The 57,122-nt window shown below is 41.6% G+C and carries 55 protein-coding genes, 1 tRNA gene and 2 pseudogenes (1 of these 58 running past the window's edge); 31 read left to right on the top strand and 27 right to left on the bottom strand.

All coding sequences use genetic code 11. From position 1 onward, the window contains the following. Positions 1-189 precede the first annotated feature (189 nt). Positions 190-915 carry a DUF6090 family protein gene (locus BFP75_RS18460; protein ID WP_099546815.1) on the bottom strand — a complete coding sequence of 242 codons (726 nt, stop codon included), beginning with the start codon at positions 913-915 and terminating at the stop codon, positions 190-192. 175 nt (positions 916-1,090) lie between these two features. Here BFP75_RS18460 and BFP75_RS21975 point away from each other — a divergent pair, with 175 nt between their 5' ends. After that, positions 1,091-1,249: a hypothetical protein gene (locus tag BFP75_RS21975; protein ID WP_165776517.1), complete on the top strand. Its 159-nt coding sequence runs from the start codon at positions 1,091-1,093 to the stop codon at positions 1,247-1,249. A 281-nt stretch (positions 1,250-1,530) separates the two neighbouring features. Here the strand turns inward: BFP75_RS21975 and BFP75_RS18465 are convergent, their stop codons facing one another. Further along, the gene (locus BFP75_RS18465) at positions 1,531-1,884 is read right to left on the bottom strand and encodes a hypothetical protein (protein WP_099546816.1); all 354 of its coding nucleotides are present in this window, start codon (positions 1,882-1,884) and stop codon (positions 1,531-1,533) included. Between the two features lie 5 nt (positions 1,885-1,889). Between BFP75_RS18465 and BFP75_RS22580 the strand changes: the two genes are divergently transcribed. Next, positions 1,890-2,024, top strand: coding sequence for a hypothetical protein (locus BFP75_RS22580; RefSeq protein ID WP_262497626.1), 135 nt, complete (start codon positions 1,890-1,892; stop codon positions 2,022-2,024). Here the strand turns inward: BFP75_RS22580 and BFP75_RS22180 are convergent. Beyond that, a complete protein-coding gene (locus tag BFP75_RS22180; RefSeq protein ID WP_099546817.1) occupies positions 2,002-2,202 on the bottom strand; it encodes a hypothetical protein in 201 nt (66 codons plus the stop codon). The genes BFP75_RS22580 and BFP75_RS22180 overlap by 23 nt on opposite strands. 149 nt (positions 2,203-2,351) lie before the next feature. Between BFP75_RS22180 and BFP75_RS21980 the strand changes: the two genes are divergently transcribed. Continuing rightward, complete coding sequence (locus BFP75_RS21980; protein WP_165776517.1) at positions 2,352-2,510, top strand: hypothetical protein; 159 nt, start codon at positions 2,352-2,354, stop codon at positions 2,508-2,510. 155 nt (positions 2,511-2,665) lie between these two features. On the opposite strand, the gene BFP75_RS18475 is transcribed toward BFP75_RS21980, so the two are convergent. Both BFP75_RS18475 and tcmP read right to left on the bottom strand, forming a co-directional pair. After that, positions 2,666-3,391, bottom strand: a complete 726-nt coding sequence (locus BFP75_RS18475) for a DUF5131 family protein (RefSeq protein ID WP_099546818.1) — start codon at positions 3,389-3,391, stop codon at positions 2,666-2,668. Between the two features lie 2 nt (positions 3,392-3,393). Further along, positions 3,394-4,230, bottom strand: coding sequence for a three-Cys-motif partner protein TcmP (tcmP, locus tag BFP75_RS18480; RefSeq protein WP_099546819.1), 837 nt, complete (start codon positions 4,228-4,230; stop codon positions 3,394-3,396). A 136-nt stretch (positions 4,231-4,366) separates the two neighbouring features. Here tcmP and BFP75_RS21985 point away from each other — a divergent pair, with 136 nt between their 5' ends. Beyond that, positions 4,367-4,525, top strand: a complete 159-nt coding sequence (locus tag BFP75_RS21985) for a hypothetical protein (protein WP_165776517.1) — start codon at positions 4,367-4,369, stop codon at positions 4,523-4,525. A 211-nt stretch (positions 4,526-4,736) separates the two neighbouring features. Then, positions 4,737-4,940 (top strand): hypothetical protein, encoded by a 204-nt coding sequence (locus BFP75_RS18485; RefSeq protein WP_099546820.1) that lies wholly within the window; start codon positions 4,737-4,739, stop codon positions 4,938-4,940. Here the strand turns inward: BFP75_RS18485 and BFP75_RS18490 are convergent. After that, positions 4,937-5,206 carry a hypothetical protein gene (locus BFP75_RS18490; protein ID WP_099546821.1) on the bottom strand — a complete coding sequence of 90 codons (270 nt, stop codon included), beginning with the start codon at positions 5,204-5,206 and terminating at the stop codon, positions 4,937-4,939. The two genes, BFP75_RS18485 and BFP75_RS18490, sit on opposite strands and share 4 nt — an antisense overlap. A gap of 128 nt (positions 5,207-5,334) precedes the next feature. Between BFP75_RS18490 and BFP75_RS21990 the strand changes: the two genes are divergently transcribed. Beyond that, on the top strand, positions 5,335-5,493 hold the full coding sequence (locus BFP75_RS21990; protein ID WP_165776517.1) for a hypothetical protein: 159 nt from the start codon (positions 5,335-5,337) through the stop codon (positions 5,491-5,493). 150 nt (positions 5,494-5,643) lie between these two features. Here BFP75_RS21990 and BFP75_RS18495 read toward each other — a convergent pair whose 3' ends face one another. The 3 genes from BFP75_RS18495 to BFP75_RS18505 are packed head-to-tail and all read right to left on the bottom strand — an operon-like array spanning position 5,644 to position 7,195. Further along, the gene (locus BFP75_RS18495) at positions 5,644-5,997 is read right to left on the bottom strand and encodes an MmcQ/YjbR family DNA-binding protein (protein ID WP_099546822.1); all 354 of its coding nucleotides are present in this window, start codon (positions 5,995-5,997) and stop codon (positions 5,644-5,646) included. Then, on the bottom strand, positions 5,997-6,419 hold the full coding sequence (locus BFP75_RS18500; protein ID WP_099546823.1) for a VOC family protein: 423 nt from the start codon (positions 6,417-6,419) through the stop codon (positions 5,997-5,999). The genes BFP75_RS18495 and BFP75_RS18500 overlap by 1 nt, the downstream gene beginning before the upstream one ends. 29 nt (positions 6,420-6,448) lie before the next feature. After that, positions 6,449-7,195, bottom strand: coding sequence for a DUF6597 domain-containing transcriptional factor (locus BFP75_RS18505; protein WP_099546824.1), 747 nt, complete (start codon positions 7,193-7,195; stop codon positions 6,449-6,451). Positions 7,196-7,325: 130 nt separating this feature from the next. Here BFP75_RS18505 and BFP75_RS21995 point away from each other — a divergent pair, with 130 nt between their 5' ends. Beyond that, positions 7,326-7,484, top strand: a complete 159-nt coding sequence (locus tag BFP75_RS21995) for a hypothetical protein (RefSeq protein ID WP_165776517.1) — start codon at positions 7,326-7,328, stop codon at positions 7,482-7,484. Positions 7,485-7,609: 125 nt separating this feature from the next. Here the strand turns inward: BFP75_RS21995 and BFP75_RS18510 are convergent, their stop codons facing one another. The 6 genes from BFP75_RS18510 to BFP75_RS18535 form a co-directional block, all read right to left on the bottom strand. Beyond that, positions 7,610-8,203 carry a hypothetical protein gene (locus BFP75_RS18510; RefSeq protein WP_099546825.1) on the bottom strand — a complete coding sequence of 198 codons (594 nt, stop codon included), beginning with the start codon at positions 8,201-8,203 and terminating at the stop codon, positions 7,610-7,612. 481 nt (positions 8,204-8,684) lie between these two features. Then, positions 8,685-10,169 (bottom strand): cellulose synthase family protein, encoded by a 1,485-nt coding sequence (locus BFP75_RS18515; protein WP_099546826.1) that lies wholly within the window; start codon positions 10,167-10,169, stop codon positions 8,685-8,687. Between the two features lies 1 nt (position 10,170). After that, complete coding sequence (locus BFP75_RS18520) at positions 10,171-10,860, bottom strand: glycosyltransferase family 2 protein (RefSeq protein WP_099546827.1); 690 nt, start codon at positions 10,858-10,860, stop codon at positions 10,171-10,173. Between the two features lie 246 nt (positions 10,861-11,106). Next, entirely contained in the window at positions 11,107-11,412 is a 306-nt protein-coding gene (locus BFP75_RS18525) for a GIY-YIG nuclease family protein (RefSeq protein ID WP_099546828.1), read from the bottom strand. A 247-nt stretch (positions 11,413-11,659) separates the two neighbouring features. Next, the gene (locus BFP75_RS18530; protein WP_099546908.1) at positions 11,660-13,243 is read right to left on the bottom strand and encodes a 4Fe-4S binding protein; all 1,584 of its coding nucleotides are present in this window, start codon (positions 13,241-13,243) and stop codon (positions 11,660-11,662) included. A 29-nt stretch (positions 13,244-13,272) separates the two neighbouring features. Then, positions 13,273-14,619, bottom strand: a complete 1,347-nt coding sequence (locus BFP75_RS18535) for an NAD(P)/FAD-dependent oxidoreductase (RefSeq protein ID WP_099546829.1) — start codon at positions 14,617-14,619, stop codon at positions 13,273-13,275. A 252-nt stretch (positions 14,620-14,871) separates the two neighbouring features. Here BFP75_RS18535 and BFP75_RS18540 point away from each other — a divergent pair, with 252 nt between their 5' ends. From BFP75_RS18540 to BFP75_RS18565, 6 genes are all read left to right on the top strand, one after another. Further along, a complete protein-coding gene (locus tag BFP75_RS18540; protein WP_099546909.1) occupies positions 14,872-15,588 on the top strand; it encodes a DUF547 domain-containing protein in 717 nt (238 codons plus the stop codon). A gap of 16 nt (positions 15,589-15,604) precedes the next feature. Further along, positions 15,605-16,480, top strand: a complete 876-nt coding sequence (locus BFP75_RS18545) for a hypothetical protein (RefSeq protein WP_099546830.1) — start codon at positions 15,605-15,607, stop codon at positions 16,478-16,480. Between the two features lie 151 nt (positions 16,481-16,631). After that, positions 16,632-17,894 (top strand): outer membrane protein assembly factor, encoded by a 1,263-nt coding sequence (locus BFP75_RS18550; protein WP_099546831.1) that lies wholly within the window; start codon positions 16,632-16,634, stop codon positions 17,892-17,894. 142 nt (positions 17,895-18,036) lie between these two features. Further along, complete coding sequence (locus tag BFP75_RS18555; protein ID WP_099546832.1) at positions 18,037-19,044, top strand: glycoside hydrolase family 113; 1,008 nt, start codon at positions 18,037-18,039, stop codon at positions 19,042-19,044. Positions 19,045-19,168: 124 nt separating this feature from the next. Continuing rightward, positions 19,169-20,128, top strand: coding sequence for a hypothetical protein (locus BFP75_RS18560; protein ID WP_099546833.1), 960 nt, complete (start codon positions 19,169-19,171; stop codon positions 20,126-20,128). Between the two features lie 51 nt (positions 20,129-20,179). Next, positions 20,180-21,214 (top strand): N-acetylmuramoyl-L-alanine amidase family protein, encoded by a 1,035-nt coding sequence (locus tag BFP75_RS18565; RefSeq protein ID WP_410504099.1) that lies wholly within the window; start codon positions 20,180-20,182, stop codon positions 21,212-21,214. Here the strand turns inward: BFP75_RS18565 and BFP75_RS18570 are convergent, their stop codons facing one another. The 4 genes from BFP75_RS18570 to BFP75_RS18585 all read right to left on the bottom strand — a co-directional run bounded on the left by BFP75_RS18570 (position 21,215) and on the right by BFP75_RS18585 (position 24,006). Further along, positions 21,215-21,919, bottom strand: a complete 705-nt coding sequence (locus tag BFP75_RS18570) for a TIGR04283 family arsenosugar biosynthesis glycosyltransferase (RefSeq protein ID WP_099546911.1) — start codon at positions 21,917-21,919, stop codon at positions 21,215-21,217. A gap of 29 nt (positions 21,920-21,948) precedes the next feature. Next, positions 21,949-22,764: a purine-nucleoside phosphorylase gene (locus BFP75_RS18575; RefSeq protein WP_099546834.1), complete on the bottom strand. Its 816-nt coding sequence runs from the start codon at positions 22,762-22,764 to the stop codon at positions 21,949-21,951. Positions 22,765-22,766: 2 nt separating this feature from the next. Next, on the bottom strand, positions 22,767-23,432 hold the full coding sequence (locus tag BFP75_RS18580) for a TIGR04282 family arsenosugar biosynthesis glycosyltransferase (protein ID WP_240531839.1): 666 nt from the start codon (positions 23,430-23,432) through the stop codon (positions 22,767-22,769). Positions 23,433-23,493: 61 nt separating this feature from the next. Continuing rightward, complete coding sequence (locus tag BFP75_RS18585) at positions 23,494-24,006, bottom strand: rhodanese-like domain-containing protein (protein WP_240531830.1); 513 nt, start codon at positions 24,004-24,006, stop codon at positions 23,494-23,496. Between the two features lie 63 nt (positions 24,007-24,069). On the opposite strand from BFP75_RS18585, the gene BFP75_RS18590 reads away from it, so the two are divergent. Then, positions 24,070-25,632 (top strand): glycoside hydrolase family 32 protein, encoded by a 1,563-nt coding sequence (locus tag BFP75_RS18590; RefSeq protein WP_099546835.1) that lies wholly within the window; start codon positions 24,070-24,072, stop codon positions 25,630-25,632. On the opposite strand, the gene BFP75_RS18595 is transcribed toward BFP75_RS18590, so the two are convergent. From BFP75_RS18595 to BFP75_RS18605, 3 genes are all read right to left on the bottom strand, one after another. Beyond that, on the bottom strand, positions 25,629-26,957 hold the full coding sequence (locus tag BFP75_RS18595; RefSeq protein ID WP_099546914.1) for an ADP-ribosylglycohydrolase family protein: 1,329 nt from the start codon (positions 26,955-26,957) through the stop codon (positions 25,629-25,631). The genes BFP75_RS18590 and BFP75_RS18595 overlap by 4 nt on opposite strands. An 8-nt stretch (positions 26,958-26,965) precedes the next feature. After that, a complete protein-coding gene (locus BFP75_RS18600) occupies positions 26,966-28,096 on the bottom strand; it encodes a phosphotransferase (RefSeq protein ID WP_240531831.1) in 1,131 nt (376 codons plus the stop codon). Between the two features lie 131 nt (positions 28,097-28,227). Further along, positions 28,228-28,300, bottom strand: a tRNA-Phe gene (locus BFP75_RS18605). 362 nt (positions 28,301-28,662) lie between these two features. Between BFP75_RS18605 and BFP75_RS18610 the strand changes: the two are divergent. From BFP75_RS18610 to BFP75_RS18680, 15 genes and pseudogenes are all read left to right on the top strand, one after another. Further along, positions 28,663-30,304 (top strand): annotated as a pseudogene (locus BFP75_RS18610) (TldD/PmbA family protein). Between the two features lie 26 nt (positions 30,305-30,330). Beyond that, positions 30,331-31,647 (top strand): TldD/PmbA family protein, encoded by a 1,317-nt coding sequence (locus BFP75_RS18615; RefSeq protein ID WP_099546836.1) that lies wholly within the window; start codon positions 30,331-30,333, stop codon positions 31,645-31,647. Between the two features lie 112 nt (positions 31,648-31,759). After that, a complete protein-coding gene (locus tag BFP75_RS18620) occupies positions 31,760-32,380 on the top strand; it encodes a DUF4159 domain-containing protein (RefSeq protein WP_099546916.1) in 621 nt (206 codons plus the stop codon). A 9-nt stretch (positions 32,381-32,389) separates the two neighbouring features. Continuing rightward, positions 32,390-33,394: pseudogene (locus BFP75_RS18625) on the top strand (AAA family ATPase). Positions 33,395-33,401: 7 nt separating this feature from the next. After that, entirely contained in the window at positions 33,402-34,298 is an 897-nt protein-coding gene (locus tag BFP75_RS18630; protein ID WP_099546837.1) for a DUF58 domain-containing protein, read from the top strand. Continuing rightward, positions 34,299-35,585 carry a BatA domain-containing protein gene (locus tag BFP75_RS18635; protein ID WP_099546838.1) on the top strand — a complete coding sequence of 429 codons (1,287 nt, stop codon included), beginning with the start codon at positions 34,299-34,301 and terminating at the stop codon, positions 35,583-35,585. After that, the gene (locus tag BFP75_RS18640; protein ID WP_099546839.1) at positions 35,582-37,786 is read left to right on the top strand and encodes a tryptophan-rich sensory protein; all 2,205 of its coding nucleotides are present in this window, start codon (positions 35,582-35,584) and stop codon (positions 37,784-37,786) included. Before BFP75_RS18635 ends, BFP75_RS18640 begins: the two co-directional genes overlap by 4 nt. Continuing rightward, the gene (locus BFP75_RS18645; protein ID WP_099546840.1) at positions 37,776-39,506 is read left to right on the top strand and encodes a hypothetical protein; all 1,731 of its coding nucleotides are present in this window, start codon (positions 37,776-37,778) and stop codon (positions 39,504-39,506) included. Before BFP75_RS18640 ends, BFP75_RS18645 begins: the two co-directional genes overlap by 11 nt. 51 nt (positions 39,507-39,557) lie before the next feature. Further along, complete coding sequence (locus BFP75_RS18650) at positions 39,558-40,286, top strand: type III pantothenate kinase (RefSeq protein ID WP_099546841.1); 729 nt, start codon at positions 39,558-39,560, stop codon at positions 40,284-40,286. After that, a complete protein-coding gene (locus BFP75_RS18655; protein WP_099546842.1) occupies positions 40,287-41,573 on the top strand; it encodes a hypothetical protein in 1,287 nt (428 codons plus the stop codon). Positions 41,574-41,612: 39 nt separating this feature from the next. Then, positions 41,613-42,983 carry a tetratricopeptide repeat protein gene (locus tag BFP75_RS18660; RefSeq protein ID WP_099546843.1) on the top strand — a complete coding sequence of 457 codons (1,371 nt, stop codon included), beginning with the start codon at positions 41,613-41,615 and terminating at the stop codon, positions 42,981-42,983. Between the two features lie 2 nt (positions 42,984-42,985). Next, entirely contained in the window at positions 42,986-43,591 is a 606-nt protein-coding gene (gene lptC / locus BFP75_RS18665; protein ID WP_240531834.1) for an LPS export ABC transporter periplasmic protein LptC, read from the top strand. Next, entirely contained in the window at positions 43,584-43,787 is a 204-nt protein-coding gene (locus tag BFP75_RS18670) for a hypothetical protein (protein WP_099546844.1), read from the top strand. Before lptC ends, BFP75_RS18670 begins: the two co-directional genes overlap by 8 nt. Before the next feature lie 62 nt (positions 43,788-43,849). Then, positions 43,850-45,076, top strand: a complete 1,227-nt coding sequence (locus tag BFP75_RS18675) for a hemolysin family protein (protein ID WP_410504100.1) — start codon at positions 43,850-43,852, stop codon at positions 45,074-45,076. A 144-nt stretch (positions 45,077-45,220) separates the two neighbouring features. Next, on the top strand, positions 45,221-47,341 hold the full coding sequence (locus BFP75_RS18680) for a peptidylprolyl isomerase (RefSeq protein ID WP_099546846.1): 2,121 nt from the start codon (positions 45,221-45,223) through the stop codon (positions 47,339-47,341). A gap of 49 nt (positions 47,342-47,390) precedes the next feature. On the opposite strand, the gene BFP75_RS18685 is transcribed toward BFP75_RS18680, so the two are convergent. Together BFP75_RS18685 and BFP75_RS18690 are read right to left on the bottom strand one after the other, a co-directional pair. Beyond that, positions 47,391-48,296: a GYDIA family GHMP kinase gene (locus BFP75_RS18685; protein WP_099546847.1), complete on the bottom strand. Its 906-nt coding sequence runs from the start codon at positions 48,294-48,296 to the stop codon at positions 47,391-47,393. After that, positions 48,297-49,613 carry a hydroxymethylglutaryl-CoA reductase, degradative gene (locus BFP75_RS18690; protein ID WP_099546848.1) on the bottom strand — a complete coding sequence of 439 codons (1,317 nt, stop codon included), beginning with the start codon at positions 49,611-49,613 and terminating at the stop codon, positions 48,297-48,299. Between the two features lie 207 nt (positions 49,614-49,820). On the opposite strand from BFP75_RS18690, the gene BFP75_RS18695 reads away from it, so the two are divergent. Together BFP75_RS18695 and BFP75_RS18700 are read left to right on the top strand one after the other, a co-directional pair. Further along, positions 49,821-51,986 (top strand): S9 family peptidase, encoded by a 2,166-nt coding sequence (locus BFP75_RS18695; protein WP_099546849.1) that lies wholly within the window; start codon positions 49,821-49,823, stop codon positions 51,984-51,986. Between the two features lie 26 nt (positions 51,987-52,012). After that, complete coding sequence (locus BFP75_RS18700; protein WP_099546850.1) at positions 52,013-53,512, top strand: peptide MFS transporter; 1,500 nt, start codon at positions 52,013-52,015, stop codon at positions 53,510-53,512. A gap of 2 nt (positions 53,513-53,514) precedes the next feature. Here the strand turns inward: BFP75_RS18700 and BFP75_RS18705 are convergent, their stop codons facing one another. The 3 genes from BFP75_RS18705 to lpxB form a co-directional block, all read right to left on the bottom strand. Then, positions 53,515-55,533 carry a ComEC/Rec2 family competence protein gene (locus tag BFP75_RS18705; protein ID WP_099546851.1) on the bottom strand — a complete coding sequence of 673 codons (2,019 nt, stop codon included), beginning with the start codon at positions 55,531-55,533 and terminating at the stop codon, positions 53,515-53,517. 90 nt (positions 55,534-55,623) lie between these two features. Beyond that, the gene (locus BFP75_RS18710) at positions 55,624-56,199 is read right to left on the bottom strand and encodes a C40 family peptidase (RefSeq protein WP_099546852.1); all 576 of its coding nucleotides are present in this window, start codon (positions 56,197-56,199) and stop codon (positions 55,624-55,626) included. Positions 56,200-56,268: 69 nt separating this feature from the next. Then, positions 56,269-57,122, bottom strand: the 3' portion of a protein-coding gene (gene lpxB, locus BFP75_RS18715) for a lipid-A-disaccharide synthase (RefSeq protein WP_099546853.1). It continues 265 nt past the right edge of the window; 854 of the gene's 1,119 nt are visible here — the last part of the coding sequence; the start codon falls outside the window, past its right edge — the gene reads right to left on this strand; the stop codon is at positions 56,269-56,271.

The following is a 57,122-nucleotide window of genomic DNA, read 5'->3' on the forward strand; positions in this document are numbered from 1 at the left end:
TAATGACACCAGCTTTGGCAAGATGGGCCAAAAGTGCCCTTGAACCGTTGTTCGGTGCTTTTGTAAGGCATCCAAGATTAGCGCTGCCAATCTAAGGCGGACCAAAAAAAGCCCCGTAAAGAGGCTTGTACGGATCCATTTTTTCACGGATTAATATCTTGTGCAACGGTTACCATTGTTGTGCTTTCGTTATTTTTTTATTTCCAATTCAATGTCAACCAAAATTTCCTCTATTTGCTCTTTTATTCCACCAAAAAATCTTGGTCCATTAGTCGCCTGAATTGTTAAATAGTAATCTAAAAGATTGTTTTCAAATTCAATTAAACCGAAAACTCCCTTATTGCTTGAATTGTCCGAAATTGATTCATACTCAAAATTAAGACCTCTGTTAGCTAAAACTCTTCGTACACTTCCATTTTTATTTAATTGCTTTAGCATTATATCTTTCGTTGCAAGAGTATAGTTTTCTTGTATTTTTAAATAATCCAATGTGCTCTCGAAAGATGCGATTTTTTGTCTTAATCCTTCATTTTGAATTAGATTAAGATTCCCAGAACTAATAATATCTGTCAAGACTCCTTTTGAAGGGGTGTATGTTGCATCTCCTTTAAAAACTGAATATATAATTTCAGACACTATTTTTTCACTAATGGTGTCGCGAATATTAGTATCAAATAATGATAGCATATTTTCAACTGAATTTATTAGATTTTTATTTTTTGTGAGACAATCATCAATTTTATTTAGGTTAGTTTTAAATTCAGATTTTAGTGATAATAAATAAGTTTGCTCTATTTTTCTTTGCTGTCTATTATTATTGAGATTATTTATTTGTAATGCAATCAAAATCCCAATAACAACAAGTATTATTTCCCCAACTGCATATTTAAAATACTTTCCAGTTTTGTTTTCCATAAGCAAGTTTTGGCGGATTTTTCTAAAGATTTTTATCATTGGTTAGCGGTTGGTTATAATGAAGCACAACGCAGGGCTATGTGAAGCCACGTTACGGGTTTTAAATTTACGCAACTTGTTGGGATAAATTTACAAATACGTGTTGAACGTGGCCAGGTTGCATATAGCCGTTGATATGTACAGTTTTCCTCGATGGCGCCTAAAGGTGATAGGTTGGATGGTCCCTCATCCTACGGATTATGCAAACTGGCATGGCCCTGCGATGATGTACAAATCCCAAGGGGCGGGAATTGGAGCCTTTGGCGACAATGTAGCGACTTGGGTTCACCTTTAGGTGAATTGTACATCATCGTGATTGTATAAGATTAGTTGCGTGTACTAAATATTAACTTTAAAAATAAGCAATACAAAAGAATCACGCAATTAGTTTCCAAAAAGGAAACAACTAGCAATTAATTTTATACTGTGTTGTGTGGCGTTTTTTATGTTTAAGTCGGTTTGTAATTTTATTATTTCGGTTTTAAAGGCAGATAATTTTATTCCTTTTAGAATAGATTATAAGCGTGAGTTTAAATATTATAAGTTCTTTTTCATTACTATTGCTAAAATCATTCGTTAAGGTTCAACATTAGGAAGCGCAATGTTTAGGCTAAACTTTATTCTTGAAACTGATTCATTTATCTCTTTGTCAGATAATTTTCCACCAAGTTTTAACGAATAAACATTAATTCCGCCTTCTCCACCTGTTTCTTGTGAGCTTGATGTGGTTACAGCTATATCAAAATCTATTTTAGATACAGCTCTTGCGCCTTCTTCGTTTCCGAAATATGTTGTTTGGTTTTTATCAAAATCCCACTTTCCGACATGAGGATTAATTCTCGCACCGTTTTCATTTGCGAAATCTTGCGATTCTTTAATTCCTTTTATAATTGATTTTAGTGTGTTTGAAATGAATACGTCGAGTTGCATTTGGTATGGATTTAGTATTTGAAAAATTAAATAAAGCGAAACAAGTTCTTAATTTGTCTGATGATGAATTTAAAGGTGTTTGTTTAGCTATTGATGAAATGAAAAACAAGCAAAAAGTTAATCAAGGTCAGAAGGAATAAAATAATTTCCGTTTAGCTCGTATAGATTTTCTTTTATGTGTTTTAGTTTATCGACTTGTTCTTGTTCTAAATATGTATATACTGAAATGTCAGATATATTAAATTTAGTAATATCATCAAGTCCGTTTACTTTAATAAATCGGTAAAGATTGGTTTCTTTGTCAAAATTGTTTTTCATAAGTCCAAAATATTATTATTAACGTGTATTAAATGACACACAACGCAGGGCTATGTGAAGCCACGTTACGGATTTTAAATTTACGCAACTTGTTGGGATAAATTTACAAATACGTGTTGAACGTGGCCAGGTTGCATATAGCCGTTGATATGTACAGTTTTCCTCGATGGCGCCTAAAGGTGATAGGTTGGATGGTCCCTCATCCTACGGATTATGCAAACTGGCATGGCCCTGCGATGATGTACAAATCCCAAGGGGCGGGAATTGGAGCCTTTGGCGACAATGTAGCGACTTGGGTTCACCTTTAGGTGAATTGTACATCATCGGTCTTGTATATGAAAAGTAGCGGGTTTTACAAACTAATTTTTCAGTTTAACAATGACCTATAATTTATTCATTTTCTTTTGTTTAAGCGACTAATCCGCTATTTTTTATATACGTTGTTGGCAACTGGCTTTTCTTTTCAGACGCTATGTTGCAATTCTATTTCTGGCATTTCGTCATAGGTTCGACCATTTAATTCTCTGCCATTTTTCTTTTTGTTTTTTCCGCCCCATTGTTTGAAGAAAAACGCAACGTCTGCCTTTTCACATTGTTCTTGAATATCAATTACCCAATCAGCATCCATTGGTCTTGGATTGTGTCCACTTTCTCCACCAACAATTACCCAATCAATTTTTTTCAAATTCAAATTCGGAAGTGCTCCAATTAATGGTTCAAGCGAGAGAAATTTTACTCTTGCATTAGTTTTTCTCAAATAGTCAATTCTATTTTCAACTTTTTGCTCCTCAACTGAAACACCCATCCAAATATTATGACTCCATTTTAATTCTTTGTGCAATTCCAATAATCTTTCCGCTCTTTTTGTCAAGACTTGAAAAACGTGTTGCGGATTATCGTTCATTACCTTAAAAACCTTTTTTATAAATTCTAGTGGTATTTCTTCGTGAAATAAGTCACTCATCGAGTTTACAAAAACTACTTTTGACTTTTTCCAAGTATAAGGCACTTTTAAGGCAGATTCGTGTGTACGAACTTTGAAATTGTCTTTATATTTTTCAACTCCCATAGCTTGAAGTCGTTTAGACATAATTTCTGCATAACAGAATTTACAACCTTGGGAAACTTTAGTGCATCCAGTTGTAGGATTCCAAGTCATTTCTGTCCATTCTATACTTGATTGAGCCATATTTATCTATTATATTTTTTTACAATATCGTTAGCAATTTTCACTGCTGTTTTATTGTTGGAAGTTAAGAATAAATGATACATAACTGAATTACTCGAATTTTTTAATTCGTAAGGTTTAGAAACGTGTTCAAAAACTTCTTTTAATCTGTTTCCATATAATTCAGCCGATTTTTCAATTGCTTTATCTTCTTTTTGAATATGAGTAAATTCCTCGAATAATGTTGGGCTTTTAGTGTAAAATAAATCTGTTATATCGTTTTTGCTTATCCCAAGAAATTTTTCGAGTCTAGTCAACCAAGCCTCTGAAATTTGTCCATTCTTTTTTAGTAAACGATTAACGCCTAAACCTGTCGGGACTAATATCCACATATCAAGATTTAAACCTTTTAAAGATTCAATAGAACGCCATTCAACTTGCATTCCGCAAGGGTCAATGTAGGCTAAAGTCCTTACTGATTTGTTTTTTTGGTCTCTTAAAAAGTTTGAAAGGTCTATTAGCTTTCTATTACAATCTTCGTTAGCTAGAAATATTTGTTTTTGAGGAAATAAATCTTTTGTAACTTCTTTTAGACTCTCCAAATTTTCTTCGTCCTTTTCTACGAAGTAGTAGATATCGAAAGGTCTTGGATTGTCAATTTCAACAATTCTTTTAGCGGCACCAACGGTTATGTCAATATCTACTTTATCGTCTTTGATAATTGAGCCTGAACCAGCGAAACCGTCAAAATAGAGAAGCTCGAAGAAGTGTTTATCTTTCATTATTTGTAGATAAGCCTTTGCATATTCTACAAGAATCTCAATTTTTATTTTAGTCCAATTTCCACCAAATTCATTCATTTTTCGGTTGTTTTATCAGCTTGTTGCCAACGCAGGGCTATGTGAAGCCACGTTACGGATTTTAAATTTACGCAACTTGTTGGGATAAATTTACAAATACGTGTTGAACGTGGCCAGGTTGCATATAGCCGTTGATATGTACAGTTTTCCTCGATGGCGCCTAAAGGTGATAGGTTGGATGGTCCCTCATCCTACGGATTATGCAAACTGGCATGGCCCTGCGATGATGTACAAATCCCAAGGGGCGGGAATTGGAGCCTTTGGCGACAATGTAGCGACTTGGGTTCACCTTTAGGTGAATTGTACATCATCGGTCTCGTGTATGAGCAGTAAAGGTTTTTATTTACTGCCTTTTCGAGCTGTTGTTGTGATTGTTTTTGCGACTACTTTAAGGATTGTCGTTTAGCCTTTATTGCTTATACACATTGTTGTGCTTTCGGCTTTTATTTGTGCGTTCTGTTTGTCAGTCAGAATTAGTTTGTTAAATTAGTCAAAAACTTTTTATTATGAAACCGAAAGTTATTTTAAATGAGATTCCTTTTTCAGACGATTTTATAAAATCAATACCCAATGAAGGTATAAACTCTCAAGGAAGAGACGCACAAAAAGATTTTAATTCTATGGATGTGTCTCAAACACTTGATGGGGAAAGTCCTTGGGTTATTATTGTTTGTACTCCTAATGGGCTTTTAATTGATAAAAATTTTTAGTCACTTAAACTTGGTTTTATTTTTGGAAGGTTGTCCAAGTCAATTATCCAACCTATTCTTTTCTTACATACTTCTTTCAATCTGTTTATCTCATTGTCAAGACCTTTTTCTCCATTCCAACGTTTTTCCATTGTCTCATAAAGGTTAGCTAAAGCTGTTCTAAAATAAACACTTTTTATAGATTGGTCAACGACATCTAAATATGTATTACTTGGATTTTTATTAGGTATTTCTGATGGGAAATGATATTCTTTTTTTGTGTCCATTTGTTTTTTAGCTGAAGCACAACGCAGGGCTATGTGAAGCCACGTTACGGATTTTAAATTTACGCAACTTGTTGGGATAAATTTACAAATACGTGTTGAACGTGGCCAGGTTGCATATAGCCGTTGATATGTACAGTTTTCCTCGATGGCGCCTAAAGGTGATAGGTTGGATGGTCCCTCATCCTACGGATTATGCAAACTGGCATGGCCCTGCGATGATGTACAAATCCCAAGGGGCGGGAATTGGAGCCTTTGGCGACAATGTAGCGACTTGGGTTCACCTTTAGGTGAATTGTACATCATCGGTCTTGTGTATGAGCAGTAGCGGGTTTCAAGCGACTACTTTTCGGATAACAATATACTTTTTTAAAATGAAAAAACGGTTCAGGTTAGTACCTAAACCGCTATTGCTTATACACCGTGTTGTGTGCCGTTTTTTATTCATTTTCAAGTTCGTTCTGTATCTTTTTCGGTAGTCCCGAAACCACTAAGTCGTATGAATCTTTAATCCATTCTTCCATCTGTCCGTTCGTTATTTTTCCATTGGTCAAAATACTGTTCCAATGTTTTTTGTTCATATAATAGCCTGGGATTACTTCTTCGTGCTTTTCTCGAAGCAACAGAGCCTTTTCGGGCTCGCATTTTACATTGATAAGTTCAAAGGTCTCAATGTTGGTCGAGGAAAACATTTTGCCTTTAACGGAAAATACCAAAGTCGTTTTGTCAAATGGCATTTTTTCTTCTGCACCTTTTAGGGAAAGGCAGTAGTTTCGGTAGGTTTCTATGTCCATTACTCACTTTTTTCTGCAAATCCAAGTATGTAGCCGTTATTGTCCTTTAAGTAAAATTCACGCATTCCGTACCAAGCCGTTTTCAGTTCGGTCGGGTTCAAGCCTTTGTCCTTTATTTGCTCGTAAAAGTTGTCAATTCCGTCAATTTCCATATAGAACGAAACACTCGCTCCCATTGAAAGTTCTTTTGCAAGACGAACATCTTCTTTAAAACTATCGGTTCTTTGGAACATCATTTCTACGCTGTCCTTGCTTACCAAGGCGTAAACGTATTCCTTTCCGTCCGTTAATGATTGTTCAATTCCGTCCTGTGTTTCGGGAACTGCCATTACCAACGAAAAACCTAAAGCATTTTGATAAAATTCTATGGTTTCCCTAATGTTCTTTACCTCAAAATTGGGCGTTAATTTGTTTGCTTTCATTTCTCTGTTTTTTAATTGAAAGCACAAATTTACGTTTCCTGAATGGTGGTCAATTGTAAAAATCGGTCGTTTTTGTTGAGGTACAGATTTGTTGGTGTCGAACCCGTGATTTGCTTTACTTGCTTGATAAAATGGGCTTGGTCGTAATAATCGTTTTCTGGGAAAAGTTTGCCGTTCGCAATATGCTTTAACGAAGAATGACATTTTAGGATATTGCAGAATGTTTTGAGCGAAAATCCGAAACGGCTGTTGAAATATCTGTTAATTTGCCGACTGCTCCAAAAAATCCGCTCTGAAAGTTCTTGGACTGAAATTTCGCCTTTTCGTTCGTAAAGAATCTTGAAAAGTTCAAATTTTCTGCTGTCGATTTCTTTTAGGTTTTTGAGTCCGTATTGCAGTTTCTCGGTTATCGAATCGGTAAACTTCTCAAAACTGCAAAACTCAAAATTTTCGAAGCCAAAAAAAGTCAATGGTAGTTCCGTTTTTGTGTTTTTGATTTCTTTGATTGACTGTTTGAAAACATATTCGGCAGAAATCAGCTTAAAGCGAACTCCAATCAGTTTGGTGTTTTTTGGTATGGAAATTTGGATTTGTTTTGTCCAAACTCCTGTCAGCGAAACTTTAGTAATTTGCCCATTTTTGATTTCAATAATCAAGTCGAAAAATCCGTCTGGAAGTATTTCGTAGTTGCATTCATTTTCGCAAGTTTCAAACTCCCAAAAGCTTTTTATGAAGTTGGAAATAAATCCTTTGGTATGTTTTTCTTGGTAGTTCACGCGTTTTTTTCAAATGGCACACAACGCAGGGCTATGTGAAGCCACGTTACGGGTTTTAAATTTACGCAACTTGTTGGGATAAATTTACAAATACGTGTTGAACGTGGCCAGGTTGCATATAGCCGTTGATATGTACAGTTTTCCTCGATGGCGCCTAAAGGTGATAGGTTGGATGGTCCCTCATCCTACGGATTATGCAAACTGGCATGGCCCTGCGATGATGTACAAATCCCAAGGGGCGGGAATTGGAGCCTTTGGCGACAATGTAGCGACTTGGGTTCACCTTTAGGTGAATTGTACATCATCGTGATTGTATAAGATTAGTTGCGTGTTTAAGCACCTAATTTAGCAAATAAAAACCGAATAGAAAATCCACGTGGATTTTCGTAAGTAAGCTTGCACTAGCAATTAATTTTATACGGTGTTGTGTGCAGTGTTTTTTATTTTTTCATTAGTATCACTTTTCCAATTTACAGTTTTTGGCTTATATTTTTCTTTCCATTTGGCAATATAAAAATCAATATTCCTCATATCTTTTAGTACGAGTTCTGATAACTCTTTCAGCCTTTTATTAAATCCATTTTTCGTAAAATACCTTCCAATTTTATGTTCAGGTAAAAACAACATATAAAACAAAGGCATACAGTCATAAGTGTCCGAACGTAATCTCATTTCGGTCAAACTATTTGGTGGTAAATGGAATTTTAATCCGTCAGATTCTTTCAGTTCTTCAAGAGAATTGATTTCAGGTCTTATCTTGAAAATGTTTAATCTTATCTGAATCCAATTTTCATTTCTCAAAATATGAGTTTCTATTTTTTGCAACTCATTTTCTTTTTTTAATCTGTACATTGTGTATGAGAAATCATTATGGTTTGTTCTTCCATACCAATCTGTATTAAATGGACTTTTTTCAAATCCTTGTTTTTTCAAGGCTACTATTCCTTTTTCAAGAAACAATTTATTCCTTAAATCCAGATTTTCTTTCGGTTTGAGTTTGTAGAACATATTCTATTTTGATACTCGATTTTTGTTTTTTTACGGTAGTTCCGACATTGCACACAACACATAAATATCTCTGTATTTATGCTATTTTTTTACAAGATACCATTTATTGCGCATCCACTATATACAAAGGGGTGAATAATTTTTAGGGGTCAGGCATTTTATATATCAATTGGGTACTTTTCAAATTGTTGATATACAAAATGCCCGTATATGGAATGCCCGCTGTGCGAAGTTTGCAAACCTCGCACTTCATCAATGCATCACCTACTTTAAAACTTCGAAGAGCGGGATGACCGAGCGTAGCTACCGATGAATACCTTTGAAAAACAATAAGAATTAAATGAATATTTGTACATCAACAATTGTGTTTAGATCATTAATAATCTATATTTCTTTTACATGAATAATATAACCAATAATAACATAAGGGCATAAAAAAGGACGGCCATCGCCGTCCTTTATATTTAAACAAATTTGTCTTTTATGCCCGGGCCGTTAAGCTTTTAAAGAATACAAAGCTAAAGCCTAGGAACAACATAAAGTGGAACGGGAAGAGTCCAAAATCGTTCAACGGAACTGCACTGTACATGCCAAAAAGGAAGTACAACATCAAGGCGAATTCCAAGATCATATTGGGGGACAATTTCTTGGCCAAATACTTGTTGCCCTTCCAACTCTGGGTCAGATTGTTTATATTGAATTTGGGCGTACGTACAAATTCACTGCGCTTGCCCATATGGCCTTCCAATACCGCAATGGAGTTGTGCAGGGAAAAGCCCAAGGCCACTGAGAAGAAGGTAAAGAACAATTTGATATAGTCTACAAATCCATCAAAACTACTGCCCTGTACGCTCTTATAGGTAAACCAATAACAGATAAAAAGAATGATGGTGCTTACCACAAATAGATTCAACAGTGAGAATACCCAATCCAAGTGCCCAAAAGTGTTTTTGATATATAGCGCAGGGATGCTTAAAAGGGCTACCAAAAACACACATAGGAACATACTACTGTTCAATAGGTGCATCACCCCATGGAATTTGGTCTTGAAAGGAATGTTCTTGGCGGTGATGACGCTCCAAACGGTCTTTCTAAAGTTTTCCGCACCGCCCTTGTTCCAACGGAACTGTTGGGAACGTGCCGCACTGATTACCACGGGAAGCTCGGCAGGGGTTTCTACATCCTCCAAGTATTTAAATTTCCAGTTCTTTAACTGGGCACGGTAGCTAAGGTCCAAATCTTCGGTCAAGGTATCGCCCTCCCAGTTACCGGCATCCAAGATGGTCTCTTTTCTCCAAATACCTGCGGTACCGTTAAAATTGATAAAGTGTCCTTTGGCATTTCTACCTACTTGTTCCAAGGTAAAATGGGCGTCGAGGGCAAAAGCCTGTATTTTGGTCAAGGTGGAATAGTCACGGTTCAAGTGTCCCCAACGGGTCTGTACCACGCCAATTTCAGGATCTTTAAAATAGATGACGGTTTTCTTTAACCAATCGGAAGATGGCATAAAGTCGGCATCAAAGATGGCAATGAACTCGCCCTTGGCAATCTTTAGTCCTTCCTTGAGCGCTCCGGCCTTAAAGCCCGTTCTATCGGTCCTTCGAATATGTTGTATGTCCAACCCGGTTTCCTGTAGTTCTGAAATGCGTTGCGCGGTAACGGCAACCGAGTCATCGGTAGAATCGTCCAGTACCTGGATTTCCAGTTTACTTTTTGGGTATTCTATTTTGGCAATGTTCTCCAAAAGGCGTTCCATGACATATTCCTCGTTGTACACGGGTAGCTGGATGGTCACAAATGGAATTTCCTTGGGATCTAATAAATTGAATTTTGGTGCTGTCTGGTTCTTTCTTTTTTGGGTAAGGTAATTGACCAAAAGATTCAATTGGGCCAAACTGTAAAAGAAGATCAACAGCAGTGCAATACTATAGATTGCGATGATAATGTAAGAGATGGTAAGTGCCATATTATTTTAAACTGTATTTAAAGATCCAACCCAATATTTTTACTCCGGCAAAGATAGTACCTTTTACCGTACCGGACACTTTTGAAACGCCAATTCTTTTTTTGTAACGTACTGGTACTTCGGTATATGCCATTTTTTTTCGCAAAATTTTCAATTGCATTTCCACCGTCCATCCGTACGTTTTGTCCTCCATTTTCAATTCTTTGAGACTTTCGTATTTTATCGCCCTAAAAGGTCCTAAATCCGTAAATTTCGACCCAAAAAACAAGCGCATTAAAAATGTGGCCAATTGGTTGCCAAAAACCTGTTGCGGGGTCATGGAACCCTCTTCCCGCAAACTTTTTTTTCTGGCCCCTACAACAAAATCAAGATCGTTTTCAATAATGGGAGCTACTAACTTGTCCAATTCCTCCGGATAGTCAGAATAGTCTCCATCGATAAATACGATAATATCCGGTTGTTTGGATTGTTTGGCGATGTAGTCCATACCACAAAGACAGGCATAGCCATAGCCTTTTTTGGTCTCGGTAAGGACTGTAGCCCCGGCTTTACGGGCGTTTTCTACCGTTGCATCCGTAGAGGCATTGTTAATAACTATTATTTCTGAAACCGATTTTGGGAGGTCCTTAATGACATGCGCAATGGAATCTGCTTCATTAAAGGCGGGAATAATAACCTTAATGTCTGTCATTATCTTAAAGGGAAATAGCGGTTAGCCTTGTTAAAGTGAAATCAGTCGCAAAAGTAACAATAACTTACAAGCTTTTGGAATACTTCTTATTAATGAGGTTGAAGTTTTGGTTGTATAAGCTGCGACCAGCTCAGCGTGACATTTCGGTTTTTATTTGTCAGTCCGAGCTGGTGGAGAACCGATTACATATGCCTTTTGGACACCTTTTTGCGGTTGAATGGGCTCAGCGTGACAATTGGAAAGGAATTATTCTCCTTTTCCAAACTGCGTGTAATTTTTAGAAAACTTAATAAGGTCGCTCCAGTTTTCATTTATCAAAGCCTGTTTCTTTCGGTGCGACCAACCCTTTATCTGTTTTTCGATTTTTATCGCTTCGGATGGATTTTCACATTGAATCTGCCAAACCAATTTTACAGGTCTTCTTAAATAGGTATAACTATCTTTTCTGAAGCCATTTTGATGCTGAATTACTCTTTTGTCCAAGTCATTGGTCACGCCAGTGTACAACGTGCCGTCCGAACATTTTAAAATGTATACGTAGTAGAATTTCATTCAATTGAATTAATGCGCTTCGACAGGCTCAGCGTGACATTTATCATACGATTGTCAGTCCGAGCCCTTCGGCTACGCTCAGGACAGGCCTGTCGAGGACCTAAAACATAAAATTGTAGCCAACTTTTTTATTGACCTGCGCTTCGACAAGCTCAGCGTGACATTTCGTAATTCGATTGTCAGTCCGAGCCCTTCGGCTACGCTCAGGACAGGCCTGTCGAGGACCCATATACATACTTATTAAGACCTACTTTCTATTCACCAACTCCATCAAATCAACATCATTGCCCAAAAGAACTTCAGTAGGGTTTATGCGACCTTCCTGTGGACCGTTTTCCAGTTTTAATACACCGCGGGGGCATACGGCGGAACAGATGCCGCAGCCTACACAGCTGGAACGTACTATGTTCTCGCCTTTTTGCGCGTAGGCACGTACGTCGATACCCATTTCGCAGTAGGTGGAACAATTGCCGCAGGAAATGCATTGGCCGCCATTCGTGGTAATCCTAAATTTGGAAAATAAGCGTTGCTGAAAGCCCAAGATGGCCGCCATGGGACATCCGAAGCGACACCAAACCCTGCTGCCAAAAATGGGATAGAAGCCCGTTCCAATAACACCCGAGAAGATGCTCCCTATTAAAAAGCTGTAGGTTGTTCTTAAGGTACTCGACTTGAAAAGGAAAATGTTCCCCTCCCCGCTAAAAAAGTGCATGCCCAAAAGCACCGCAATGATCGTGAAATAACCTAAGGCCCCATATTGGGCATCTTTTTGCAACTGATCTCTTTTAAAAATCATCGCCCAAGCAAAAACAGCCGTCAGTATAACCGCAACCCCAATTAGGAAGGATGTTTTGGTCAACCAGTACTTACTGGTGTCGTTCCCCAAATAGGAGTAGATAACGGCCGTGGTCATTAAGGTTACAAAAACCACAACGCTATGAACGACCCATCTTTCTACCTTCCAGGCGAACTTGGATTTATCGCTCAATTGTCTGAAAGGATCACCCACCGTTTCCGCCATGGCACCGCAACCGCAAACCCAGGAGCAATACCATCGTTTCCCGAATTTATAGGTCAATATGGGTGAAATCACGAAAATGGAGAGGATGCCAAAGAGCAACATGGCCAAGCCAACATCCCCCGCATCAATAAACCCGTTGATTCGATAGCGTTCAAAATTGTAATAGTTCAAGGGCCACATATTCTTAAGGTCGTAATAGGGAAGGTCCCCGTTCAACCGTGCCATGATTTCCGGAATGATGAAGGCGAAGGCGGTCTGGAAGAACATGACGCTGAGTGTCCGTAGCTGTTGATAGCCGTTATGCCGGTATTTCCACATAAATTTTATCCCAAAGGCCAAAATACCTACGGTGTACAGCGTTCCATATACGAACCACTGACTGGCCGGATTCCCGCTCAAAGCCCTGCTCAGCGGGTCAAAGAGGGCAATCAACCCCCGGTTATCACCGTCTTGGACCAAGCCCAAATACTCCGGATAGAAATAGAGGACAATGTAAAACCCAGTCAGTGCTATCCCGGTCAGCCAGCCCATAAGTCCCCTACTTGAAATGGATTTGAACCACACCCCGTCGTTTTTTATACCCTCGTGTTTATGGGCATAGGCTGCTTGGGAAAATAGGAACACGCCCAAGAAAATCAACAATAGGGAGATGCTCAACCAAAGGGCACTGTTGCCCAATTGCAGGTTGAAGAGTTGCAGGACAAGAATGCCAAGACCGGTCATTCCGATCAACACGGATATTTTCTGGTTGGTGTTCAAGGCCTTTGGTGGTTCCCCGGATAGGGACATGCTTTTATCTAGAGTACTCATGGTCGTTGTTTTTGAATGTCGGTCTGTGTCTAGTGAAGGTTTAGTATTCTTTTCCAACTCTTGTTTTTAGGTTGGATGTTCTGGCCAAAATCTGCATTGAACTTTGAAACGATGGCGTCCTCATAGGTGGCATATAGTTCAGGGTCAAAATTGGCATCCTTTAAATGTTCCAATACATATTCTACGGGTCGTTTTTCGTTCAGCCATCTATCGAACAGTTCATGCCGTAGACGGATGCCGAAGTTATTGATACCCAAAAAAGCATGACTTTCTTTATGAAAAGCCATGGTAATGCAAATTTTCTCCTTGGGGTGCCTCCAGTGAAAATGTTCTTCATATTCCTTTTTGTTTCGCTCGCTGAACACCCATCCATAGGTCTGATATTCGATGTCCAAGAATTTGGCCGAGTTGAACCAGTGCCCAGGATTGTATTCGGTGGGGTTGCCGCAAAGGGTCTGTGCCAAGGTTTCGCCCATCATGCGTCCGGTATACCAAACGGCCTCTATAGGTCTTCGCAGTCCAATCCCTTCGTGTTGTTCCGCACAGTCCCCAATGGCGTAGATATCTTTAATGTTGGTTTCCAGCAATCGGTTTACCTTGACCCCTTTGCCCAGTTCAATACCGGAATCCTTAAGGAAATCTATGTTGGGCGTTACGCCAGCAGTCAATCCTACCACATCACACGCAATAGTTTCTCCCTTATCCGTCACTACGGCTTTGGCTCTGCCATTTTCATCCGATATAATTTTCTCTAAATTGGTATCCAACCGCAAATCAATATGGTGTTCCCTAATGTGCTCATTGATCATTTCCGATTCCCCATTGGGCAACACCCCGTTCCAAAAACTTGTCTCACGCACCAAAAAGGTCACCGGGATGTCCCTGCTTCGCAACATTTCTGCCATTTCGATGCCAATGAGCCCACCACCTACTATAACCGCTCGTTTACAAACATTCTTGTTGGGAGCGTTCTTTTCCAATTGCTCTAGGTCCTGTTTCGAATAAAGTCCCTGTACGCCTTCCAGATCTTGCCCGGGCCAGCCAAATTTATTGGGTTTGGAGCCTGTGGCGATAACCAGCGCATCGTAAGCAATTTTGCTTCCATTGGAAAGGGAAACCGTTTTTTTATCGGCTAGCACTTTTTCTACATAGCCCTTCAATAGTTCGATCCTATTTTTTTTCCAAAAGTTGTTTTCGTAGGGTTGCGTGTGTTCAAATTTCATGTGGCCCATGTACACGTACATAAGGGCCGTACGGGAGAAAAAATAATCGGATTCGGAAGAAATGATGGTGATTTTTTTGTCGGATAATTTCCGTACATGTCGGGCCAGGGTTACGCCCGATATTCCGTTTCCAATAATGACAATGTGCTGCATGGTTGCTATTTATAGTTGCTTGGTCGCAAATGTGATTTAAAACTTAATGGCGGCAAGGTAATTTAGAAAGATTACAAAAAACTAACAAGAAAGCTTATAAAAACGTGATTATTCTGTGATTCTTTTCCTTGAATTTTGCTCCGTTGATAGAACACAGCTAAGCTTTTTAAATGATTTAGGAAGTTTTTGTAGGATATGTACCGAATATACGACCTAACCCAAAGCCAAGTGCAACTAAAAATTAAATTGATTATGAAACTAAATGTCCCAACGATACTGCTTTTTTTGATACTAGCATACAACCTTCCGGCACAGGAATTGACCAATTTTTTTGATACGTCCGATGCTTTTTTTAAGTCCTATGTGGAAAATGGGCTCGTCAACTATAAGGCCATTAAGAAGAATCCTGAGGTTTTAAAGTCGATATTGAAGGATGCCGAAGATATTTCGGTACAAAAATCCAATGCAAGCAATTACCATGCTTTTTGGATCAATGCTTACAACTTACTGGTAATAGACGGTATCGTTACTGGGTATCCAATAAAATCGCCCTTGGACATTCGGGGTTTCTTTGACAAGAAAAAGCATAGTATTGGCGGAAAGTCGTTGACTTTGAACGATATAGAAAACAAAATGTTACGTGCAGAATTTCCAGGGGAGGCTAGATTCCACTTTGTATTGGTCTGTGCCGGATTGGGTTGTCCACCCATTATCGATATGGCCTATGTACCCGAAAAACTGGAAAGCCAGCTACAGGCCCAGACGGTACTCGCCCTGAACAATCCGCAATTTATACAGATCAACAAGAACAAGGTCAAGATCTCACAAATTTTCGAGTGGTACAAAGGGGATTTTGAACAAAAAGGAAGTGTACTTGATTTTATAAACCGCTACCGAAATGAAAAACTGCCTTCGGATTCAAAGACCTCTTATTATGCCTATGATTGGGCCCTTAACGAAGTAAAATAAAACTTAAAGAACTGAAATGACAATTAGGAAAGCAATCATTGCGCTCACATTATTTTTATGTGTCTTTCTTGGTCTAAATGCCCAAGATAGTGTGCAGACCAGAAGTAATATACAACAGTATACCCCGTCCAAACTCATCGGTAAAGGACAATATGACCTTAAATGGTTCAATAATTTATATACGGAAACAGAAAGCACCTTTGCCGTGGGTAAGCAGCCTAGACAAACATTTTTTACGACTACTCTGGAAGCGTATACCGGTGTTGGAAACAACAAGAGATGGAACGTGGGGGCCATTTTTGAACTACGGTCCAATGTAGTGGGCGGAAGGGACGCCCTCGAGGTCTTTAAATTTGATGGCGAGGAAAATACGGCCCGTTCCGGTCTAACTTCCATAGCCCCTTCCATAAAATTTGTACCAATTGCTTCCTTGAACAACTTTTCCATTCAAAGCTCCTTTTTTATACCCTTGGTAGATAACGAGGTGGAAAATGGGGTATTTTTGGACCAAAAGGGATATATCTGGCAAAATAGGTTCTTTTATGATTACACTTTCCCCGGGGATAAATGGCAACTTTTTAGCGAAATCAATTCCGAATTTAGTTTTGGCGACCAAAACGAAAGTTTTGCAAATAATAGTTTGAACCTCACTCCCGGCCTGTTCCTAAGTTATTTTCCCTCCAGTAAATTTACGGTGTTGGTGCTGGCGCAACATTCCCAACGCTTGGATTTGGGAAATAATTTTCCACAGGATTTCACCGCTTTGGGAGGTGGTGCCAAATATCAATTGACAAGAGCCTTAAATCTGGAAGTGTTGTATACCAATTTTGTGCGTGGAAGCAATACGGGTCTAGGGGAAACTTTTAATATTGGATTGAGAGGTATTTTTTAGATGGAGTTTTATAGATTGTCCAAGGCCTTTTTTAATGTTAAACTAGGCCTATTTTGTTTTTTACCAGTACTTAAAATGTTGGTTACTATAATGTACTTTTATATTTAAATATAGCACCAACCAACACCATGCAGTTAACCAAATTGAAAGAATGAATAGTAGAATACAGGTGCTTTTCTTTCTATTTTGTTTTGTCGCTTTACATGGCCAACAATCCAATGTAGTAAAATTGCAGTTCAAAGGAACCAAGCGTACCAAAGCATCGTTCATCGATAAATTTGTTGCACTTGGGCAGGGCATGGCGTTGGACTCCGCACTAATGGAAAGCGATATGTTGCGTTTAAAGCGATTGCCTTCCGTGGCGAACGCTTATTATCTTGTTGTGCCGTCGGAAAATGGAAATTATCAGGTACAATACGTTATCGAGGAAAATTTCACGTTGATTCCTTTTGCCAATTTGTTCAGTTCTTCCAATGACGATTTTGCCTTTAGGGTGGGGCTTCAGGAATTCAATGCTTTTGGACAGAACATTACCTTGGGTGCATTTTATCAGTTGGATGTATATAATTCCTACGGCTTTGCCGTACGGGCTCCCTATCTCTTTTCCAATAAACTGGGCCTAGCGTTCAACTATAACAACTTCTCAACCTTGGAACCTGTATTTCTGGACAATGGTACGGCAGATTACCGATATGGGAACACAGGGGCGGAGCTTTTGGGACTTTATGAATTCGACCTAAAAAATAGGATGGAACTTGGTTTTAGTTTCTTTGTGGAGGATTATGAATATCTATCCGGCGCCACAAGTCCTCAAGTGCCGTTGAACTTGAATGTGGACAAGCATTTGTTTAAACTTATTTTTGACCATGATGGGCTGGACTATTTCTATTATTATGTGGAAGGCTTTAGAAGCCAGTTGAATTTTCAATACGTGGGAAGTTCAGATGTCAACCTCCCCGAATTCTTTATCGGCTTTAACGATTTTACCTATTACAAAAGAATTGGGAACAGGGGCAACTGGGCCAACCGACTCCGTTTGGGTTTGGCAAGTAATGTGAATAGTCCCTTCGCACCCTTTACCGTGGATAATAATTTGAATATTCGCGGGGTGGGCAATACCATAGACAGGGGAACAGGGGCTATTGTCCTCAATACCGAATACAGACATACCATACTCGAAAAAAATAACTTTGCGGTCCAAGGTAATATTTTTGTGGATGGCGGTACCTGGAGAAACCCAGGGGGCGATTTCAATGATTTCCTTGATTCCAATAACCTGAGGGTATACCCTGGATTGGGTTTACGGTTTATACATAAGCGCATTTTCAATGCTATTTTTAGGATAGACTACGGATACGGAATTACACCGGACGGGGCCAACGGTATTGTCTTTGGCATCGGTCAATATTTTTAAATTCGTATACATGAAAATAGCGTACCCCCTAAAGGTCCGCTTCCTTAGGATAATTACTTGATGTACTTTAACATAATATTTGGACTTCCCCATAGTGGGCAATACATAAAATCCTCTAATTTAGTTTTCATAATCTTTAATTATGAGGAACTTAGGCCTGCTATTACTCTGTTTTCTTCAGTTTTGCTGTACCAGTAAGGCACAAAAAAAGTTTAATGGTGTCAGTTTTGTCGCCTCAAGGGAAGAGGCGGCCCAGCCCCACGTGGACGAGATTATAAAGATCCATGCCAATAGTGCCGCAGTAATGCCATTTGGTTTTATTCGCGACCTTACTTCCCCCAACATTATTTTTGATACGGAAAGACAGTGGTTCGGGGAAACCAGAAAAGGTGCCAAGCAATACATCGAACTGTTGAAAAAGAACGGCTTGCAGGTTATGGTAAAGCCACAGATTTGGATTGGGGGCGGACAGTTTACGGGCACCATCAACATGAAATCGCCTGAAGATTGGAAAATCTTAGAGGCTTCCTACGATAAATTCATCCTTAATTATGCCGAGCTGGCCGAGGAAACCAAAACACCTATTTTTTGTATCGGTACGGAACTTGAAACCTTTGTGAAGAATCGGCCTGAATACTGGAACGAACTGATTGACAAAGTCCGAAAGGTCTATTCCGGTAAATTGACCTATGCGGCCAATTGGGACGAATATGCCAGAACTCCCTTTTGGAAACAATTGGATTTTATAGGTATCGATGCCTATTTCCCCCTGTCCGAATCCAAAACACCTTCGGTGGAAGAACTGAAGTTAGGTTGGCAGCCTTGGAAACAGAAAATTTCCGAATTGGCCTTGCAGACCCAAAGACCTGTACTTTTCACGGAATACGGTTATCGAAGTATGGATTTTACGGCCAAGAAACCATGGCTGGTAGACCGTACCGAGGAAGGAGTGAACATGGATGGTCAGTCCAATGCCAAAAAGGCCATTTTTGAGGAATTTTGGAATGAGGAATGGTTCGCCGGCGGCTTCGTCTGGAAATGGTTCATACAGCATGACCGCTCTGGGGGGGAAAAGGACAACCGATTTACGCCCCAAAACAAACCTTCCCAATCCATCATCGCCAATTACTATAGATTGCATAAGGATTAGTATGGTGTTTATGCCTGTTTTAATAAGTTATCCGTCCAAAACCACCTGTTTTTGAAATAAGTTGTGCCGCCGCTTTGACAAGGCTATTATTTTTGATAATCTTTGTAGTAAGAACACTATCAACATGTACAGCCAAAAACCAACCTCCCTTTTAAGGATTTTATTCATTTGCTTTCTGTTTCTGACCAACCATACCACCTCGGCCCAAGCATCGACAAATACCATCGTGGCCAAAACGGGCGATGGCATTTTTTCCGTTTTGAGGAAATCAGGAATCCATCCCATTAAATATTATGAGCAGTTCCTAAAATTGAATGCCGATAACATCAAAAACGGAAGCGAGCTGATCGTGGGTAAGGAGTACATTCTTCCCGATGCCCCCGATTCGTTTAAGGGAACCGGAGTCCGAATTGACACGGGCGAAGGTGTGGAAGCGCCCATTTTCAATGAATCGCAGTTGTCCTTGATGGGCCAAAAGGATACCACCTTACAAAATATGGTCTATTACTTTTTGCATTCTGGCGGAAGGGAGTCTAAAAAACGATTTGATCAACTGACCCTGCAATTGGCCAATGACCTCATGGTAAGAGGGGCCAGGGTGTATCTACTGGAAGACTCCAAAATAGGGGGGTTGGCATTGGATTCGCTTCCCAAGTTGGAAAAGAAGGAGCTCTACGGCAATTATTCCAGCGCAATCAACAAAAAGTATTTAAGGCACAACGGTGCTTACCAACGGGTGATTTTGATGGAGGACTCTTTTGGAACCCTCGAAAATTCTGTCGTTAGTATAAGTCACAACGCCAAAAGTAGGGAAGGGCGACAGCTGGCCTTCGTTTTGGAGAACGTACTTCGAAAAAATGGCGCGATACCCTTGAAGGATAATAAGGAGCCAAATCCCTTTAAGGATGATGCCAGTCTATACTTGGCCAACAACTTGATTCCGCCCATAGTCATTTTGAACTTTAACGATGGCTCCAAAACCCTGCAAGGCGGGTTCAGCCTAAAAGCTGGAAAGAAACCTTTGGTGGGTTTGTTGAACGATAGTATTTTGGAGGATTACTCCCATTTGGACCTTGAAAACTAAGAGGTTTTTTACGGATTCTTCGGCACGGACTTTGATTTTATGAAAGGTATGATGCGTAAGTCTTTCTTGTTTGTTTTTCTTTTTTTAGCACAATGCGTTCTTTTGTATGGGCAGGATACCTTGGCCACCGTTACCGCAGAAAAGGGCGATGGTATTTATTCCCTCTTGAGAAAACATGGGGTAAATCCCTATGAGTACTACCATGATTTCATAGACATCAACATGGATAACCTCCGGGACAGCCTACATCTTTTGGAAGGTAGAACCTACATTATTCCCAAAATGGAACTTGACACGGTGCCCGTTGTGGATTCTATTCAAAAGCAAGCCAAGAAAGTGAAGGAAATAGCTTCTAAGACCTATGATATTTTTGGTGAGGACCATAAAACGGTAGTTTCTAAAAGTGAACGGTTGAAAGGGGCTATCTACTACTTGGTTTCCGGTCATGGTGGACCAGACCCCGGTGCGATGGCCGTATATGCTGGCAAATCCATATCTGAGGATGAATATGCCTATGATATCACCTTGCGTTTGGCCAAGGAACTTTTGGCCCATGGAGCTACGGTCTATATTATCATCCGGGATGAAAACGATGGCATTCGTGACGAGCGTATTTTGGAAATGGACCGTGATGAGGTCGCCTATCCGGATACCGAAATCCCCTTGAACCAATTAGACAGATTGCAACAGCGCGTGGATATCGTGAACGATCTGTACAAGCAGAACAAGGGCGCTTACCAGCGACTCATTGTTACCCATGTGGATAGCAGGAGCGAGGGGCAAAACATAGATGTTTTCTTTTACCATCACGAAAAGAGCCAAAACGGGAAGCGCTTGGCAGAAAGTATCCATAAGACCTTCGATGCGAAATACAGGCAGTACCAGCCCAACAGAAACTATTCCGGTACTTTTGAGGACCGTACCTCGCTGTTTTTGGTAAAAAAGACGCATCCGGCCATGACCTTTATTGAAATTGGGAACATACGCAATGAAAAGGACCAGCGACGTATTTTAGATCCTGATAATAGACAGGCTTTGGCCAAATGGATTTCCGAAGGCGTTATTTTGGACTTTGAGGAACGATAGTTACAAGGCGATATTCCTCCTGTAATAATCGTACAAGGTGTCTGGACCCTTGCCCAAATAGTGTTTTAAGTGAATGACGGCAAAGTGGTATTGTAAACTTATCATACCTTTCTGCATGTACCTACGTGCCGAGGTTACCACATAATCGTTGATGATTTTGAACGAGGTCCTTTTATACAGACGCCCGATGAACTCGTTGTCCTCATAAACCTTATAGCTTAGATCAAATCCGCCCAGGGTTTCAAAAAGTTCCTTTCCAACATACAGGGATTGGTCCCCACCGCGACAAATAGGCCGATTGATTTTGGTACACCATGCGAAAAACCCAAGAAAAAGACTGGGCGTATCAAAACGGAGCCTAAAGCATCCTGCCTTTTTCCCCTTGGTATAGGAATCGATGATCTTTTGGTCAAAACCAAAAGGAGGCAAGCTATCAACATGAATAAAATATAGGATTTCCCCTTGGGCCTTTTTGGCCCCCAAGTTCATTTGCCGGGCCCGTCCTTTGGGACTGGAGATTACAGGGACCCCCAATTTTTTGGCAAAGGAAACGGTTTGGTCCGTACTGCCACCGTCCACGACCAAAATTTCCTTTATGCGGGTCGTGGTCGAATGCTCAAAAATTTTTCCCAATACCCTTTGTATATAATCTTCCTCGTTCAATACGGGGATGATGATACTGATATTGGGAACCTCTTTTTGCATTTCTAACATCAACATTTGGGGAACCCCTTTTACAATTGTTTGATAAGTTCCCTGAAGAGTTTTACCATTTTGGGCTCTGTCTTTTCGGCAATCGAGATTATTTCGGATATGTTTACAGGCTCCAAATGGTCCGGATCACATTCATCGGTCAAAACGGATACGGCCACAATGGGCAGTTCCAAGTGGTTGGCCACAATGACCTCCGGCACGGTGCTCATTCCCACGGCATCGGCCCCTAAAATTTTCAACATTCTGTATTCCGCCTTGGTCTCCAACTGCGGGCCCACCACGGAGACATAGACCCCTGTTTTTAACGATATGCCATGTTCGTTGGCAATGGCGAGCAATTTTTGCCCCATGTCCCTGTCATAGGGCTGCGACATGTCCACAAAACGGGGTCCAAATTCGGAAACGTTCTTAAAGGCAAGGGGAGATCCCCCCTGAAGATTGATGTGATCCTCGATCAACATCATATCGCCCTTTTTATAATCGAGGTTGATGGCCCCCGCCGCGTTGGAAATAAAGAGTTTGGTAATACCGAGCATGTGCATCACCCGGATGGGGTAGGTGATATCCAGGAAATCATACCCTTCATAGAGGTGAAAACGGCCTTGCATGACCACTACTTTCTTATCCTCGATGGTTCCAAAAACCAATTTTCCCGTATGGAATTCTACCGTGGCCAAGGGAAAGAAAGGGATATGGTTATAGTGGGCCTCAATGGGGTCCTTGATTTCATCGACCAACCTCCCCAGTCCGGTGCCCAGTACAATTCCTATTTCAGGGTGGTCAAAACCCTTTGATCTCAAGTGCGCTACGGATTCTTCCAATTGCTTTTTTTGCATACTCATCTATTTTTTAAAAATGGGGCAAAGGCCGGATGGTCCTTTATATCCTCATAATGATCTACATCGTTTCTGATATCTAAAAGTTCTTTTTTTTCGTTTTTCAAATCGAAAAGGGTCGCTTCCAAAACGGTATCCGTTCCCCAATCCTTATCCGTAAAAAGTTCGGGTTTCAGCTTTTTCATCCCTAACAAATAATATCCTCCGTCCGCTGCCGGGCCTATCACGAAATCGGTTTGCGATAAAATCCTAAAGGCATTTTCCAGGTCATCTTGGCTAAGGTCGTACATATCACTGCCAATGATTATTATCTTTTCATAACCGCTGCCAAACCCGTCCTGAAAGGCATGGAGCATCCGGGCACCTAAATCGGTACCTATTTGTCGTTTTTTAGTATAAATACTTTGGTCCCAAATGTCCTTTTCCCAGATTTCCTCTGAGTAGTAGACTATTTTTTCGGCATATAATCCAGAAGTGATCTTTACCGTATGGTCCAGCAGAAAGTTGTAAATGTCCAAGGCCGTTTGGTCGCCTACCGTGGCCGCCAAGCGTCTTTTTCCCTTTCCAAGTTCTGGATTTCTGGTAAAGATTAGTAGCAAATTCTTGCTGTTCGCCAAGGTAAAGTCTATGGTTTTTTCGTCCTTTACGTTTTTATTGGTCTGTAGGATGCCCAAGGGTCAGAAGTGTTTAATGTTGTTAAGGAAACAGCTATTTTAGGTCTTTGGTCGTTCAAGGTTGATACACCTTAACACCTTTCTTCAATAATCTTCCCCATAAGCGATTGTACGCGTGAACACTGTCCGTCGCAACGCCTTTGGGATTATAGACGGTTCCATTTTGATTCTTCCATTCAAAGATGCCCCCGTAGAGATTCTTTACATTGGTGTAGCCTAATTCCTGTAGTTTTTCACCAATATCCTCGGAACGTACGCCTATGGAGCAATACACTACAATGGGTTGGTCCTTTTCAGGAATCGTTTGCAGCACGTTGGCAGGGTCGAAATCTGAATTTCCTACCCAAATGGCATTTTTTAAGTGGCTTACCTCAAATTCGCCTAGTTCCCGTGCGTCCAATAGGACGATGGAATCATTCGTTTCCAAGTTCTCCGGTTGGATGTAGGGTACGGATTGCTTATTCAACAATTTCAGGGTATTGTCCAAGCTGCGTTGAGCCATCATGGCATTGGTTTGCATAAGAAACAAGAAAGGGACCGGTAGAAAGGATAAAACTTTTTGTAACATCCCTACAAAGGTAGTATTTTAGGCGCGAAGGCCGCAAACGACGGTATCATAAATTGTAAGGAAATGCTAAAGTTCACCACCCCTATTTTTTCGCTTCTATTGTTATTGGGTTTCTGTAAGGATGCCCCCAAAAACGAAGTTCTGAAAAACACCGAAGGTACTCCCTATTATACGGAGCCCTACAGGCCGCAGTATCATTTCTCTCCAGAGGAAAAATGGATGAACGACCCAAACGGTTTGGTATATCATAAGGGAATCTACCACTTGTTCTATCAATATTATCCTGATGATATCGTCTGGGGGCCCATGCATTGGGGGCACGCCACAAGTAAGGACTTGATACATTGGGAGCATAAACCCATAGCGTTGTTTCCTGATGTCCATGGCTATATTTTTTCAGGGTCCGCAGTGGTGGATACCAACAATACATCTGGGTTTGGCACGGAAGAAAATCCGCCCTTGGTGGCCATTTTCACCTACCATGACATGGAGGGCGAGAAAGCGGGCAAGAACGATTATCAGACACAAGGTATCGCCTATAGTTTGGATAACGGCGATAGCTGGACGAAGTACGACGGAAATCCGGTAGTTCCCAATGATGGTATGCGAGATTTTAGGGACCCCAAGGTTTTTTGGAACGAAATCAAAAACAACTGGACCATGCTTTTGGTAGCGGGGGACCACCTACAGATTTGGCAATCCAACGATTTAAAGGCATGGGAAAAGGTAAGCGAATTTGGGAAGGACAAAGGTGCCCATGGCGGGGTTTGGGAATGTCCGGATATGTTCAAATTGAACGTTGTGGGAACCGATACGGAAAAATGGGTTCTCCTTATCAGTATCAATCCAGGTGCGCCAAACGGGGGAAGCGGTACGCAATATTTTGTGGGTGATTTTGACGGAACCACTTTTACAACGGACCAGGAAGTTGCAAAATGGGTCGATTTGGGCAGGGATAACTACGCAGGTGTCACCTACAATGAAGTGCCTGATAACGAGCGGATTTTTATTGGCTGGATGAGCAACTGGGACTATGCGCGTGACACGCCTACTGAAGTCTGGCGAAGTGCCAACACGATACCCAGAAACCTTTCGCTCCATGAAAATATCGGAACCTTGGAATTGTATAGCTACCCCATTGCTAATTTTGATGAAATCGTGGAGCATTCCTATGCGGAGAAACCCGTGGCACTTAAACCGGGACAAAGGACCCAAATCCCTCTAAAATATGGTAACCAATCCGAAATCCGTTTTCATATGGAGGCCTTGGACAGCAAATGGATCTTTAGCAACCCTGAAGGCGATAGTTTGGTACTTCAAGTAAATCAAAAGGATAAAATATTTTCATTGGACCGTTCCAAATCTGGCAAGGTGGCTTTCAAACCCGAATTTGTCCTCGGAAAACAGCATATGCCCATTCCCAATGTACCGGATAGCGCCATAGAAGTTCGGATGCTCTTGGACAAGTCTTCCTTGGAAATCTTTTTGAACAAGGGTCAATATGTGATGACGAACCAAATCTTTCCCAATGCCGATTATACGGAACTCACCTTGGAGAATACATCGGACACCGAAATAAAAATCGACAGCCTAAAAGAGAGCAAAGTGATGCGGATTTGGGATTAGGGGTATTTTAACTCCGTGATTTCCTGGGCCATGGCCTCAAGGTCTATACCCAAATTATCACGGTTTACCTTCAAGACTTCTTCCTTAATATCCTTTGGTAGTTTGTTGTATCCTGTCTTGGCACCTAAAACCATACCGGCAATCGCAGCGACCGTGTCGTTATCCCTACCATAATTTACGATATATTGTATGGTATTCAGGAAATCGCCTTCGCCAAAAGCCAGACCGGTAATCAGGATTTGCCAGATTTCCCCGGCATGAAAGGGAATGGCTTTTTGCTCCCTTTCCAAAAAGGCATAGGACGTTTCCTGTTGTTCCCAATCCAAGGCAGATCCAGGATACTGTAGGGGCATCGTAGTCCTATGGGATTTTTTTTCATTCAGCGTATCGCCGGCTTTGACCATCTTTTTTATACCCCGAATTTGATCGATGGAAGCCGTCCAAATATTGTAGGGTATACGGCCAACCAAACGGCTGTCTTGGTAACCTGCCGTATCGGAGAAGGGAACAACGTTTAAAATGGAATCCAAATCCTGTGTGCGAAGGGCCATATGGGTCATGGCCGATACACTGGCGGTAATATCCTTGGCATAGCCAATGTCAAAGATGGAATGCTCATACCCTAGGGCATAGGCATCCTCGGTATTGTTGGCAATCAGCCCGAACATGGGCGCATACAACTGTCCGGCACAGGACATTTCGCCACCATAAAATCGGTTTAGGGCTCGGGTATACTCGGTCATGCCATTTTGGTACGCCAGTGAGACCCGCGCCCACTCCTTGATCCAATCGATCTGTTCCATTTTTTCGTCCAGAAGGTCGGTTTGCGTGGCTATTCCGGTATCTGAAAGATTTTTGGTGAGTTGTTGGTAATACGCGTTTATAAATTGGGAAAAGCTATTAGGGTCTGGCTTCCCTATGTTTTGTGTGAAGTATTGGGTCATGAGGTACTTCCATCGGGTATCATCGGTGGTGGCGCCTTGAAGCAGGTTATTTTCCCACGTACCCTCTGGGGATTGCACGCGTTCCGCCGGGGTAAGTCCGGTGATATAACCGTATTTCAGCTGAATGTCCTTTCGGTGCCACATTTCCGTACTTGCGCCCATGGCATCGCCAATGGCGGACCCCACCAAGGCTCCCAAAACCTTGTCGTAATAGATCTCCTTGGAAAGTTGAAGGGTGTCCGAGGTATATGCGGCATTTTTGGGTGCCGGGATGAGTGGTGTTTTCTTTTCTTTCTGATTACAGGAAAGGGCGAAAACCCAGAAAAGAACAAAAACGGCTTTCAAAAGGGTGTTTACAATAATTTTAAAGGACTTATCCATACAGATTTTCATTTAGAAAGAATCAATTCTTCGGCCATCGCCAAGAGCGCTTGCTTTTCTTGTATGCTGCGTTCCAAGGGGAGCTGTGCCAGACCTATAAGCCGTCGCATGATTTCCACGCCGGCCAGTTGAGCCACCAAGTGTTTGTCAAATGGACCGGGATAGGTCTTACCGAGGGTATCCAAGTAACGGCGTTCATGCGTAGCCATAATGAGGTGGGCGGCCATTACCCCCAAATCGAACTCCGGGAAGCCTACAAAACCAAATTCAGGGTCTAGGACATAGACCTCCTCGTTTTTGGACATCCAGCTACCGGGATAATAATCCCCATGCAGTAAGGTGTCTCCTTGGCTGAGGTATTTATTTCCAAGTCCGGCAATGACCGACTTTAACGCTGTATTTCTTTTATAAGGCGCTGCCAAATCCTGTAATCCTTGTTGAACGGTATCCAGTGAGAAGCCGTTGTCTTCTAGAAAAGGAAGCACAAAAATGTGCTGGTGGTTCAAGGTTCGCATTTCCATATTTTGGGGAAAATCACCGGGAGCCTCGCTCGTATGTATTTTGTAGAGCACTTTTACCAAGGCATCCAACTGATTTTTTGGGATGGTCCGTTGGTGGTATAAAAAGGTCATGTCCTTACAATCGCCCAAATCTTCCATATAAAGTACATGGGCGTCTTTGTCATAACCCAAAATTCTTGGAAAATGCGCTTGCAGTTTTTTATTGCTTACCGCTATATAAAAGGCCTTTTCCACGGCAATCCGTTCAATGGGTGCTGGAATATCCTGATACTTTTGTACGTACTCCCGGGATTGCTTTAGAATGAAGGAACGTTGATCGGTTTGCACTTTTACGACTACGTTCATATTTCCCTCACCCGCTTTTGATAATTGTTCGATATTTTCCTTGGGTTGCAGCCATTGACGCTCGGCCAAAAATCCTTCCAGCGTTTCAACGGACATTTCATCATGTATCAGCATCAAAATAAATAGTGTGTTTAATGCATACAAGATACGGTTAATGTGTGGATGGTGGTAGATGGGGTCGGAATCCTTGGTAAACTTAAGGTTATTTAAGTATTTATCTCTCCATACCTCCAGGAGATAACTTCGCTCCGCTCGTTGTTCCTTTGTTCCCAAAAGTCAATACACAAACCCAACAGCCTCAACGGCTGTTGTTTTTTTATCTCCAAAACCTGTTAAGCGTAAACGCTTACGGTTTTTCCCATAAAAAACCCATCTCACTAAAGTGGATGGGTTTGTGTATATTGTGGTACCTCCAGGAATCGAACCAGGGACACACGGATTTTCAGTCCGTTGCTCTACCAACTGAGCTAAGGTACCAAATCCCGATAGCTATCGGGAAGGCGGGTGCAAATATAATTTCAAATTTCACATATACCAACTAAAAAACAAAAAAAGCACCCTTTTGTTTTTTGGCCTTTTTCAATTTTCTGGTTCTGAGGTCGTTTTGACCAGATTCAGGGTGCCACAAGCCGCGACCAATCATTTTTCATATTCCCATTAAATTTTAGCTAATAATGGGAATTTCATAAAATGTTCTTAATAAAATCTAAATGGGAATCGGACTTATATCTTTAATTCCCTATTTTTAAAGCTATTCCTAAAAGTAATGTGAAACTAAAATCACCATGATATATGGTTACTTATGGAATTCTGACTAAGAAAAAAATTAACTCAAACAGATGAAACGAAGAAACTTTGTACAATTGTCCGGCATGGGTGCGGCCTCCTTATTGGTGCCTGCAAGTATGATGGGCAATGTAATTGAAACAGAAGCGCTTTTGGAACCGGGGATGGACGTCCTCCTAAAAAAGAAAATGGCGGACGTTGCCTTGAACACCGCTAAATCCTTAGGTGCTACGTATGCGGATGCCCGTATTGGCAGGTACCTGAACCAATATGTGTTCACTAGGGAGGATAAGGTGCAAAATGTTGTAAATACGGAATCTTTTGGTATTGGTGTACGTGTAATCGCCAATGGAACGTGGGGATTTGCCTCTACCAATAATGTAACGGAGGACGGAATCCAAAAAAGCGACCCAGCAGGCCGTGGCCATTGCCAAGGCGAATTCCAAAATTCAAAAGGAACCCGTAAAATTGGCTCCGGTACAGGCCCATGGCGAAGTATCTTGGAAGACCCCGTTGACAAAGGACTTTAAGGATGTGCCGGTTTCGGAAAAAGTAGATCTGTTGTTAAGCGCTAATGCCGCGGCCATGGAAAATGGGGCCAACTTCGTGAACTCGGCTTTGTTCATGGTCAATGAACAAAAGTATTTCGCCTCCACAGATGGTTCTTATATCGACCAAGATGTACACCGTATCTGGCCCACCTTTAGTGTGACGGCCGTAGATCGGGAAGCAGGGAAATTCAAGACCCGCCAGGCGATGAGTGCCCCAATGGGAATGGGCTATGAATATATGGACGGACTGGCCTCCGAGAAAAAGGAAGGCTCCGCCGGAATTACACTCTACAGTAAAAGTTATGATATTGTGGAGGATGCCGTACAGGCGGCCAAACAGGCCAAGGAAATGCTCTCCGCAAAATCCGTGGATCCAGGAAAGTATGACTTGGTGTTAGAGCCCAATCATTTGGGACTAACCATACATGAATCCGTAGGGCATCCCTTGGAGCTAGACCGCGTTCTTGGCTATGAGGCCAACTATGCGGGGACCAGTTTTGCCACGCTGGATAAATGGAAATCGGGTGACTTTAAATATGGAAGCGACCTGGTTAACCTGGTTGCGGATAAGACCCAGGAGGGCAGTTTGGGTGCAGTTGGATATGATGACGAAGGTGTGAAGACCAAGAAATGGGATTTGGTACGTAATGGAATCCTAGTTAATTATCAGGCCATTCGTGATCAGGTGAACATCATCGACCAAAACGAATCGCACGGATGTTGCTACGCCCAAAGTTGGAACGATGTACAGTTTCAACGAATGCCAAACGTTTCCTTGGAGGCAGGAAAGGAAAAATATTCTATTAAGGACATGATCAAGGATGTGGAAAAAGGAATTTATATAGCCGGGCGAGGTTCGTATTCCATTGACCAGCAACGATACAACTTCCAGTTTGGGGGTACGGTATTCTACGAAATTAAAAATGGTGAAATCGTGGGTATGCTGAACGATGTGGCCTATCAATCCAATACCCAGGAATTTTGGAATTCCTGTTCCAAGATTTGTGATGAGGGGGATTACCGTATGTTCGGTTCCTTCTTTGATGGAAAAGGGCAACCTTCACAGGTGAGTGCCGTATCCCATGGTAGTTCTACTACAAGGTTTGACGATATCAATGTAATCAACACAGGTCGTACCATTTAAACCAGACCTAATACAAAATTTCGAAAATGGCAATATATACAGAAGAAGAGGCTAAAAAAATAATGGAAAAAGCGTTAAGCTTTTCCACGGCCGATACATGTGAAATAAATTTAAGTGGAGAGGAGAGCGGTAATATCCGCTACGCCAGGAATACGGTTTCCACCGCAGGTCATAGATCCAATCAATCGCTAGTGGTGCAATCCAGTTTTGGTAAGCAATCTGGAACGGCGACCATCGATGAGTTTGATGATGCCTCCTTGGAAAAGGTGGTGAAAAGAGCTGAGGAATTGGCAAAACTTTCCCCCGAGAATCCTGAGTTTATGGAGCCCTTGGAGCAACAAACGTACGACAAGGCCATAAATTTTGTGGAAGCAACGGCAAACATCACCCCAGAATACAGGGCATCGGTAGCAAATGACAGTATTGAACCCGCGGCTGCAAAGGATGTTACCGCTGCCGGATTTTTGGACGATTCCTATGGTTTTAACGCCATGCTGAATTCCAAGGGGCTTTTTGCCTACAACAAATCGTCCAATGTTGATTTTACGGTCACCATGCGTACCAATGACGGAACTGGCTCCGGATGGGTATCCAGGGATTATAACGATATTGGAAAGTTCGATGCGTCCGAAGCATCCAAGGTAGCTATCGACAAGGCGGTCTTGTCGAGGGAAGCAAAGGCTATAGAACCTGGAAAATACACGGTTATCTTGGAACCTGCCGCGGCAGAGGACCTGATCAGCAATATGGCCCGATCCCTAAATGCCCGTACAGCGGATGAAGGCCGAAGTTTCATGTCCAAGGAAGGTGGCGGGACAAAATTGGGCGAGAAGATCGTGGACGAGAGAGTAAGTCTTTGGTCCGATCCGTTGCACCCCGAAGTTCCTACAAGTACATGGAGCGGTGATGGGCAAGCATTGAGAAAAACAGTATGGATTGAAAACGGTGTGGTCAAAAATTTGGCCTATGATCGTTTTTGGGCCAAGGAACAGGGTGTGGAACCAGTACCGTTCCCCAATAACATTATTATGGGCGGGGGCGATGCTTCCTTGGAGGATTTGATTAAAAGTACCAAGAAAGGCATTTTGGTTACCCGTTTGTGGTACATCCGTACCGTAGACCCCCAAACTTTATTGTATACCGGACTTACCAGGGATGGAACGTTCTATATTGAAAACGGTCAAATAAAGTATCCGGTGAAGAACTTTCGCTTTAATGAAAGTCCGATCATTATGTTGAACAATTTGGAAACCTTGGGAGAGCAGGTCCGTATCAATGGTAATTTGATTCCCTACATGAAAATCAGGGACTTTACCTTTACGAGCTTGTCAGATGCCGTATAAAGCTTACAAGTTAAAAAGCTGGTTGCCTTATTTTATTAGAAGGCAGCCAGTTTTTTCTTTTTGCGAGTATTGGAATGAACCTTGAGGTAGTTTTTTAAAAGTGGAACCAAAGTTGAGCAACGATTTTTTCTTTACCCGACTACAATATGAATCCGGCGATTGGGACGTGGACCAACGAATGCCCTCCAACCTGCTCAATTCCTTGGTCGAGTATACGACCCTGCAGGTGAATACCGTAGAGAATATAGTTCCCTTGGCCAGTGATGATATTTTCAAATGTCCCTTTTGTTATCTATCGGGCCATAAATTGGTGCAGTTCTCAAAAAAGGAAGGGGAAAACTTTAAAAAGTATATTGATAATGGCGGATTTGTTTTTGTGGACGATTGTAACCACGACATCGATGGGCTTTTTGCAAAATCCTTTGAGCGGCAAATGGGGGAGCTGTTCGGTAACGATGCTTTGGTGAAACTTCCCAACGATCATGAACTGTACACCATCTTTTTTGATTTTGAGGATGGGCCTCCCACCACTTCCCAAGAATTGAACGGTTGGGGAGACGATTTGGTACATGAATACCTAAAGGCGATCGAGGTCAATGGAAGAATAGGCGTCTTGTATAGCAATAAGGATTATGGCTGTGAATGGGATTATGATTTTAGAAATAAACGGTGGTACAAAAACGATAACACGCGCTTTGGGGTCAACATTGTAATGTATGCACTAACATCTTAAGAAAAGTACATGGATAAAAATTTAATGGCGGCGGAACAGGAAATAAAGAAATTGACGGATAAACTACCGTTGCTTAAAAAGGAAATAGGAAAGGTCATTGTGGGGCAAGAGGAAACCATAGAGAATATGCTGATCACTTTTTTGGCGGGAGGGCATGCCCTATTGGAAGGCGTACCCGGACTGGCCAAGACCCTCTTGATCAAAACAATTTCCCAGGCAATCGACTTAAAGTTTAATAGAATTCAGTTTACGCCGGACCTTATGCCTTCTGATATTGTGGGTACTGAAATATTGGAGGAAGACCATACTACCGGAAACAAGTTCTTTAAATTCAACAAGGGCCCCATATTTGCGAATATTATCCTGGCGGATGAAATAAACCGGACCCCTCCAAAAACACAGGCCGCTTTGTTGGAGGCCATGCAGGAATTTGAAGTGACGTACTCCGGGAAGACCTATGAAATGGACTGACCCTTTTTTATTCTGGCGACCCAGAATCCAATTGAACAATCGGGTACGTTCCCGCTTCCGGAAGCACAACAGGACCGCTTTCTTTTTTACATCAAAATTGGGTACCCATCTGCCAAGGAAGAAGAAACCATCTTGAAAAACACCACTGGGACCCATCGCCCAAAGGTGGAAAAAGTCATCAGCGGACCGGAAATTATCCGCTTACAGGAATTGGTACGCGAAGTTCACATAAGCGATGACCTTATTGGATATGTGAGCCATCTGGTGCGCGCCACCCGTCCGGAAACTTCCAATTCCGAATTTGTAAAAAAATGGGTAGGTTGGGGCGCAGGTCCAAGGGCCGGCCAGGCAATGATCTTGACAGCCAAGGCCAGGGCCTTGCAGGAGGGCCGCTTTTCGGTTACCATACAGGACCTAAAACATGTTGCCTTCCCGGTATTGAGACATAGGGTCATCGTGAACTTTAGGGCAGAGGCCGAAGGCATAGATTCAGACAAGGTCACCCAAGAATTATTGGAACAAACTAAATTAAACCTCAAATAGCTTCTCTTTGAATACGGACTACAGGGAACTTTTTCAACCGCAAATAATCAACAGTGTATCTGGCTTGGCGTTGATCGCAAGGGTCATTGTTGATGGTTTTATGTCGGGTTCCCATCAGAGTAGGCGGGTAGGCCCTGGCCAGGAATTTAGCCAGTATCGCGGGTATCAACCGGGGGACGATATGCGCCTTTTGGACTGGAAAATGTTGGCCTGGTCTGGACGCTATTATATAAAAGAGGCCGATATTGACACCCAGGTCAACGTAAAGTTCATTGTAGATACCAGCGCCTCCATGCTGCACGAGGAAGCGGGCCTTAGGAAAATCGATTTTGTACGGGTCCTCGTCGCATCGCTGGCCTATCTTTCCCATAACCAAGGCGACATGGTGGGGCTTTATGCGCTTAACAATTCAGGATTACGGAGTGTCTATCCGGCAGCGCACAAAAAACATTATAATCGGATTTTATATGAATTGATCGAAATGAAGGTGGGAGGAGCGTGGCCCGAAAATCTGGAAGATCTTGAAAAAGTCCATCAAAGAACCCAAAAGGAATTATTGTTCGTCATCACTGACATGCATGAATCGGGTACCGAATTGACCCATTGGATCCAAAACCTGAAGACTTCCAGAAACGAAGTGGTGGTATTGCAAATACTTGGTGAAAACGAACTGGAATTCCAGTATGCCGGGGCATTGGTTTTTGAGGATTTGGAAACTGGAAAAAAGGTGAAGGTTGATGCTAATAGTGCGAAAGATGCCTATCTAAAATCCTTGGAAGCAAATTTATCGGGAATTAAGAACGAATTCCTTTCCCGCAATATCAGTTATGAATTGTTCAGCTTGAACAGTCCAATATCCCAGGCACTCCAATTATTTTTAAAGAAAAGAATCGCATTGAAATAAATGACGTTCCTACAACCTACATATCTTTGGGCCCTTTTTTCCTTGGCAATTCCGTTGGTTATACACCTGTTGAACAGGGGGGACATAAGGACCATAAAAGTGGGAAGTGTCAAATTTCTTAAAGAGTTCGATACCAAGCAATCCAGAAAAATAAAACTCAATGAGTTGTTATTACTCCTTTTGAGAATGCTTTTATTGGGTCTGGTAATTTTATCCATGGCAGAACCTCAATGGAAAATAAATACCCCAAAAGCACCAATTTCCTATTTCATTGAACCTGCATTGGCAGATGAAGCAGGGTTTATGTCCTTTTTGGATTCCCTTCCCCAAAACAATATGAAATGGTTTTCCCAAGGTTTTCCAGAATTTGGGGTTGAGGTGAACCCACAGGAAACGGTTCATTATTGGCAACTTGCCCAGAAGTTACACGAAGTTCCTTCCGATAGTTTTGTGGTCTTTACAAAAGGACTTGTTAAAGGCATACAAGGCGCCAGACCCTTGTTGGCCCAGAAGGTTCGTTGGGTCGTTGTAGAAAATGAACATAGGATTGACGAAACTATAGCGGCCAGGAACGTTGGGGATTCCGTTCAATGGTATCATGTCACGAGTAGTTCCCTTTTGACAGATTTGAAAATAGAGACCTTGGCCAATACGGATAGCCGGATAGTTTTCATGGACGGGGATAGCCTTGGGTTGATGGAATCGGGTAGAACCTTTAAAATTCCAGCCCTAAAGAATGACACCCTTGACGTGCTCATAGCCTATGACGAGGCGCATATGCGGGAGATGCACTATTTTTCGGCCTCCTTAAAGGCCATTGGGCAATACGGTATGCAAGCGATCCGTCAGCAAAAACTGGAAAGCGCGGTGGAGTTTGAGGAACAAGAATCATTGGACCTATTGATTTGGTTGCGGAGCGATAAAGTGCCCAGTATAAAACAGCCCACGATAGCAATGGTAGAAGATTCCTTGGCCAGTTCATTATTGGAAAAAACGGAGTTCAAAAACAGGTACCACCTTACAAGAAAATTGAACATACAGAATAGCCTGGAAGGCAATCTGACCAATGCCTTGGCAAGTATACTGCTACCAAATGATACGGTATCGCAAAAAATGAACGCTTGGGATGGGCGTGTAGTGCCGGAGGCTGCAATGGCCACTAATTTTTCCAATGAAGAGATTGGACAACCACGCTCCAAAAACATGGATATTTCCCCTTATATCTGGTTGTCCATTGTTCTGGTATTGGTAATGGAGAGAATACTTGCTAAACTAAGGAAGCAATGAGGGAGCCTAAGGAAATATTACGGAGGGCATTGAACACATGGCGGTTGATCAGGGGTGCCGAGGTGCTCGTAACGGGCTTGGCCGCCGGTATGTCCACGTATTTTCTCTTTTCAAATGCAATGGTGGCAATGGCCTGTTTCGTAGGGGTGCTTTTGGTTGCGATGCTCTATGTAAAACCTTGGAAATACACCCTGGAGCATATCTGTTCCCGTGTAGATGAAACCATTGCGCCTATGGAACATAGTACGGCACTGATATTGGCAAATGAAAGCGAATCGCCCCTCTTGTCCAAAATTCAACGGATACGGGCCGGCGAAACCCTTAAAAGGCACCAAGGGGAGATCCGCTTCAAACATTCCCTCCTGCCTATAACCGGACTATCACTGATCGCTGTTTTGGGGGCTTGGTTGCTCCATGTTTCGGGTGTTTTTCAGATAGGTCATTCAGCGACACAGATACCAGAGGCCGATGTGGTGAATTTTAAGAGATTGGATGCTGTCAATAATGAAATGACACCACCAAAAATCAGCAAACAAGAAATTCGCATTGCCTATCCAAACTACACCCAAATGCCCGATGAATTTACGACCCAAATGAACTTGCGTGTCCTGGAGGGCTCCAGGGTATCTTGGAACATCGCCTTTGACCAGCCTTTGAAAGGGGTACAACTACAGATCGGTGAAGATTCGCTCCGCATGGATTTTAGAAATAATTCCTATTCAAAAACCATGGTGGTCGATTATGCCAATTTTTATGCCATCCAATTTGAGGATGCCCTTGACAAGGTCTATCTATCCGATTTATTTGCCATGGAGACCTACAAGGATGAACCTCCGATAATTGAAATCGAAGGTCTGCCCCAGTTCAGTTCCTTCGAATTCGAAGGTCCCCAAAAACTCGCATTCACCACAAGTTTGAAGGATGATTTTGGCTTGACCGATGTCGCCATCGTTGCCACGGTGAGCAAGGGCAGCGGTGAGTCCGTCAAATTTAGGGAGGAACGGTTGGGATTTTATACCAAGTTGATTCCTGGGACTAAAAATCAGGACTTTTCCAAGATCCTGAATTTAAGGGGGCTTAAAATGGAACCTGGGGATGAGCTTTACTTCTATGTGGAAGCGACTGACAACAAACGACCCAGACCCAATATTTCTAGAACGGAAACTTTTTTTTCTGTCATAAAGGATACCGTGACAGATCAATTTGCCATAGAAGGCACCTTGGGTGCCGATTTAATGCCCGATTATTTCAGGAGCCAACGTCAATTGATCATCGATACGGAAAAATTGATTGCGGATAAACCCACCATTGAAAAAAAGGAATTCAACTTTAGGAGCAACGAATTGGGTTTTGACCAAAAGGCCTTGCGCATAAAATATGGTGAGTTTATGGGCGACGAAAGTGAGGGAGGTCCCGTGGTTACTGAAGTAGAAACCGTGACGGCAGAAGATCCCTTAGCGGAGTACACCCATGACCATGATGGGTCCAATGAGCACAACCTAGTTGCCGAGGAACACGATCATGAAGTTCATGCCGATGAAGGCGACCAAGAAAACCCCTTGGAAGCCTATGTGCACAATCATGAGGACCCTGAGGCATCTACCCTGTTCGCCCAGTCCTTAAAGAGCAAATTAAAGCAGGCCATGGCAGAAATGTGGGATGCCGAACTATATTTGCGACTTTTTCAGCCGGAAAAATCCCTGACCTATCAGTACAAAGCCCTCAAGCTTATACAGGAAATAAAGAACAGCGCGCGTATTTACGTGCATAGAATCGGGTTTGACCCGCCTCCTATAAAAGAGGACAAACGCTTGACAGGTGACCTAAAGGAAATAGGGAATTTCACCAAGGACGAAACCCTGGAAATGGAAGACCTTTACGAAGGCATACGAAACGCGGTGGCACGCCTAGAAGTTTTGTTGGATACGGATTTGAGGATTAAAAAAGCAGATAAGGAATTGTTCAACAAAGCTGGAAACGAACTGGCGAGGAAGGCCATTGAGGAACCGGGCACGTATTTGGAGACCCTGCAAATGGTCAAATGGTTGTCCCAATCCGAAAACAGTACTGAACAGCAATTGAAAAGTACCCTAAAAGGCTTGTATCAGGCCCTGCCTAAAAGGCAAAGATTGCCACACAAGGATGGGCGTTTTGATAATCAATTGAACAATCTTTTTATAGAAGTGTTGAATGTGGAGTAACTTGTCTTTTGAGAATAGCGAATGGTTCACGGTCGTGGTATTAACGGCTCTATTACTTTGGGGCATATTTGTTTGGAAGACCTGGAACGGAAGGGCGGAAACGCGTTTCTATTTGAACGGTTTCGTTGGTTTTGTGGCTGTTCTGTGTTTATCACTGTTGTTTTTGAGACCTACCTTCCTGCAAAAAGCCAGGGGCGAGGCCATCTTGTTGACCAAAGGGTATCAAAAGGAGACCTTGGACAGTATAAAAAGAACCAACCGTAGGATTTCCGTTTTGGATTATAGACCGGGAATGGACCTTTCACCAACATTGGATTCCATGGACCATGTATTCATTTTAGGTCATGGGGTCAGGGAGTATGATTTATGGCAATTTACAAGGGGCCACATTTCCTTTATCCCCTCAGAAGTTTCCGAAGGAATTGTTAGACTAAACTATAATCAGAGGGCTCAGGTGGGGGATGATTTAATGGTTGAAGGGATTTATAAAAATCAAGATCCGCAAACGAAATTGATTCTAAAGGGGCCCGGGGGCGATGCATTGGATTCCGTAATGGTATCGGGTACAGGAAACCAACGATTTCAATTGAAAACAAACCTGAAGGCACGCGGAAAGTTTTTATACCATGTACAGTCGAACAATCCTGCTGATACCATCAAGACAAATCCATTGCCCGTATATGTAGATGGCAACACACCTTTAAATATTTTGATTATCAATGAGTTTCCATCCTTTGAAACCAAGTATCTGAAGAATTTTTTGTCCCTGGAAGGGCATCGGGTAATCGTAAAAACAAAACTTACCAAACAGAAGTACAAGTTTGAATATTTTAATTCGGATAGGTTGCCCATCTATTCCCTGAACAGGGATAATATAGCATCCATTGATTTGATCGTTTTTGACGATCGATCCCTGAATAATCTTTCCAAAACGGAACAAGCAGTGTTGTCAGAAGCCGTAAACACGGAAGGATTGGGGCTTTTTGTGCAACAAACTGGAAATCGGTTTCAGACTAAAAATGGTGTAGGGGATTTTGACGTGCTTCCCGTTGAAGAAAACACCCTTAAAATTGAAGCGGGAACAAAACCTCTTTTGGAGAAATATCAAGTAGACTTTACCACCACCGGACTAACAGCAATGCGCTTTGGGAATTATGGATATTCCAAACAAATTGGGCATGGTCGTATTGGAACCACTACCTTAAAAAATACGTACCAATTGGTCTTGGACGGGAAGCATTCGGAATACAAAGAAATATGGACAAGCATGATCAATGGAGTTCGAAAACTGTCCAGGAAAATGACCATGTTTCGTTCGGATTTCAATTGGGCCTTTGTCAACGTACCTTATGAATTTTGCTTGTTTACTTCGGAAGTGAATCCCAATGTAGGTTTTGGAAATCAATATCAGGTACCGCTTATAAAAAATCCTGTTGTTTTTGAGGAATGGCAGGGTACGGTCTATCCTAAAAATAAGGGTTGGCATCAATTAGTGCCCCAATGGGATAGTATTCATACCCAAAATTTTTATGTAATGGATGAAGGAAGGTGGAATGCTTTGACAAACCAAAACACCTTAAAACTGAACAAAAGATTCTTCAATTCCGCCGTTTCTAGTTACCAAGATAAATTTTTACCGCAAAGAATCCCTTCGATTTGGTTTTTTGTGGTTTTTTTATCGGCCATGGCGTATTTATGGCTAGTGCCCAAATTAAGGTAGTTCCATGCGTGTTTTTATTCATAAAGCCATTCCGTTTTATAACTTTACAGCATGAATTTAGTCGTTGATATTGGAAATACCTTTGTAAAATTTGCTGTTTTCGACAATAGCACCCTTGTTTTTGATGAGCGCTTTAAGTTAGGGGAATTTACCACTAGGGTCAAAAAACTATTTAAGGGGTATCCTGGTATTGAAAGGGCGATTTATGCATCGGTAGGCGCTATGGACAAAAAATACTGGAACGTTCTGACCTTGTTCTGCAAGGTACATGTGCTGTCCCACCAGTCCAAAGTACCGTTCAAAAACAGTTATGCAACGCCCCAGACCTTGGGTATAGATAGAATCGCCTTGGCTACGGGGGCATTTTATCATGCACCCCGTAGTAATACCTTGGTCATCGATGCCGGTACCTGTATCACCTATGATATGGTGAACGATTTTGGCGAGTATATTGGTGGGGCCATCTCACCGGGGTTGGAAATGCGATACAGGGCCATGCACCAACAGACTTCGGCCCTGCCACTTCTGCAAGTAGAGGCACCCTTGGACTTGATCGGGAATACCACGAATAGCAGTATGCACAGCGGAGTCGTCAACGGCGTCTGTGCCGAATTGGATGGAATTATTGATCAATATGCAACCCGATTTAAACATTTAACAGTTATTTTAACAGGGGGTGATACTCATTTTTTGTCTAAAAGACTAAAAAATACCATCTTTGCGGATTCCAAATTCCTACTAAAGGGACTTAATTATTTGCTGGAATACAACAAGCACTAAATGATCAAGAAAATTGTAATTGCAATAGTGTGCATAGCCTCAGCGAGCATGTACGCTCAAAATGGTACTGTTTCTCCCTATTCGTTTTTCGGTATTGGTGACTTAAGGACTTCGGCAACGGTTGAAAACCAAATGATGGGTCATATAGGAGTGTATGCGGATAGCATTCACCTGAACTTACAAAACCCGGCGGCCTATGGTGAACTTGGACTCGACGTCATGGACAAAGTAGGCTTAGTTGTTTATACGGCGGGCATTTCAAACAAACAGGTACGTCTTAAAAGTTTTACCGAAGAGCAAAGTAGCTCCTTGACCACTTTGGATTATTTATCCTTGGGTTTCAGTTTGGGTAAAGGGCTTGGAATGGGCTTTGGGATTATGCCCTATTCTTCCGTAGGCTATAATTTTGTGGATGAAGGTGCTAACAATGGCCAGGCCTTGACCAATATCTTTAGTGGCGAAGGCGATCTGACCAGGGTATATTATTCCATTGGATATCAAATAATCAAGGACCTAAGTTTAGGTGTGACCATAAATTACAACTATGGAACCTTGTCCAATGAAAGGCTCCAACAAATAGAGGATGTTCAGTTTGGCACCTTTGATAGAAGATCTTCGCAAATAAATGGGTTTGATTTCAATTACGCGCTCTTGTATACCCCACAGATCAAGGAAGATCATACCTTACATACCTCTGTGCGTGTAAATACCCAAGGAAATCTTGTTTCAAGGAACAATCGGAACATAGGTTCATTTTCAGTGGCCAACGGAGGCAACATAGAAAATATAGCTATTAATTTGGATGCCAATAACCTGAGGAATACAGAATTTAAAATACCTACTACTACAACATTGGGAGTGGGTTATGGTAAGGATTTCAAATGGTTTTTGGGTGCGGAATACAGCTTTCAAGGATTGAGCGCCTTTGAAAATCCTTTTTTGGGGACAACCAACATACAATACAACGATGCCAGTTCAATAGCTTTGGGAGGTTTCCTTACGCCCGATGCGAGGTCGTTCGATAGCTATCTTAAAAGGATTACGTATAGGGCTGGGGTGCGTTTGGATAGGACCGGAATGGTGGTCAATGACGTGGACATAAATAATTTTGGCATAACTTTTGGTTTAGGGTTACCACTAGGACGAAGTTTTTCCAATCTTAATGTTGGCTTTGAACTGGGAAGAAGGGGAACCACTAGGGCAGATTTGATAGAGGAGAGTTACTTTAAGGTCAATATAGGCCTATCCTTAAACGATCGATGGTTTCAAAAACGAAAGATTAATTGATATATTTTTAGTACATTAACCACTTTTAAAATTAGAAAGATGAAAACTAAACTTTACTTCACGGCAATTATGTTCCTTGGGATGATGGGAGTAAGTAATGCACAGGCGCAAAATCCTGAATGTATGACGAACTTGTCCATATTTTCAGAGCATGCAAAGGTAAAAAACTATGAAGCGGCCTACGAGCCTTGGAAAAAGACATACGAGGCCTGTCCTCAATTGAATAATGCCATCTATGTATATGGAGAGCGTATTCTGAATGATAAAATAGAAAAATCTTCAGGAGCGGAGAAAGAAGGCTATATCAATGAGCTTTTAGGGCTATACGATAATAAGTTGGTTCATTTCTCTTCCAAAACCAGTAAAGGGGAAACCATGGTGGACAAAGCTATGGTTAAGTATGATAACAAAATGGCCGATGATTCTGAAATGTATGCAATGTTATCAGAAGCCTTTACCAAGGATAGGGACAATTTCACCAATCCAAAGGCTTTATACCTTTGTTTCTCAAGCTTGGTAGACTTGCACGATGCAGGGAAAAAGGAATTACAGGAAGTTTTTGATGTTTACGATGAGGTAACGGCAAAAATCGACGAAGAAAATGATAAGTTAACGGATAATATTGCCAAATTACTTCCCAAGGAAGAAGCAGGTACTTTGACCTCTAAAGAGAAAAGATCGCTAAAGGTGTACAATTCGTATTCTGAAAATTACGGTAAAATTGCCGGTAGTATAGATTCCAAATTAGGTAAGTTGGCAGATTGTGAGAATCTGATTCCATTGTACGAAAAAAGTTTTGAGGAAAAGAAAGGTGATGTAAAATGGGTGAAGGCCGCCGTAGGTAGAATGTACAGTAAAGAATGTACCGAAGACCCAATGTTCAAAAAGTTGGTCGAGGTACAAGCACAACTTGACCCCTCTGCGGATACCTATGTTTACTTAGGTTCCCTAAAGAAATCCAGCGGAGACACCAGTGGTGCGGTTGCGGATTACAACAAAGCATTGGAGTTGGAAACAGATTCCAAGAAGAAATCGAACATCGCATACAAGATTGCGACCAGCTATACAAGATCTAGTAGATCCACAGCAAGAAGTTATGCACAAAAGGCTATTGATGCCAATCCGGCGAACGGTAAGGCCTATTTGTTGATTGCGAGTTTATATGCCGGTAGTGCCAATGAATGTGGAAGCACTCCTTTTGAGAAGCGTGCAATTTATTGGAAAGCTGCTGATATGGCCAGAAAAGCAGGTAGGGTAGACCCTGCTTTAAGTGGAAGGGCCAGTCAAGCTGCGGCAAGTTATGATGCAAAGGCCCCGACCAAGGAAATGATTTTTAGTTCCAGCATGGCGGGACAAACAGTTTCCTTCTCTTGTTGGGTAGGTGGAAGCGTTAAGGTACCATCATTATAAGAATGACACTACATGCTGTAGATATTTTTAAGGGCATTGCCATGGTTTCCATGGCAATGCTTTTTTTTTCATGTAAGGATAATTACAAACGGGTAGGGGAAGAAGCCAAAAAAGAGGTTTTCCCACAGGGAGTCGCTGAAAATTTCGTCCTAACTTACACAGAGATGCAAGAGAACCTAAGTGCGGAGGATACAGGTGCTTCTAAGGTATTGGCCGTTATATCGGGGCCGTTGCGAAATGATTTTGAGAATTTGGCATTCCCCCATCAGACCTTTCCAGAAGGGCTATTGGTTGAAATTTTTAATGAACGGAATGAAAGAACGACCATTGAGGCAGATTACGGAATTTACTATACGGCAACGGCTATAATCGACCTTCAAGGTAATGTGATAATCAAGGGACAGGATGGTAAAAAATTGGAAGCTCCACAGTTGTATTACGATCAGCAAAATGAGTGGGCATTTACCCAAGAAAAGTTTAAGTTTACAAACCCGGAGGATGGAACGGTTATGGACGGTGAGGGAATGGATATAAAGAAGGACCTTACCTTTTTGAACGCACATAAAACCTTTGGTCTAATGTTGATTAAAGAAGATAAAGATGATTAAAATTTTAAGATATACGGAGTATTTGTATATAATCGTGGCTGCCTTTTCGATCTATAGGATTTTCACGGATTGGAATACCGATCGCAGCATGGCCTATCTTTTTATTTTTTTCGCGGTAATATCCATTGGAATGTTCTTTTTCCGAAGAAACTACCGCAAAAAGTTTGAACAACGCGCTAAGGATAATAATAAGTAGCGGTGGATAGTAGTATTGTAATTATTGTACTTTCCTTGGTATTTTCCGCTTTTTTCTCAGGAATGGAAATCGCTTTCGTTTCCGCGAACAAGATTCATATTGAAATTGAGAAGAAACAGGCCGGTTTTCTTGCAAAAGTGCTTACCCGCCTTACAAAAAGGCCTTCCAAATTTATAGCCACAATGCTCATTGGCAATAACATTGCCTTGGTCGTGTATGGACTTTTTATGGGAGAGGTGCTCATGAATTGGTTTTTGGGCATGAATACTCAAAATAAGGTTCTCAGGATTTTTTTAACGGATTTTAGCCTGTTGTCCCAAACCATTATTTCTACCTTGGTAATACTCATCACAGCAGAGTTCCTGCCCAAGGTTTTGTTCCAAATTTATGCCAACAGTCTTTTGAAAATGTTGGCCATACCTGCCTATATATTTTATTTGATATTTAGTATCGTTTCTGATTTTGTCATTTATATTTCTGACCTTATTCTAAAATATATTTTTCGCACATCTGGGGACGAGGTGCAACTGGCCTTTACCAAATTGGAATTGGGCGATTATATCACAGAGCAAATGGAAACCGTAGAGGCAGAAGACGAGGTGGATTCTGAAATCCAGATTTTTCAGAATGCCCTTGAGTTTGCTGAGGTCAAGGCCCGTGAGGTTATGGTTCCAAGGACGGAAATTACCGCCGTGGAAATTCATGAAACACCTAAAAATTTGGCCAAGTTGTTCACGGAGACGGGATATTCCAAAATTCTTGTATTTAAGGATACCATTGATAATGTAATTGGTTATGTTCATTCTTATGAACTTTTTAAAAAACCAAAAACGATCAAAAGTATACTCCTGCCTGTAGAGTTCGTTCCGGAAACCATGCTTATTCAGGATATTCTAAATGTCCTTATCAAAAAGCGAAAGAGTATGGCCGTGGTTTTGGACGAATATGGCGGAACTTCCGGTTTGATGACGGTAGAGGATATTGTAGAGGAGCTTTTTGGTGAAATTGAGGATGAACATGATACTACCGATCTTAGGGAAGAACAAATAGATGAACGGAACTTTTTGTTTTCTGCACGATTGGAGGTTGATTATGTCAACGAAAACTATAAATTGGAACTGCCCATTGGGGACGAATTCGAAACGTTGGGCGGACTTTTGGTCCATCAAATAGGGAAAATTCCGGAAAGGGACGCAGAAATTGTAGTTCAAAACTACAAGTTTACCGTAATTGAGGTCTCCAACACCAAAATAGACTTGGTTTCCCTTGAAGTTTTGAAGGATGATTGATTGAATTTTGGGATGGGCAGAGTATAGACCCTATCAAATTATGGATTACCCGCCCTACCGCATTTTACCCACCATTATAGTTTTTATTATTTCAATTAAAAATGGTAATTTCGCCAACTGATTTTAATTTTTTGATTCGATAAGATGGCAGTTTTAGAAAATATTAGAAAGCGGACCACGGTATTAATACTGATTATTGGTCTGGCACTTTTTGCCTTTGTGATTTCAGGGGTATTTACAAGTAGCAATTTTGGAGCTGGGGGCAAAGTGGGATCTTCCGTAGCAGAAATTAATGGCAAGGAAATTTCCATCGATGAGTTCAGGCAGAGGGTAGAGACCGCCGCGCAAAGGATGGGACCTACTGTTTCTTCCATGCAGACTATGAACCAAGTTTGGGACCAAGAAGTTAGAAGAAGTATCTTGGAAGAGCAATTTGAGAATTTGGGCATCGGTATAGAGCAAGATCAAATTGTCGATTTTCTAAGAACGACGGGTTATGCCCAGAACCCTGAATTTCAAAATGAAAATGGGGTGTTCGACCCAAATAGGTTTCGGTCCACGGTTTTGGATTGGAAGAACAACAATCCTGCACAGTATGATTTTTGGTTGCAGACCGAAAATGAAATAGTTCAAATGGCCAAGGAACAGACCTATTTTGATTTGATCAAGGCCGGAGTGGGAGCTACATTGAAAGAAGGTGAGTTTGATTATAAACTGGCCAATGAGAAAATGGATATTAAGTATGTAAGGGTACCCTATGCTTCAATTCCGGATAGTACCATAACCGTTACCAAAAGTGAGATTTCTGACTATGTCAACAAACACAAGGAAGATTTTAAACAGGATCCTGCACGTGATATCCAGTTCGTCTATTTTAGCGAGAAGCCCTCTGAGGCGGATGATATGGCCATAAAGGAGGAAATAACCAAATTGTTGGATGATACCGTTGAATACAATTCACAGACCGATAGAAATGACACCATAGCCGGCTTTAGGAACACAGAGGATATGGAAGCTTTTCTTGATAGACATTCCGATGTTAAGTTCGATACTATTTATAAGGCCAAAAAGAACCTTCCCTCTAGTGTTGCAGATACTTTAATGACCTTGAACGTAGGTGAAATTTTCGGTCCTTATAAAGATGCAGGTTCTTATAAAGTTTCCAAAATGATGGGAAGAAGGCCAAATGGCTCCGTAAAGGCAAGTCATATATTGATTGCCTATGAAGGTGCCACCAGGGCCAATCCAGAGGTAACTAGAACGAAGGAAGAAGCAGAAAAGGAAGCAAGCAGATTATTGGCGGAAGCGAAGAAATCAGGTGTGGTATTTTCTGAATTGGCCAGGGATAATTCTGATGGTCCATCTGCACCAAATGGTGGGGATCTAGGATATTTCCAACAAGGCACCATGGTTCCCGCTTTCAATGATTTTGCCTTTGGCAACGACATTGGAACGATTGGGATGGTCGAGACCGATTTTGGTTTTCACGTCATTAAAGTAGATGACAAGGAAGATTTGGTACAAATAGCTACCTTGTCCAGGGAAATCGTTGCTTCCGAAGAAACAATCAACAAGCTTTTTACGGATGCTACAAAATTTGAAATGGAGACCATTGAGGATGAAGGTTCCTATACTGAAATCGCCCAAAAAAGCGAGTATTTGGTTAGGCCGGTCAATAAAATAAAACAATTGGACGAAAACCTTCCAGGGCTTGGAGCACAGCGAGTAATAGTTCAATGGGCATTCAACGAGGATACAGAGGTTGGCGATATTAAGCGTTTTAACATAAACGATGGCTATGCCGTAGTGCAATTGACCGGAATCTATAGGGAAGGGCTTATGAGCGCTGAAGATGCATCGGCAACAGTATTACCGATCATTAGAAAGGAAAGAAAGGCGGCGCAGATTATTGCTGCAAATCAAGGAAAAGCAATGGATGCTATTGCTTCGGATAATAACACGACGCTTTCTACGGCTAGTGCCTTAACCGTAAAATCCCCTACCATTCCAGGTGCAGGAAGCGAACCAATTGTGGTGGGTACGGCATATGGGATGAAGGAAGGTGAAACTTCAGGCCTATTGGAAGGAAATACCGGTGTTTTTAAAATCGAAGTGACCAAAAGAACGGAAGCGCCAAAATTGGACAACTATGCCACCTATGCGAACACCTTGAAGACCAATGCGGCCAACAGTGTGAATACCGATGTTTACAACGCGCTTAAGGAATCTTCTGAAATTGAGGACAAAAGAGCTACTTTCTACTAAAACTTTTTCAAAAAAATTAACAATAGGCTCTCCCAGCGGAGGGCCTTTTTTATAGGATTATTTTGGCATAGGGAATGACAGTGGTATATCCCTTTTTACTGAAGTAGTCCATTTCTTCTTGCCTTCCCGTTGCCAATATAAAGTCACCGCCCCAGGCTCCTAGACTTTTGATACTGCCATGATAATCAGGGAACAATTGTTTCTTTATGGGAGGTGTATCTAATACTTCCGAGAGTAAATTTTCATGTTGATTCACCAAGGTCTCAAACCTCACAAGGTTCTTGGACTCGATCAATTGAGCGGTTAGGTCGTTTACTTTGCTAATGAGTGCTCCCTTATCTATAGCTAACTTGCGATATTTTGCTATGGCCTCCCTGCTATTTTGTTTTTTGTTCAAGTAGATAAAGAAAAGCCGGTCTTTAAAAATGGGGTCAAAATCCACTTTTTTTACTTCGGGTTTGTCTTCGATCTTAAGATATACTATAGGAGAGTCATTTTGGGCACAGGCAATATCATAGCCGCTGCCGCCAAACGTGGCCTTCAAAAGTTCATAAGGGTCAATTTGGGCCCACTGCGCTATATTATTGATGAGGGTAGAGGAAGACCCTAGACCCCAATCTTTTGGAAAGGTTAGTTTGGTATCTACATACACCCCTTGGTATGCTTTTAAAAAGTCAGGATTTAATATCCTTGCTTCCTTGAAAATTTCAACTAATCGCTGCGCGGAAATGATATCGGAGGTATTTAGAATCAGGAAATCTTTCAGGTCAATATCGGTAGTAAACCATGGTGTGTTTTTCTCGGTTAAACTTTGCCAATGGATTTGCCCTGTATTTGATTTTTTTACCGTTAAAAATTGACCGAATTTGGTGGGCAGGGCAAGACCTCTTGCCCCATCGAGAATGGCATATTCCCCCGTGAGCAGCAATTTTCCGTTACTGTAGAATTCCTCCATCTATTTTCGAAGGTTTTCAAGGGCATTCAAGACCCCCCTGTGGGTAACCGTATGGGTCTTAAAGTATTCAATGAGGGTCGCTTTCTCTTGTTCCGTAGCGGCATGTTGGTTGAGGATATTCATTAGGTGCATTTTCATGTGTCCCTTTTGGATGCCTGTGGTTACCAGTGAACTGACAGCCGCAAAATTCTGTGCCAATCCGGCCACGGCCACAATCTGCATTAAATCCTTGGCCGAAGGTTTTTGCAATATTTCAAGGTTTAGTTTTACTAAAGGATGAAGTTTCGTTAGTCCTCCAACCGTTCCAAGTGCAAGTGGAATCTCAATCCAGAAATGGAATATATCACCTTCAATTTTGGCATGGGTAAGACTGCTATAAGTCCCATTTTTTGCTGCATAGGCATGCGCCCCGGCCTCAATGGCCCTAAAATCATTGCCCGTGGCCAAAACAACCGCATCTATCCCGTTCATGATGCCTTTATTGTGGGTGACCGCCCGGTAGGGCTCCACTTTGGCAATTTCTACCGCCCTGACCATTTTTTCCGCAAAATCCTTAGGTGATATTTCTTTTGAGATGTTCAGTTGGTCAATAGGGCAACTGACTTCAGCTTTTATCAGACAATTGGGCACATAGTTGGAAAGAATGCTCATAACAACTTCAATCTGCTTCTCCTGCTCGGAAAAACTGGAGTAGTTCAAGGCTTCGTTTTTAAGGGTTGCCGCAAACTGCTCCAAACAACTATTGATGAAGTTGGCTCCCATGGCATCTTGGGTTTCAAACGTACAGTGAAGCTGGTAGTAATCTTGCAGGTCACTGGATTTGTCCCGTAATTCTATTTGGGAGATGCCGCCACCACGCTTTTCCATACTTTCCGTTAGATGCTTTGCATCGGATATCAATGTCGACTTTATTTTGGTAAAAAAGGATTCCAGTTTGGAATAACTCCCTTTAAAAATGAAGTGGACCTGTCCTACTTTTTCGGTCCCTAGGACCTCGGTTTTAAATCCGCCCCTACTGCCCCAAAACTTAGCTGCTTTACTGGCTGCGGCAACCACGGAACTCTCTTCAATGGCCATGGGAATGGCATATAATCTATCATTGATCAAGAAATTTGGGGCAATGCCCATCGGCATATAAAAATTACTTATCGTATTTTCTATGAATTCGTCATGGAGCTGTTGCAACTTGGAATCGGCATTCCAATACGTTTCAAGAATTTTTTTGGATTGAACGGGGTTTTGTGTGTAGTTGGTAGCAATCCATTCTATTTTTTCTGATTTGGAAAGCGTGGAAAAACCAGCAATAGGCTTCTTCATTTTCTAGGGTTTCGTGGGTAAAGTCTGTCACTTTTACGGACAAAAAAAGTCCTTGAAATAGTTGTTTTAAGGGTAAAGATAATGATATTGGACATAATCTAAACCAACGTGAAAGCATCGTTAAAAAATGGGTCTTTTTATGGGTAATCCGAGGTTTTTTAGAGAATTAGTGGTAAACTTGGATAATTTAACAAATTTCATCATTACATGCGAAAATTATACATTCTAGCACTTTGCTTGATTAGTTTTCAATCCGCGATTATTGCCCAACAAAAAAAGGTTACCGTAGAGGAAATTTATTCTGGAACATTCAGTACCCAAGGTCTTGATGTGCTTCGTTCCATGAACAATGGGAAACAATACACCGTTTTAAACTTTGACCGAAATACTGGAATATCCACCATAGACAAGTACGATTATAAGACCTTGGAAAAGGTGGAGACCATAGTTTCTTCGGCGAACTTGGAGGGAGTTGAGAACTTTTCCTCCTATGAATTTAGTAACGACGAGTCCAAGGTAATGTTGTCAACTGAAGTAGAATCAATTTTTAGGAGGTCTACCTTGGGTGTTTTTTATGTGTTTGATCTCGCTTCCAAGAAGTTAATCAAGATTAGCGATGAAAAAATCCAGGAACCCGCCTTGTCTCCCAATGGTAACAAAGTGGCCTATGTAAAGGAGAACAATCTTTATATCATGGATTTGCCCACGGGCGAAACCCAACAGATGACCATGGATGGTAAAAAGAATGAAATTATCAATGGAATAACGGATTGGGTCTACGAGGAAGAATTTGCTTTCGTGAGGGCCTTCGAATGGAACAGTGATGGTACTAAAATAGCGTTTTTAAGGTTTGATGAAACCAATGTACCGGAATTTTCCATGGACATGTACGGTACGGAAAAATATCCTTCCCAAAACGTGTTTAAATACCCAAAGGCCGGGGAGGACAATGCTATTGTAAGTCTTCATATGTTGGACGTTGGTAGCGGTGCCATTTCCAAGGTAGATTTGGGAAATCCTTATTACATTCCACGTATCAAGTGGATGAACAACCCCAATTATTTGAGTGTACAGACCATAAATAGGCACCAAAACGATGTTCGATTGCATGAAGTGAATGCCAATACGAAAATGGTAAGGCTGCTATTACAGGAAACAGATGATGCCTACGTGGATATTACGGACGATCTTACCTTTTTGGCGGACGATAGTTTTATTTGGACGAGCGAGAAGGACGGTTGGCACCATATATATCTTTATAATTCCGATGGGGAATTGATGAACCAAATCACCAAAGGGAATTGGGAAGTCACCCGCTATTATGGATATGACCAAAATGAGGATAAGGTATATTACCAATCTACGGAAAATGGCTCAATAAATCGGGGGGTTTATAGTGTGGAGAGCAGTGGCAAAAATAAGAGGGATTTGGCAGTGACATATGGAACCAATAGTGCGTCCTTCAGTGCTGATTTCAGCTATTTCATAAATTCTTTCTCCAATGCGACCACGCCTCCTGTCTACACCTTACATAAGGCCTTAACTGGTAAGAAGCTTAAGGATATAAAAGAAAATACAGGGCTTTTGAAGAAATTGGAAGGATACATCATCAATCCAAGAGAGTTTTCGACCATCAATATCAATGGAAATGATTTAAATATGTACATCATAAAGCCCCAGGATTTTGACGCTTCCAAAAAATATCCCATGTTGATGTACCAATATAGCGGCCCGGGTTCCCAAAGTGTCAGCAATACATGGTATAATGCCAGGGATTATTGGCATCAGACCCTAGTAGCTGAAGGTTATATCGTAGCCTGCGTGGACGGAAGGGGAACGGGATATAAGGGAAGGGATTTTAAAAAGGGCACGTATTTGAATTTAGTAAAGTATGAAACCGAAGATCAAATAGCTGCGGCCAAAAAGTTAAGTGAGAGACCCTACATTGATGAAAACAGAACGGGCATTTGGGGATGGAGCTTTGGAGGCCATATGGCCACAAACTCCCTGCTAAAAGGAAACGATACCTTTGAGATGGCCATCGCAGTGGCACCTGTTACCTCATGGCGATTCTATGATACGATCTATACAGAACGCTTTATGCGTACACCGGATGAGAATCCTAGCGGATATGATGACAACTCACCCTTTAATTATCCTGAATTGCTGAAAGGGGATTTTTTGTTGATCCATGGCTCAGGGGATGATAACGTACATGTACAAAACACGATGAGAATGGTGGAGGCGCTGGTTCAGGCCAACAAACAGTTTGAATGGGGTATTTATCCGGATAAGAACCACGGTATTTACGGTGGAAATACCCGAATTCATCTATTCAACAAAATGACCAATTTTGTAAAGGAAAACTTATAAGCAACCAATAAACCAAACAGAGATTTATGGAAATTACTTCAAAACCTAGCGAGGGTAGTTTTAAACATCCAAAAGGATTGTACGTACTGTTCACCGCAGAAATGTGGGAACGTTTCAGCTATTATGGCATGCGTGCCATATTGATTCTTTTTATGACTACTGACGTGGCATTTGAAGGCTTGGGCTTGACCACAGAAACGGCGGGAGCTGTTTACGGTCTTTATACTGCCTCTGTGTATTTGATGACATTACCCGGTGGATGGTTGGCCGATAATATATTCGGTCAAAGAAAGGCAGTTTTCTATGGAGGGGTGCTGATCATGATCGGTCATCTAATTCTTGCCATTCCAGGTTCTCCAATAATATTTTTTACCGGTCTGGCCTTTGTAGCGTTGGGTACCGGATTGTTGAAAGGGAATATTAGCACGTTGGTTGGAGAGCTGTATTCAAAGGACAGTGGTGCGAAAAGGGATGCCGGTTTTTCTATATTTTATATGGGAATAAATTTGGGATCCTTCTTGGGCCAAATTTTTGTGCCTTTATTGGCGGAGTATAACTGGCATCTTGGCTTTGGTCTCGCAGCGGTTGGAATGCTTTTTGGATTGATTGCCTTTAAGGTATATGCCCCAAAATACCTCGCCGATATTGGGGTAGAACCTAAAGTTAAAAGTACCGGTGAAGAAAAAACGTCCTCCAATTCTTCAATAACGATATTCATTATTGCAATTGTTTTACTTTCATTATTTCTTTTACAGTTCTTTGGCTACATAGATGTTACTACGGCTACAGGTATTGCCCAGGCTCTTGGCCTTATTATTGTATTGATAACCATGGGGTACTTCATAAACATTTTGTTTAATGGAGGACTTAACATCATGGAAAAAAAGCAGGTTGCTGTTATATTCATTCTTTTCGTAGGGATAGCCATATTTTGGTCTGGTTTTGAACAGGCCGCTTCTTCATTGAATTTGTTTGCCAGGGATTTTACCGACAGGTATATTGGAGGATGGGAAATGCCGGCAGGTATGTTGCAGTCCGTAAATTCGGCGTTCATCATAATTTTCGCGCCCATAATTGGGGCCTTATGGGTAAAATTGGCCGCTAAGAACATTAATATAAGGACGCCATTAAAATTTGCCATAGGCCTTGTAATGTTGGGTGCCGGTTTTTGGGTTATGGTAGAAGCCGCCAATGTTGCCGCTAGTGGTACCAAGGCAGGAATGTTTGCATTGATACTCACGTATTTTCTACATTCCATTGGGGAACTGACCATTAGTCCAGTTGGTCTGAGTGCAACGAGCAAGTTGTCCCCGGCCAAATATTTGGGTCAAATGATGGGCATCTGGTTTGTTGGTGCTGCATTGGGTAATTTGATTGCCGGACTCATCGGTGGAAATTTTGACCCTGAAAATGTGCTTGAGATGCCTAATATTTTCTTGAATGTTGTTTGGGTCTCCGTGGGTGCCGGAATAGTCTTTTTGGCAGCTAGTCCATTTATTAAAAAATGGATGGGGGATGTAAACTAAACCTATTCAAAATCAAAGACATAATATCCCATTTCACCCGTATAGTGAAATGGGATATTATGTTTTAGACACGTTTGCTTCCATTTTTGAATAAAACTTGGGTAATTGCTACCATCAGCAATGATTTCATGTGGTTTGGCTTCACGAATGAACCGTTCCAGATTTATCTTAGGGGATTCCATAAGTAGGTATATGGTTTGGGAATCCTTGGGCATATAAATTCCAGAACTATCGATTACTTGAAAGGGCCTCCCTTTCAACATATAGCTGTTTTTTAGGGGAAGGTATTTCGTTTGGTCGATGCGTTCTTGAACGCCATAACTATCTACCCATCTTTTCGCACCTGTTGTATCCTGAGCCAATACATCCAGTTTATTGCCATTTCTATCAAACACTACCGAATTTTTTATTTGATGCAATATGATAGTTTCCTTCTTTCCACGTGATTCAAATTCTTGATACACCGTGTACACTTGGAACATCAGAAGAAGACCCAAAAAGAGCATAACACGTTTAAAGTTCGTTTTGGAGAACCCATAAATCAGGGAACCAATAAGAAGATAACCGAGGAGCAATTGCAGGTCATCGAAGGAAATGGATTTAAAAATAAAAGCCTCCTGCCGGGCTATCCAACCTATTATTTGGTTCATAAACCCGATAATTTCATTGTAGAGCGAAATCAATGGCGTTGGAGCAATGTCCAATAGGGATAATAGAATAATGCCAATGCCCATTCCCAAAATCAGTCCCAAAAAAGGAACAATCAATAAATTTGAAATAAAGAACAATCCTGGAAATTGATGAAAATAAAACAAGCTTATCGGCAAAACGCCTAGTTGTGCCGCAATACTAACGGATAACAATTGGCATATATACCGAACTATTTTGTTTTTTGGGAACCACCATTTCTGTAAAAGGGGATATATCCAAACAATGGCGAAGACGGCGGCATAGCTCATTTGAAAGCCTACCTGGAACAATAAATTAGGATTAATGGCCAATAAAATAAAGAACATGGATAAGGCCAAAATATTAAAACTGTTCGAAGGTCTGTTTAGGTACATGGCGTATGCTACAAAGGTAAACATGGCACAGGCCCTGATGATGGAAGGTGAAAGTCCCGCAATAAATGCGAACGTCCAAAGTAAAAACACCGTTAGGAACAAACCTATTTTTTTACCAAAAGGGATACGATGCAATGGTTTTAACAGAAATTGTATCAAAAGCAATAGGATTCCTATATGGAGTCCGGAGACCGCCAAAATGTGCACGGCTCCAGCATCGATATAATTGGAATATGTTTCCTCTGAAATATTGGCACGTTCGCCCAAAAGCAAGGCTTGAATGATGGAAAGTTGCTCTGCACCAAATTCCTTTTGCTCCAAGGTTTGTATGACATTGGTCCGTATTTGTTGGGCATAACCAAGGAAGGTCCTTGATGGATTAGACAAGCTGATAAAATTATCGCCCGACAGCTTTATAGAATGATGCACTCCTATATGCCCCATGTATCCTTTAAAGTCAAACTGATGCGGATTTACGGGCGGTTTTATTTCCGATACCCTTGTTTTTACCAATAGTTCTTGGTCTACTTTGAAAGTATTGGAAGCACTATCTCTAGGCTGATTTACAAGGATTTTCCCAACGGTCTTCCTATCATCTACAGTTAAAACCGATGCCAGGTAGTTTTGGGAAAAGGCATTGGGCTTAAGCACATCCCGTATTTTAATTCGAAGAAGGGGAGACTCTGATGTGGTAATTTTACTAAAATGATAATCGTTCTGAATGGGCTGATTTTGGAGGTAGGTAAATAACCCTAGGATAATGACCGTAGCTCCTGCCGTAATTTCAAACTTTTGGCTTTTGTAGTCCTCCCGAATGAATACATACCCCAAGGTTGCCACGCTTGCAAACAATAGACCTAGGCAGAGGCCTATGGGTATTTCAAAAATATACCCGATTAAAATGCCCAATGTAAGCAGTAGCGTACCCTTAATTGGGACAAACGCCAGTAATTTCACACGTTCCCTTTTAGTTAACTTATTGAAAGTTAAACATTTATTTTCGTTGGACCTTTCGCACCGTCCAAAAAAACTTTTGTAGACTTTACGCTATAATATTCTGGTTGCTTTTACAAAGGCCTGGTTCCAAAAACCGTCCCGTAATGAGGAAACGGTTACGCCCCTTGAAGTAGAAGCGTGAATGAATTTAATTTCATCCTTCTCTACCGTTACTACCATACCTACATGGTTGATGCGTTTGGAACCTCTGGTTGTCTTAAAAAATAGAAGGTCGCCTTTCTCAATGTCCTTGACCCGGATTCTTTTTCCTCTTTCTGCCATGCGACTGGAGGTTCTAGGAAGCTCAACATCATGCTCACTGAAGGAAACGTACAAAAGTCCGGAGCAGTCCATTCCCTTTCTGGTGGTACCGCCATATTTGTAACGGACTCCTGAGAAGGTCAACGCGGTATTTATAATATTATCGGCTTTTGAAGTATTGCTTTTTGGAACTTCAATAGGGTAGGAATCATTGGGGGAATCCTTTAGATCAATCTGGGTGTCGTCCCTTCGGGCCTTATCAGCTGCGGCAACCGATATGGTACGTTCTGTTAGGGTTCCCTTTTTTTTTGAACTACCACAACTGGCCAATAAAAAAACGAGCAGAAATATGGAAAAATAGCGCATGGATTTCAAGTAGACTCTTTTACTTGAACATCAAAATTATAGAATTATTTTGTAATGGTCCGGTTTGTACTAGGAATTGGCCATAGCCACTATTGACCGTGCCGCATTTTTACTCGCCCCGATACCTCCCAATTTTTGTCCAAGATCTTTATAATCCTTCAGAATTTCGTCCCTTTTCGTTCCGGCTAGGATGGCCAGCAATTCCTTTTTCAGTCGATTGGTGTTTAAATCGTTCTGGATCAACTCGGTAACAACTTCCTTCTTCATGATAAGGTTCACCAAGGAAATATACTCCAAGGTAATGATCCTTTTTGCGATCTGATAGGATACCCAATTAGCTTTGTAGCAGACTACTTGCGGTACCCCAAAAAGAGCCGTTTCCAATGTAGCCGTTCCACTGGTGACCAGGGCGGCATGGGAGATGGAAAGGAGATTGTAGGTTTGGTTTTTGACCAATTTTACATTGTTGCCCTTTAAAAAGGGTTGATAGAATTCAGTGTCCAGACTGGGAGCCCCCGCAATGACAAATACATAGCTGTTGAAGTCTTTTGTAATGGACAACATCACAGAAAGCATTTTTTGAACTTCCTGTTTCCTGCTTCCCGGTAGTAAGGCTATAATGGGTTTATGCGGATCGATTTCAAAAGTTTCCCTAAAAACAGGTTCCTTTACGTCTGGTCGATTGGAAATGGCATCGATCAAGGGGTGGCCTACAAAATTTACGGGGTAGTGATGTTTCTTTTCATAAAACTCCTTCTCAAAGGGAAGTATGACGTGCATGGCATCAATATCCCTTTTTATCTTTTCGATTCTTCCTTCCCTAGAGGCCCATATTTGTGGAGAAATATAGTAATTGGTTTTGTAACCTTTTTCCTTGGCCCATTTGGCAATCCGTAGGTTAAAACCGGAATAATCAATAAAAA

The sequence above is a fragment of the Maribacter sp. 4G9 genome (assembly GCF_002742265.1).
Lineage (GTDB): Bacteria > Bacteroidota > Bacteroidia > Flavobacteriales > Flavobacteriaceae > Maribacter.

What these genes read in the sequence shown, in the direction of transcription:
- BFP75_RS18500 (WP_099546823.1), bottom strand. Translation starts at nt 6,419, where the DNA reads ATGAAAGCAAACAAATTAACGCCCAATTTTGAGGTAAAGAACATTAGG.
- BFP75_RS18565 (WP_410504099.1), top strand. Translation starts at nt 20,180, where the DNA reads ATGCGTAAGTCTTTCTTGTTTGTTTTTCTTTTTTTAGCACAATGCGTT.
- BFP75_RS21985 (WP_165776517.1), top strand. Translation starts at nt 4,367, where the DNA reads ATGTACAGTTTTCCTCGATGGCGCCTAAAGGTGATAGGTTGGATGGTC.
- BFP75_RS18575 (WP_099546834.1), bottom strand. Translation starts at nt 22,764, where the DNA reads ATGCAAAAAAAGCAATTGGAAGAATCCGTAGCGCACTTGAGATCAAAG.
- BFP75_RS18550 (WP_099546831.1), top strand. Translation starts at nt 16,632, where the DNA reads ATGAATAGTAGAATACAGGTGCTTTTCTTTCTATTTTGTTTTGTCGCT.
- BFP75_RS18465 (WP_099546816.1), bottom strand. Translation starts at nt 1,884, where the DNA reads ATGCAACTCGACGTATTCATTTCAAACACACTAAAATCAATTATAAAA.
- BFP75_RS22180 (WP_099546817.1), bottom strand. Translation starts at nt 2,202, where the DNA reads ATGAAAAACAATTTTGACAAAGAAACCAATCTTTACCGATTTATTAAA.
- BFP75_RS18670 (WP_099546844.1), top strand. Translation starts at nt 43,584, where the DNA reads ATGATTAAAATTTTAAGATATACGGAGTATTTGTATATAATCGTGGCT.
- tcmP (WP_099546819.1), bottom strand. Translation starts at nt 4,230, where the DNA reads ATGAATGAATTTGGTGGAAATTGGACTAAAATAAAAATTGAGATTCTT.
- BFP75_RS21980 (WP_165776517.1), top strand. Translation starts at nt 2,352, where the DNA reads ATGTACAGTTTTCCTCGATGGCGCCTAAAGGTGATAGGTTGGATGGTC.
- BFP75_RS18640 (WP_099546839.1), top strand. Translation starts at nt 35,582, where the DNA reads ATGAGGGAGCCTAAGGAAATATTACGGAGGGCATTGAACACATGGCGG.
- BFP75_RS18520 (WP_099546827.1), bottom strand. Translation starts at nt 10,860, where the DNA reads ATGACAGACATTAAGGTTATTATTCCCGCCTTTAATGAAGCAGATTCC.
- BFP75_RS18535 (WP_099546829.1), bottom strand. Translation starts at nt 14,619, where the DNA reads ATGCAGCACATTGTCATTATTGGAAACGGAATATCGGGCGTAACCCTG.
- BFP75_RS18695 (WP_099546849.1), top strand. Translation starts at nt 49,821, where the DNA reads ATGCGAAAATTATACATTCTAGCACTTTGCTTGATTAGTTTTCAATCC.
- BFP75_RS18680 (WP_099546846.1), top strand. Translation starts at nt 45,221, where the DNA reads ATGGCAGTTTTAGAAAATATTAGAAAGCGGACCACGGTATTAATACTG.
- BFP75_RS18560 (WP_099546833.1), top strand. Translation starts at nt 19,169, where the DNA reads ATGTACAGCCAAAAACCAACCTCCCTTTTAAGGATTTTATTCATTTGC.
- BFP75_RS18615 (WP_099546836.1), top strand. Translation starts at nt 30,331, where the DNA reads ATGGCAATATATACAGAAGAAGAGGCTAAAAAAATAATGGAAAAAGCG.
- BFP75_RS18690 (WP_099546848.1), bottom strand. Translation starts at nt 49,613, where the DNA reads ATGAAGAAGCCTATTGCTGGTTTTTCCACGCTTTCCAAATCAGAAAAA.
- BFP75_RS21995 (WP_165776517.1), top strand. Translation starts at nt 7,326, where the DNA reads ATGTACAGTTTTCCTCGATGGCGCCTAAAGGTGATAGGTTGGATGGTC.
- BFP75_RS18515 (WP_099546826.1), bottom strand. Translation starts at nt 10,169, where the DNA reads ATGGCACTTACCATCTCTTACATTATCATCGCAATCTATAGTATTGCA.
- BFP75_RS21975 (WP_165776517.1), top strand. Translation starts at nt 1,091, where the DNA reads ATGTACAGTTTTCCTCGATGGCGCCTAAAGGTGATAGGTTGGATGGTC.
- BFP75_RS18495 (WP_099546822.1), bottom strand. Translation starts at nt 5,997, where the DNA reads ATGGACATAGAAACCTACCGAAACTACTGCCTTTCCCTAAAAGGTGCA.
- BFP75_RS18710 (WP_099546852.1), bottom strand. Translation starts at nt 56,199, where the DNA reads ATGCGCTATTTTTCCATATTTCTGCTCGTTTTTTTATTGGCCAGTTGT.
- BFP75_RS18590 (WP_099546835.1), top strand. Translation starts at nt 24,070, where the DNA reads ATGCTAAAGTTCACCACCCCTATTTTTTCGCTTCTATTGTTATTGGGT.
- BFP75_RS18485 (WP_099546820.1), top strand. Translation starts at nt 4,737, where the DNA reads ATGAAACCGAAAGTTATTTTAAATGAGATTCCTTTTTCAGACGATTTT.
- BFP75_RS18660 (WP_099546843.1), top strand. Translation starts at nt 41,613, where the DNA reads ATGAAAACTAAACTTTACTTCACGGCAATTATGTTCCTTGGGATGATG.
- lptC (WP_240531834.1), top strand. Translation starts at nt 42,986, where the DNA reads ATGACACTACATGCTGTAGATATTTTTAAGGGCATTGCCATGGTTTCC.
- BFP75_RS18650 (WP_099546841.1), top strand. Translation starts at nt 39,558, where the DNA reads ATGAATTTAGTCGTTGATATTGGAAATACCTTTGTAAAATTTGCTGTT.
- BFP75_RS18585 (WP_240531830.1), bottom strand. Translation starts at nt 24,006, where the DNA reads ATGTTACAAAAAGTTTTATCCTTTCTACCGGTCCCTTTCTTGTTTCTT.
- BFP75_RS18675 (WP_410504100.1), top strand. Translation starts at nt 43,850, where the DNA reads ATGGAAATCGCTTTCGTTTCCGCGAACAAGATTCATATTGAAATTGAG.
- BFP75_RS18700 (WP_099546850.1), top strand. Translation starts at nt 52,013, where the DNA reads ATGGAAATTACTTCAAAACCTAGCGAGGGTAGTTTTAAACATCCAAAA.
- BFP75_RS18510 (WP_099546825.1), bottom strand. Translation starts at nt 8,203, where the DNA reads ATGTTCTACAAACTCAAACCGAAAGAAAATCTGGATTTAAGGAATAAA.
- BFP75_RS18490 (WP_099546821.1), bottom strand. Translation starts at nt 5,206, where the DNA reads ATGGACACAAAAAAAGAATATCATTTCCCATCAGAAATACCTAATAAA.
- BFP75_RS21990 (WP_165776517.1), top strand. Translation starts at nt 5,335, where the DNA reads ATGTACAGTTTTCCTCGATGGCGCCTAAAGGTGATAGGTTGGATGGTC.
- BFP75_RS18540 (WP_099546909.1), top strand. Translation starts at nt 14,872, where the DNA reads ATGAAACTAAATGTCCCAACGATACTGCTTTTTTTGATACTAGCATAC.
- BFP75_RS18525 (WP_099546828.1), bottom strand. Translation starts at nt 11,412, where the DNA reads ATGAAATTCTACTACGTATACATTTTAAAATGTTCGGACGGCACGTTG.
- BFP75_RS18555 (WP_099546832.1), top strand. Translation starts at nt 18,037, where the DNA reads ATGAGGAACTTAGGCCTGCTATTACTCTGTTTTCTTCAGTTTTGCTGT.
- BFP75_RS18545 (WP_099546830.1), top strand. Translation starts at nt 15,605, where the DNA reads ATGACAATTAGGAAAGCAATCATTGCGCTCACATTATTTTTATGTGTC.
- BFP75_RS18645 (WP_099546840.1), top strand. Translation starts at nt 37,776, where the DNA reads ATGTGGAGTAACTTGTCTTTTGAGAATAGCGAATGGTTCACGGTCGTG.
- BFP75_RS18530 (WP_099546908.1), bottom strand. Translation starts at nt 13,243, where the DNA reads ATGAGTACTCTAGATAAAAGCATGTCCCTATCCGGGGAACCACCAAAG.
- BFP75_RS22580 (WP_262497626.1), top strand. Translation starts at nt 1,890, where the DNA reads ATGGATTTAGTATTTGAAAAATTAAATAAAGCGAAACAAGTTCTTAAT.
- BFP75_RS18595 (WP_099546914.1), bottom strand. Translation starts at nt 26,957, where the DNA reads ATGGATAAGTCCTTTAAAATTATTGTAAACACCCTTTTGAAAGCCGTT.
- BFP75_RS18475 (WP_099546818.1), bottom strand. Translation starts at nt 3,391, where the DNA reads ATGGCTCAATCAAGTATAGAATGGACAGAAATGACTTGGAATCCTACA.
- BFP75_RS18570 (WP_099546911.1), bottom strand. Translation starts at nt 21,919, where the DNA reads ATGCAAAAAGAGGTTCCCAATATCAGTATCATCATCCCCGTATTGAAC.
- BFP75_RS18635 (WP_099546838.1), top strand. Translation starts at nt 34,299, where the DNA reads ATGACGTTCCTACAACCTACATATCTTTGGGCCCTTTTTTCCTTGGCA.
- BFP75_RS18655 (WP_099546842.1), top strand. Translation starts at nt 40,287, where the DNA reads ATGATCAAGAAAATTGTAATTGCAATAGTGTGCATAGCCTCAGCGAGC.
- BFP75_RS18460 (WP_099546815.1), bottom strand. Translation starts at nt 915, where the DNA reads ATGGAAAACAAAACTGGAAAGTATTTTAAATATGCAGTTGGGGAAATA.
- BFP75_RS18685 (WP_099546847.1), bottom strand. Translation starts at nt 48,296, where the DNA reads ATGGAGGAATTCTACAGTAACGGAAAATTGCTGCTCACGGGGGAATAT.